We start from the raw sequence: 57,671 nt of genomic DNA on the forward strand, positions 1-57,671 counted from the left end.
TTAAAACTTGGAGAGGTTTTATCTCATCTCGGAGAGGTTTTAAGAGATAAGATACTTTCCCAAAGTAGGATATTTACCGATGACAGTCCCATCAACTTCCAGGTCAAAGGGAAAAAGAAAATTCAGGAAGGACGAATTTGGGTTGATAATGAATTTTAATTTCCATGATTAACTAGGTATTTATGTCTTCTATTGTGTTTCACCTTATGACTTTTCAGGGTCCAAGTTATGCACATATCCGCTCATGTTTGAAGATTTGAAAATCAAAAGCTTGCGCCAGTGGGAGACTCCATTATCACTTTAGATCTTCATAACTTGCGTCATCTACAGCTAGGCAGCGAATTTCAGTGCCTTCGATTTGTTCAGCACCCTCAGCGACGAGACTTGCCATTTTACTTGTGTTGCCATCATTGCTATGGAAGAGTACGAGTATTTTTTAACATGGGGCCTCTAGTCTTGTTTGCGTTTAAATCCCGTATTGAGCTCGGTAAGCTTTGATGCGTGCTAAGGTTTCGTCATCTATAATGACTGTGCCATTAACTTCCCTGTTGTAGAGATAGTCGACAACTTCGTCAATACTTACAATGGGGTGTACTGGAATTTGGTAATCTTTTTCAATTTCTTGAATAGCTGATAGCTCACCAGTGCCTTTTTCCATTCTATCAACAGAAACAATGATGGCCTCGATACTTAAATCCGCCGCATCTTTTAAGATGGGAAGGTTTTCACGCATTGCGGTTCCCGCAGTAATTACATCTTCAACAATGATAACTTTTTGTTGATCGGCTAGTTTATAGCCAACAAATGAGCCGCCTTCACCATGATCTTTCGCCTCTTTACGATTGAAAGTAAAGCCAATATTTTTGTCAAACATCGTGTAAATTGCCGAAGAAATTGTAACTGCTAGGGGGATGCCTTTGTAGGCGGGGCCATAGACTAGATCAAAATCTAAGCCATAACGATCTTTGATTGTTTCTGCGTAAAACTCGCCGAGTTTAGCAATTTTTTTCCCAGTATCATAATTACCGGTGTTAACAAAGAAAGGTGTTTTGCGGCCTGATTTTGTGGTGAAATCACCAAAAGTGAGTACTTGAGATTCTACCATAAAATCGATAAAATCTTTTTTGTATTGTTCCATTAGAGTTCTCTTCTTGAATTAATTGCCATGGCAATAGACGCTGCATCAGCATAATTAAGGTCAGCTCCAATGGGAATGCCTTGGGCAATGCGCGTTGTATTAATGCCTTGTTCGTTTAAAAGTTTTGCGATAAAGGAAGCGGTTGCTTGACCTTCAATATCAGTGGCGGTCGCCAGAATGACCTCATGAACGTGATTATCTTTGCAGCGTTGAACCAAGCTATCGATATTTATATCCTCGGGACCAATACCTCTCATGGGGCTAAGTTTGCCGTGGAGGACGTGATAGAGACCTTTGAAGGAGCCACTTTTTTCAATTACGGGGAGTTGTGATACTTGTTCGACGACACATATTAGCTCATTATTTCGTTTGGAGTCAGAGCAAATAGGGCACAAGAGATCTTTTTGTGAAAAGAACCCACACTGTTCGCAATTGTGTAAGTCATGTTGCATTGAGTCTATGAGTGAAGCAAAATGTTTGAGCTTTGATTCGGGCCAAGAATAGATCGCTAAAGCGAGTTTTTCAGCGCCTTTTTTACCGATGCCGGGAAGGCTTGCAATGGTTTCTATCGCTTGTTGGAATTGATCGGGGTAAAGTTTCATTTTGAATCTTTAATACTCATGATTGATGCAGAGAAAAATTCTTGATATCGTTCAACGACCGGATTGGAGTAGCCTTCACTCGATTGAGTCTCGCTTACTTTTGGAGTATTGTTGATGAGGTGAACTTTAAGCTTACTTTCACTTGTGAAAGCAGCTAGCTTCTTTTCAATAAATTCACTAAAACCTGGCTTCTCTTTGATTTGAGAAATACAATCGTTTGAACCTTGAATAATAAAACTAGTCCCAGATTCATAAATTGGCTTACATTGCTCAAGAATGCTTCTGTTCTCTTCTTTTAATCCAGCTAATAGTTCAAACCAAGCGTCGGGAGGTGGAATTTCTTTTACTTCGATAATAGGGGAGCTCTTCTTCTGAGGGATACTTTGCTCTACTCGTTTTTCTTCTTCTCTTAGCTCGGGTAAGTGTTGGTCGATTTTTTCTAAGCGCATCCCGAGGCTATTTTTAGCCAAGGTGTGATTCTTTTTGTCATTGGGAGCAGATAAATCTTGTAGTCGAAAGCGTTCGAGTCCAAGACCAAGTAAATCAGCTTGGTTGCTTTCACAAACTAAGCCAGTGGCATAGGGTCGTTCTGTATAGTCCGCTTTTAAGTAGAGTTCAATTTCACTTTCACTAAAAGTATGAGCGTGTAAGGCTTCGTCTTTTGGGGCGGGTTTTTCTTCTAAATTCGGTTTTTCGTTTGCATTAAGTGCTGCCGATTCTACAGGTTCGGCTACAGGTTCGGCTACAGGTTCGGCTACAGGTTCGGCTACAGGTTCGGCTACAGGTTCGGCTACAGGTTCGGCTACAGGTTCGGCTACAGGTTCGGCTACAGGTTCCGCTACAGGTTCCGCTACAGGTTCCGCTACAGGTTCGGCTACAGGTTCCGCTACAGGTTCCGCTACAGGTTCCGCTACAGGTTCGGCTACAGGTTCCGCTACAGGTTCGGCTACAGGTTCGGCTACAGGTTCCGCTACAGGTTCCGCTACAGGTTCGGCTACAGGTTCAGAGGCTGTGTCAAATAGAGTGTCATTAGCTTCTTGTACAGGTTCCTTAGGTGTGGCTATGTCAGTGGTAATATTGCGTTGATCTGTTGGGTCATTTTTAAGCAAAAGATCAGTGATTTCAGCTTCGCCTTTTTCAAGTAAGACGGTTTCAGCTTTTGTGATGCTGGAGTCGTCATCGGAAGCGGGTGTAGCAAGCATTTGCTCAAGAATTAAACTGTTTGAATGAGGCTCATCCTTTAATTCTTGTTGGTCAGTAGGTGGTGTTGCTTGAAATTGGTCGAGTTCTACCTTGGACTCTTGTTCATTTGGCTCGTCTTTTGGAGTAAGCATTTCCGTGGAGCTTTCCTCAGCAATGGCTGGCATAGTTTCGTTACTATCGTCCGCGTCTTGAGTCTCAGGTTCCTTTGCGTCATCTTCGTAATAATCATTTTGAGTGTCAGTAGCACTACTTTCGACAATACTTTTCGTATCGGATACGGTGTCTGCAGCAGCTTCTACTTTGGTGTCAATAATTGGTTTTTTGACGATTGATAAGGCTTCCGCATTTGTAGTAGGTCGCAAGGGTCGCGCTTCTAAGGAATCATTTTTTTTTTCTACGATGGGAAGTGGGGGTAAGTCAGCCTCTAAATCTTGAAGCTTATCTTGTTTCCGTAAAGATTGTATATGCCTTAGGAGATCTTCAACTCTTAGTGAGTGAGCATCCTTCATAATACGTAATAGGGTGACTTCTAGATAAGTGCGTTTATTAAGGGTGTGGCGGATTTTTCCATCGTAATCGAGGAAGCCATTCAGCAGTCGTTGTAAAAGTTTATTATTAGAAATTTGCGCCAAGGAATGAAGCTGTTGGATTTCAATTTCTTCTAGATCAAGGATAATGGATGCTTTTTGGGGTGATTCTAGAAGAATCATGACATCGCGGAATAATTGAAAGAGCTCGGAGTAGAGTTGTTCCATATTGCGTGCGGCTTTCGCAAGAGTGTCAATAGCTTCGATGAGCTGCGGCGCTTGATTTTGAAGGATGGCAGAGGCGATTAAATTGAGTTCATTTGCAGAGCTCATGCCAAAGACATCGATGACGTCTTGTTCAGAAATTTTGTCATTGCCAGAACAGAATGAAATCATTTGATCTAAGATACTTAAGCCATCGCGCATACCTCCATTTGCGGTACGAGAGATAGCGTTGATAGCCGCCTCTTCAATAGAAACCTGTTCCGTTTCACATATGTGTTTGAGGCGACCCGCAATAATATTGCGAGGAATCGGTTTTAACTCGAGTCTTTGACAACGAGAGAGAATAGTGGGAAGAACGCGATGCACCTCAGTCGTTGCAAATAAAAATTTGATGTGAGGAGGGGGTTCTTCTAAAGTTTTGAGGAGGGCATTCCAAGCGGCGTTGGAAAGCATATGGACTTCATCAATAATGAAAATTTTGTAGGGGCATCGTGCAGGAGTGTATTGGGCACCTTCTCGTATTTGCCTAATGTCGTCAACGCTATTATTGGAAGCACCATCGATTTCAATAACATCAATGCTTGAGCCTTGAGTAATTTCGGTACAGTTTGTGCACTCTCCGCAGGGGTTGAGGTCAGCTCGAGGGGATTCGCAGTTTAAGGCTTTAGCGAAGATTCGTGCAGAGGTTGTTTTACCAATTCCACGCGTTCCAACAAAGATATAAGCATGGCCTACACGTTTGTTTCTTATTGCGTTTGTGAGTGTGGAAGTAATATGGTCTTGACCAGCCAAATCATCAAAAGTTTGTGGACGCCATTTACGTGCTAAAACTTGGTAGGTCATAGGGTATTCTCTTTTGGGAAGGGAAAATAGAAAACACAGCCCGGGTTAACCGCCTGCACCCGACATTGTTCCTTATGGCTGCTCGGTTCCCCGCCTGACCAGGTTCGGAACGCAGACGCCGCAGGGGGCCCGGACTGTGAGATTGGACTATACATCAAGACTGCTGTTTTACAGTCGAAATATAGTAAAAAGTTATAAAAAAATTACTTACTCGCATTTGCCTGATACGTAGTCAAGAATCAGTGCTAGTTCATCTTTTAGTTGCTCGCGATGGACGATGCGATCCACAAGGCCGTGATCAACAAGGAATTCCGCAGTTTGGAAGTTCTCTGGGAGCTCAGCTTTAATGGTGGTTTCAATAACTCGAGCACCTGCAAAACCGATAAGGGCATTTGGCTCAGAAAGGATGATATCCCCAAGAGATGCGAAACTTGCCGTAACACCGCCATAGGTAGGATTCGTCAAAAGGCAGATCATGGGTAAGTCATTATTAGCTAACCTAGCAAGTGCGCCACTTGTTTTTGCCATTTGCATGAGGCTTACGCAACCTTCTTGCATACGTGCACCACCAGAGGCAGTAACGAGAATAACAGGGAGACGTTTTTCAGTGGCAGCTTCTACGAGGCGAGTTATTTTCTCGCCAACAACTGAGCCCAAGCTTCCGCCCATGAATTTGAAATCCATAACGACAATGCCGGCTTTTTGGTTCTTGATTTTACCAAAGCCACAAACAACGGCGTCTTTTGTATCGAGAGCCATTTGTTTTGAGGTGAGTGTTTTGTCGTAGCCAGTGAAACCAAGGAAATTAACAGACTGCATGTCGGCGTCAATTTCTTCAAAATCAGTCATGAGTGAATTGACACGGTCCATGGCGCGAAGAGGGAAGTGAAAGTCACATTTTGGACATATGGAGCTATTAGCTTCGAGTTCTTCAATAAGAATTGGGCTCTGGCAACTGCGGCATTTTGTAAAACCTTCTTGGGGGTTTTCGCTATCTTCAAGTGAAGGCATAGCTGCAGTGGGAGTTGTTTTGTCGTAGTTGACAGTAGAAAATTTAGTTTTTCCGAAAATAGGCATGTTCTATCCTCTCGCAATCGTTAAAACGGAGATCTCTTTTGGCTTTTCTTGTCGCAAAATTTTGCAGCAGGCGTTCAGAGTTGCTCCTGTGGTTAAAATATCATCTATGAGCAATATACTTCGATCTTTTATATTGTCTCTTTTTTTAATGGAGAAAAGATCTTTTACTGACTTAAGTCTTTCTCTCTTGGCTTTCGATGCTTGTGCTTTGCCTAGGTGAGGCCGTTTTAAGAGTGGGAGGCATGTTGAGTCAGGGTGAGATTTGGCAAATTCTTTGGCGAGTAATTCACTTTGATTCCACCCACGCGAAATTTTCTTTAAGGGATGCATGGGGACGTAAGTTATGATATCGGGCTCTGGTAGTCCCGCTTCCTGGAATGAATTTTCCATTTCTTCGCAAAGGTATTTTAGTAAGTAGAGATGACGAGAGTATTTGAATCTAAGGATTAAGTCTCGGCTAATTCCTTTGAACTCAAATGGTGAGGCTGAAGAATTCCATTTCGGGGGTGTTTTTAAGCAGGTACTACAAATTTGAGTTGCTGTGTCGATGGTGTTGTGGCAGGACTTGCAGCTATTATTGAGGTCGATCCTGTGTAGTTTTTTGAGGCATGAAGTACAGATGGGGGATGAGGAGGAGCTCTCGCATGCTAAGCAAGTTTCTGGATAAATGAACTTAAGCATCTCTTTTTTTTGTTTTCTCTAGGTAGATCCAAGTGCCGATGCATATTAGCGCGAGCCAAATGAAGGCCGCGTAGCCCGTGAATTTATCGTAGTTACCGACGAGCCAGAAGTGGGGAGAGTCAAGATCAGTACGTGTTACATTAGAGTTTCCTTTTATGATACTGACCCAGCCGGCATGGATGCCAGCGGCTAAGGCAATGTTGCCCCGCTTTAACGTGAGTGCAGCTAAGAAGATTCCGACAGTTAGGAGAGTTAGGAAAGAGCCGATAAAGCGAGGGTCGGAGTAGAGGCTGAATGCGCTCTTTAAGTAGATAAAACCACTATACCAATGAATGACTTCGTAGTCTGTGCTGGAATCGCCTTTTATGAAGTGAACAGCTGCATAGATGGTGGAGCTTATTAATATGGCCATGAATAGTGTGCCGATACGTGAGAGTATGCGTGTGAGGATGCCTCTGAAAAAAATCTCTTCAATTAAGCCAACAGCAATTCCTGTGACGATACCTTTGCGAATGCCTTTAATGATTCGCTCGTCGATGGGGCCACTTTTTAGGATTCGTAATTCGATGAAGTAGAAAAATAGTGCTAGGCAAAGCAGTGTGATGGCACCAAAAATAAAGCCCATGCCGAATTCTTTGAAAAAGGATTTTCTAGGGATGGCTAAGCCAAAGTCATCTTTACTGGTGCAGTTGAGTTGTTTAGCCAAGGGCCATAAGCCGACGAAGGCGACGAGCATAAAGGCTCGATTGCAAACCTTGCCAAATGAAGCGTCTCCAATTGAATCAATCTTCTGTAGTGCTGTGGAATGGATGAGTTCCCAAAGAAGAGGGCAGATTAAGCTCCCAAGAATAAAGACACTAAAAAGATAAATGGTGAGTGCACCAATTTTTTTACGGTCTTCATTCATTGCTATTAGCCAAGTTTTTCTTCGAGTGCTTTGAGGCGCTTTTCGAGTTTAGAAATTTTGCGAAGTTGAGCACGATCAGCAATGAATTCTCGTCTGGAAGTTGCAGGCATGCCCATGACCACTTCTCCTGGTTTGAGGTCGCGTGTCACGCCAGCTTTGCCCATGATTGTGCAGCCGTCGCCAATTTGAAGGTGTCCACTAATGCCTGCTTGACCGGCAATTGTAACGAAATTGCCAATTTGTACGCTTCCAGCAATGGCGACTAAGGATACGATAAAGCAGTGTTTGCCAATGATAACGTTGTGACCAATTTGTATCAGGTTATCTAGTTTGGTTCCTTCGCCCACAATAGTTTTTCCGAATCTAGCGCGGTCAATTGTGGTACATGAACCTACTTCCACATCATCTTGTAATTCTACTATACCAATTTGAGGGATCTTCTTGTGACCTTCTTTACTAGGTATAAAACCAAAACCATCAGTGCCGATTACGGCAGAGCTGTGGATAATGACTCTTTGTCCGACTAGGCATCGCTCGCGCACAGTGGAGTTAGGGTAAAGGATAGAGTATGCGCCAATTTTTGCTTGGTGACCAACATATGCATTTGCGCAGATGACTGCATTGTCACCTACGGAAGCACCTTCCATGATGACTGCCCCAGGACCAATGTATACGTTCTCGCCTATTTGTGCGTTTTCTGCAATGCTGGAACTGGGGTCAATTCCTGGGCTGTACTCAATTGTAGGTGGTGCAAAGTGGTTAGCAATTTTGGAGAAGGCTGCAGAGGGGTCTTCACATGAAATGAAAAGTCTGTCAAAGCCTTGTGTGTCAAAGCTTTGGTCAACTAATATTATGCCAGCTTTACTGCCTTGAATTTGAGAGATGTAGCGTTTGTTTCCAAGGAAAGATATAGAGCTCTCCTTGCCGTCTATAAGTGAGCTGACTTCAGTAATTGTAATGTCTGATTTTCTGTTGGCGTTACCTTCAGTGAGGGCAAGGATTTGGCTGAGCTTCAATGCTTTCATATCTATTTTGTAGTAGTGGCTTTTTTCTCGTCTTGAATTTTCTTTACAAAGTCTTCGTGACCTTTGTTGATTTTTGCAAGAATTTTGTCTGTGATTGAAAGGCTGTCTTTGCTATAAATTAGTAAATTGACGCCATTGACAGATTTTCCTGAGGCATCAAGTACTAGGTCAACTGAATTGTCAGTTGCGTATTTTGTGATGACCTTTTGGATATCTTTAGTTAATTCTTCAGTAATAGTACGACGTTTGCTTACGGCTTCTTTTTGAAGGTTTTGTTGAAAGAATTTTAAGTTTTTGACGGCAGCTTGTCCTTCTGTGGCTTTCGCTTCGGCGTCTTGTTTTTTCTGCATGCGAGCACCTTCGCTTAATACGGGATTCATAGATTCACGCATTAATGTTTGGTATTCGTTTTGGAGTTTGTAGGCTTGAGTTTGCATTTCTTTGAGACGTGATTCGGTGATATCTTTTTCTTTTGCAAGCTTTTTGTTTTCAATTAAAGTACGGTAGTAATTTTCAAAAACTTTGTTCATGTCAATGGTGACGACTTCAAGTGCTTGTACGAGTGGAGCTGAAAGAAAGAGGGCGATGAAAAGAATTTTTTTCATGAATTTATCCTAGGTGGTTTAAGAGTTGTTTTCTTTTAAATAGGTAATGATGTCTTGGAAAACAGGGCGATTGGCTTCGTTAGCATCAATGAGTTCCTGGTGAGCATCGAGAATGTTTTTGTGTTTTGCATCTTCACTCATTTTTTCGTTTTTCAGAGAATGCATGGGGATTTGCTGAGTAGAAGTGTTGGTGAAGTTGAGGATTTGACTAATGCCCAGTGAGTTGAAGTTCTTTTTATTAGCTTCGTTGACGTTGCTAAGCTCAACGGGGCAGGACTTCATTGTCCCCATTCTAGAAATCATTGTAAGGATTCCCATGAATGTGCTGTCCATGCCAGTGCATTCAAGCATGTTAATATTGATTTTTTTGCTGTCGCCTTCGATAGCCATCATGCAAAAGCTTCTTATAGCTTCGCTGTTGTCAAAAGTTCCTCGTCCTTTTACGGCGAGATGAGCGACGTCTTGTTCAATACAAACGGTGATTGAGGCGCTTTGCATGATAATTCCTAATTAATCTTATGAGATATATTGGAACATAGAGTATACCCAATTTTAAATCAGTAAAAGTGTATAGGCATTTTCTTCTCAAAAAAAAACCTGCATAAAATAATGCAGGTTTTTAAAGTGCGTTTTTAGTCTTGCTCGGAAGATCCGCCTTCATTAATGATGGATTCAATCGCTTGAGATATCTTTGAATGAAGTTCACTCTCAAAATATACCCTGTCTAAGCCAGGGGGTAAATGAAAGCGTAAGTGAAGATCTAGCATGTTGCCATCAGTGGGTGCTGGAAGTTCTGGGGCGCTTTTACCTTTACTATCAGCTTCTGTAACTGGACTAATTTTAGATTCTTTGATTTCTAGAATATGAAGATTATCAGGTAGAGAAATTTGATCATCTAAATGAGCTATGTAGAAAGAGCTTTTTGGGTCTTTTTCTAATTTGATAGACGCCTCTTGTAAACTTGCAGCTTCAGCAACAGAAGAAACCTCGCCGAGAGGGAGTATGTATTTTTTGAGTGACATATATGTCTCCATAAATTGTTTGGCTCTGAAATAGCACGTGAGATGCCTTTCGTTTTTTTAAGTATATAAAATATTGCCCTATAGGTAATTATGTGTTAAAAAACAGTTATTATCAAGTCTCGAAGTCAAACTATTGGCGTCATAATGACTCATTATTGGGCAATATGACTACTTATTTAGGTAAGAAAGGTGTGATATCTGCTTTTCGGCTATTTAGACTGCTTTGTTTGATTTTTAGGCAGATGATAGAGCGCTTTTCGCCATTGTCTTTAACTGTGAATGGCAGTTTTAGGTCATTTCGGATGATTTGTGTTAAAGCTTTATTATCATTTGTGTTAGCCCCTTCGATAATCACCTCTTCAATCGAATCTGGATATTTTCTCGATTGTGTGAAAGCACTAAAGAAAATTCTTAAGCGTGATTCTGCTTGTTCACTATGAGAGTTAATTCGAATCCAAACTTCATCGCAACCAGCATCATCTTTTTGGTCGTTTGTTTCAATTGTTGAGTTCATTTGCAAGAAAAAGTCAACGACAGATGATTTTCTAGCTACGGCCTCATTGCTATTCAGCCAGCTTTCTAGTAAGGAGTCGCGGTGTTGAGTAAAGCATTTGCGATTATTTGGGAAAATTTTAAGCTGACTAATGGCACAAAATTCATTTTGAATTTTGCGATCCTCATAGCAATAGAAGTGATCTTTTGGGTCTGCGAGCCATTGGCTAATAAGAACTTCTCTATGATCAAAAATATTTTTATAGAACGACATTACGTCTTCGTTATTAAGAAACTCGTTGATAGCTGCTTTAAGATCTGCTTTTGATGAACGGTTGTATTTGTCAATGCTTAGGACTTGGATTTCCTTACGGCAAACAATACTTTTCATTCTATTCACAAGGTTGGCGATAGATGTAAGGTCACGCCAAGCACATTTGTTGAATAGATCAGTATCATCAATTATCGCATTTAGCATTAATGAGTATTCAATGAGTTCTCGTTCGGGATTGATGAAGTACTTGACTCCAGACTTGTAAATAGCTTGCTTCTTTTGAACGAGTCTATTTAGGACGCCAAAATCTTCTTGGTTAAGGTTTTCCTGATTGCGGAGTTCTTCCATTTGTTCTTCAATTGAATGAAGACTTTGATTTTGGCAGCCGTAGCGGTCGTTGATCGTAAATGCTTGTTCTGCAAGGAGTACATTGACTGATTGGACGTCGGCAATGGTGATGGTCATGCATTCTCTAGAATTCATTTCAGATCTGTGGTGGTCAATGGCTGAAATTGTACGAACGGAGGGGGCAATTTTAATTTCGTCACTATTGCAGAAGTCTCTTAAGGTAACGGAGCCAAGTGAATCGTTGAGCATATCGGATCGGTGAATAACACCTACGGGAATGATTCGTTGTTTTTTATCTAGAAAACATACAGTGACGTGTTGGTAGCCTCTGAGTTTCTGCTTAATTTCGGTGGGTTCAGCCTTGGTACTTACGTAATTGGGAGTATTGCCAAGTACCTCTTTTTTGACCGCTAGAGCCAAATCCATACGGTCATAATAATTACGTCCAGATTGTATGGAGTCACTAAGTTTATCAAAAGCTTTATTGAAGGTAGAAAATATTTTAGATCTGGCCAAGGTGAAAACTTCATTTTTGAAATCAAAGTTTTCAGGGGCAAGGAAGGAGTTCATATGGTCTACAAATTCGCAGTAGGTGGACTGAGAGACTTCATCCATAAATCTGAAGAATTCTAAGAAAGTAGTTTTGCTACCATGCTCGAGTTTTAAGACCTTCTTTAGATATAAATCGAGTAATTCACAATCTTGGTGGTGGTAGCGTTGGAAGCTCATTTGACTATCGCCAAGATTCGCATTAAAGCTCGTGTCCAAATAGGATTTAATATCCTGATGAGTTACCGTGTCTCGACTCATGAGTGATGTAAAAGATGAAATCAATACCTTTTCATAGGAATGGATAGTCATGTTTAGAAGTCTCTGGATACGACCTACGGTATCAACGTCCGAAACGCGCCAGTCACCGAGATAGAAACCATCTTCATCAACCACAATAATGTGGTTAGTGTTTCTTTCGTGTTGAAAATCACGTATATTTGAGTTGCCAGTGACGCGGATAAGTTTGTGCTGATTTACAATATCCATCGCAACAGGTGAAATCAGTGACTTGTGTTTAGCGACTCGACTGAACACATTGGGAGTAAAAATTTTATTGAAAAAGTGAGCGATGAGTGGACTGGGCTCTCCTTGTGGGACGTTCCATACCGTTAAGGTTTGGCCTACTTTACATGAAAAGGCATCCAGCCAACCAATAAAAGAACCCGTCGTACTATCTAAATCTGGTGGATTGTGTGCAGTTATGTAGTGAGAGTTTGGGTAGTATTTATCGTGACCAATAGGGAAAAAGAGTTGATATTCATCTCTAGGGATATGTTTGCCGCTAATCTTTCCTCGTATCACAAATTGTTCAGCTTCATTTAATCCTGAGTGTTGATTTAACCAACGTTCGAAAGCAGTGATGTTAAATTTACCATCTAGGATATGGCTCTCAGTAATTTTTGCTGCGTAATCAATGACTTCTCGGAGGAGAAATGAGTTGCGTGGAGCCGCCTCAATTAATTCTAGGAGCGTCTTATTAACTAACTCATTTCTAATGATGCTGCTTTTGTTGAGAAACTCTTGGGTACAGAAGTTACTGATAATGTCGTCGGTATTTTCGAAAGACATTTTTTCGAAAATGGCATCTCCTATGAGCATTTTTTTATTCCTTGAAATGATGTAGCTTAGGTTAAATGATACGAAAAAGAAAATTTTAAATTAAATCATGTCATATTTTGGACTAGCCATGCCTAAGTTCAAGCATATTTTTTAATAAAATGTTCTATTTAAATGATAAAAGTCAATATAAATACAGTTCGGTATCTTTAGAGAGCTTAACTTCAAGGGGATTTAATAATGTCAGTCAATCTATTTATAGCATCAGCGGGGTATGGTAGTCGCTTGAGACCAATTACAGAATTGTACCCTAAACCTTTGTTGCCTATAGCGGGTCAAAATTTAATAGAGCGTATGATTGATCGTGTATGTATAAATTTAGATATCAATGAGATAGGCTTAAATGTGCATTATAAGAAAGAACTTTTTGAGAAGTGGAATGAAGATAAAAACTATCAGCTTTTTGAAGAGAAAGAATTGTTAGGTACAGGTGGAGCTTTATGGAATGCGGCGAGCTTTTTTGAAAAACAGACAAGTCTGTTAATTAATGGCGATGTATTAACAGATTTTGATTGGCAAGCTATGCTTAAGGAGCATCGAGAATCGGGGAACTTAGTGACTTTAGCAGTGCAGGATAGGGAACACGAGCGTCGCGTAGGAGTAAGTGAAGATGGGCAACTGATTTGCATTGACAAAGAGATGAAAGATCCCCGAGCCGATCATTGGTTTGGTTATGCCTGTGTTGTTCTATATGAACCAGGTTTTTTGCAGTACCTACCAGCAGGCGAGTCCCATGTGGTGCCTTACTGGGAAGAGGCTTTGAAAGCTGGTGAGAGGGTTGGAGTTTATGATATAGGGCGTAATTCAGAATGGTTGGATTTGGGTAATGTTCATACATACGCCGCTGGAGTGTTCTCCAGTTTAAAAGGCGAAAAACGCTTTCTTGCAGAGCCATTATCAACTCCTTGGGACTGTCAGTTGGATTCATACTGTGTGATCGAAAAAGCTGTGAGTATTGGTAAAAATGTGAGTTTATCCAATGTGATTTTATTACCTGGCACAAAAGTTGAAGATGGTAGTGAGCTGAAAAACTGTATCCTCGGGCCAGGTCTAAAAGTAGATTTCATCTTACCTACACTGAAAAAAAGTAGCGAAGTAAAAAAAATCGGCAATGGAGGTTCAGATCGTATCTATAGTCGTCATCCCGAGGGCGTTCGTTTAGATTACTCAATAATTGATCATACAATCGAGCGTCAAGAGGATTTAACGCAGAGATTACTAAAGGCGCAAGTTTCAGTACCGGAAATCTATCAACATAGGCTACAATCAAGACAAATAATGCTGGAAGATTTGGGCGATGAAACATTTCGTTTGTGGACGCAAAATAAATCTGAAGCTGAAGTTCTAAAAATGGCTAAGTTATGTTTAGATGAATTGCTGAAGTTTCAATTTATCGATGAACCCTTGCAAGATAAGCCTTTTGATTTAGATGTTTTGTTGTGGGAGAGCTCTTACTTTTTAGAACGCTTTATATTCCGAGTGACGGGGTTGCGGGAGCAGTATGAAAACAATAAAGATCAGATTGATCAAGAACGTTTATCAATAGCAACAAGAGTGTATGCTTTAGATAAAGTTTTAATGCACCGCGATTTTCAATCAGAAAATGTGATGATTAAAAAAGGCCGAGTTTTCTTGATTGACTTTCAAGGAGCACATTATGGACCTTCTTTATATGATGCAGCTTCGTTTATCGGAGATCCATATATGAATTATAGTGATGGTATTCAAAAGCAACTGCAGACTTATTTTTTTGAACAATCAAAAAAATATCAAGCCCTTGATGGTGATTGGTCTAAGAATTATGATTTATGTGCAATACAGCGACATATGCAAGCGCTAGGTGCCTATGGCTTTTTAAGTAAGATTAAAGGCAAAAAAAGTTTTGAGGAATTTATACCAAAGGCTTTATTGATGTTGAATAAAGAATTAGCTTCTCATCGCAAAGATTTTGAAGGTCTCTACTCCTTGACTCAGGCTGCGATTTCGAAATTAAACTTACAATAAAAAAGGCTTAAGATGAAGGTGGATTTGGGACAAACTTTAGTTGTTGCGGTATCTGCAACTGCCTTGTTTGATATGTGTGAGGCAGATGAAGTTTTTCAGAAAGCTTTTGGGGAGAATCCAGAAACTGCGGTAGAAAATTATCGTGCCTACATGCTCAAGCGAGAAGAAGATGATTTAGCAGATGGTACAGCAATGCCCTTGGTTCGGGCTTTATTGGGGTTAAACCAATATCAAAAAGCAGGTGATCCACCCATTGTAGAGGTGGTGGTTATGTCTAGGAATAGTCCAGAGACAGGGGTGGTAGTTTTTAATAATATCAGAAGACGAAAGCTTAATATTAGTCGTCATGCTTTTACTGGTGGTGAATCGGTAGTGCCGTATTTAGAGGCTTACGATGTCGACCTCTTTCTGACCACAAATGTGCGAGATGCGCAAAAAGTCATTGATGCCAAAACCTGTGCGTCTGCTATTGTCCAAAAGCCACCACAGGAATCTAATTTAGAGGAAAATCAGGTGCGCTTGGCTTTTGATGGAGATGCAGTGCTCTTTGATGATAGTTCAGAGATTGTTTTTAAGGCAGAGGGTTTAGAGGGCTTTTTCGAGCACGAAAATGAAAAACAGGATGAACCCATGCCTGAAGGTCCCTACGCGCAACTTCTTCGCAGTATCTCTCAACTTCAAAAACGTCTGCCCTTTAACGTCAAATCTTCTCCAGTGCGTATTGCAATTGTCACAGCTCGGAGTGCGCCTGCCGAAATGAGGGTTATCAAAACCTTGCGAACTTGGGGAGTTTATGTGGATGAAGTTTTCTTTTTAGGCGGTCTTGATAAATCAAAAATTCTCAAGGCCTTTCGTCCACACATTTTTTTTGAGGACCAGGATCTTCATTTGGAGGAAGCTGCCAAATATGTCCCTTCTGGAAAAGTTCCTTACAAGAGTGAGTCAGAGATCCACAAGTACTTACCATGATGATTTGTAAGTACTTAATTTCAATAATCTAAAAAGTTTCCGTTACTTTATCAACTACTAAATAATAATAATTAATGATACCATTCTTACCGGCTTGTATGGTAGTCGTAGCGTACCACTGCACGTGACCATCAGCCCAAAGAATGTTAATGCCACCATTATGTCGGTTGCCAACGCCGTTGGATGTAGGCAGAAGGTTGTTATAAGAGGCTACATCATCTGTTGAGTCAGCAACAGCACCGGTTTCTACAGGTTCAAATATTTCTCCAATTTGCTTGGCAGAATTTTTTAGCTTTTGAAAGTCTGTTCCCATATTCTCCGAAGAACTCCCAAAATTACGATTATAGGTTATTACTGCTTCTTGATTAGCAAGCCCAGTTACGAGTCCGGAATTTGGGCATCGAAAAGGTGCTTCGCCACCTTCATTACCATTGCCTACAGTCTTTAATAAGGCTTATTTTTCGACTAAATAATAGTAGTCTTGAGCACCATTTTTCCCTGCTGAAATTGCTGTAGTAGAGAAGCTTTGAACATGACCATCTGACCAAAGGAGGTTGAGTGAACCATCGTGACGATCTCCAATGGCATTTTCTGAAGGCAAGTTATAAGAGACATCGACCCATGAGGTGTCATCAATGGAATCAGCGATAACTGCAGTTTCGACAGAATTCTCAATATCAGTGATTTTTACAGCTGGCTTAGCATTAAACCTAAAATCGCCAAATTTGATGTTATAGGTGGTTCCTGCTTCTTGATTAATAAAACCAGTTTCCACTTTGGTTTCTGGGCATCGAAAAGGTGCAGCGCCGGTGTAGTCGCGATGAACTTCTCCAGCAAGGTATTCAACAAGATGATCTTTCCAGCCAAGACGGCTAGTAGTATTTAAACTAGAGGCTGAAGGCATGTAATTATCGTTATCTTCAGTGTACATGTACGTGGCCATTCCCATTTGATTGTGCTGAGATTTACAAACTGCTTGACGGGATTTTGCTCTTGCTTTACCTAATGCAGGAAGGATAAGTGACGCGAGGATACCAATGATCGCAATGACGACTAAGAGCTCAATGAGTGAGAATTGTTTTGTTTTCAAGTTGCAGTTCCTTTGTAAAGTTTTCTTATACAAGGAATAGCAGTGCTGATATTCTATTTGACAGTGATTGATTTTTTTCTTTTAAAAAATAAAATTTCATGTTCAAATTAAGTGGTCATAGTCCACATGAATGGGTGGTTTACGGCTTATCTATAAGGTAGTAATAATGGTTGGATCCATTTTTTCCTGCAGACATAAATTCTGTAGATTTCCATGAAACGTGGCCATCTACCCATGCTACATTAACACCGCCATTGTGGCGATAGCCAACATCACTATCTTTAGTGTTTGAAGCTGTGTTGAAATCAGTGTCATCCAAAGAGTCTAGGGTGCTCACGGTTTCAGTCGCGTCTTCGATGGAACTGATCTGTTTTAAAGTGTTAAAGACAGCGTTATTTGAATAAAAGCGATCTGATCCAAAATAACGATTGTAAGCAGTACCTGTGGCTTGGAAAATTGTGCCACTAATATTTTCTTGACTTGGGCAGTAGAAAACTGTATTGGCAAAATTATTCCTATCTGAAGAATCTATTTTTAGGTATTCTGCAATATAAAGTTGCCAACCTTTCCATGTGCTTGAAGTCGGATGATCAACTGTAGGAAAATAGTCATCATTATCCTCAGTATACATAAAGATGGCAGTACTAATTTGTTTGTGTTGTGAGTTACAGACGGCTTGTTGAGATTTTTTTCTTGCTTTACCGAGCGCAGGTAAAATTAGTGATGCGAGGATGCCGATAATTGCAATAACTACCAAAAGTTCAATAAGAGAGAATTGTTTTGTTTTCATGTTTCTTTACCTTAATGTAATACTTGATTACAAGAGGAATCGTAGTGGGAGCATGATGTTTGACAGGGCTTTTTAAAAATATTTAACCTTAAGGTTTAATGACTTCGTAATACCAATCTGGATCACCGTTACGACCAGCTTGGATGGCAAGAGAGGTGAACCATTGTACGTGGCCGTCAGCCCAGAGTATATTTAAGCCATTATTATGGCGGTAGCCAACGCCATTTTCAGAGGGAAGGAGGCGAGAGGCCGCCGCCCAATCATTGCCATCAATGGAATCGGCGACAACTCCGGTTTCCACAGGTGAGGGGATCTCATTAATATTAATAGCGGGGTAATTATTAAAGCGGTCATCACCTAAATTTATGTTGTAAGCTGTGCCAGCTTCTTGATTGATGAATCCTGTGTTTAGTTCGGAGTTGGGGCAACGGAAAGGAGCAGAACCACCAAGCGTTCCATTGCCTTCGGTATTTAAGTAGGGTGCAATATGCATTTTCCAGCCGAGTCGGCTTGTTTGATCGACATGAGAGGAGGAAGGCATTTCGCCTTCGTTATCGTCATTATACATGAATATTGCCGCGCTTATTTGCTTTTGCTATGATTTACAAACCGCTTGCTGAGAAGTTTTTCTAGCTTTACTGAGTGCAGGCAAAAGAAAGGATGCTAGGATGCCAATAATGGCGATCACAACAAGGAGTTCTATCAGTGTAAAATTCTTTTTATGCATGGTGTGCCTCTTAGTTAAGGTATATTCTAGTTGTATTAATCCATAGCGACTATTTATTTTTTTTGACAGAAAATATCTTTTTTGTGAAAAATAACCTTATAAACTGGATGTTTTAAATGTTAGTTGCCGTCGTGCTTAAGAGCAAGAAACAAGAAGCAAGGATTAAATGAAAAATATTCGTGCAGTGATTTTTGATATGGATGGTCTTCTCCTGGATACAGAAAGGATTTGTTGTGATGTTTTATTGAAGACTTTTGATGACCATGGTGAAACAATGACCCGCGAGGAATTTATCGATTTAATTGGCTTGAATAGTAAAGAAGTGCGTTTGCGAATTAAGCAAAAGTTAGGGGATGAAATTGGCCTTGACCTATTCGTGAAAACGTGGAAAGAACGCTATTTCATGAGAACTGTTGAACAGGCAGCTCCCCTTAAAGAGGGAGTTGTAGATTTGTTGACTTACTTTAAGAGTGTTAATCTGCCTATGGCGGTGGCAACATCAACGGATCATGAAACGGCGCTGAAAAAATTAGAAAAAGCCAATTTACTTCACTACTTTTCAAATGTCGTTGGAGGAGATCAGATAGAGCGAAGTAAGCCCGCTCCGGATATCTATTTAAAAGCTGCAGAGGTTTTACAAGTGAAAGCTACTCACTGTTTAGCGTTTGAAGATTCGCGCTTTGGAGTTGAGGCTGCTTTGAAGGCAGGGATGCGAACCATTCACATTCCCGACATGGTCGAATTACCAGAAAAATTAATTTTAAGGTGCTTAGGGACCTATGGAAATTTAAGTGGCTTTCTACAAGAATATTCAAAAGGAGTAAGTTAATGCGCTCTTTAATCAGTTTGTTTATTTTTTTGCCTTTTGTACTCAGTGCCAATCCTGAACTGATTGAATCAAAGTGTTGTCGATGCCATAAACCTGGCAAAGAGAAAGGGGGCTTAGATTTACAGTCTTTAATGCCAAGAAATGATCATCTGTTGCGGTCTCCGCAAAAATGGAAAAGAGCCTTGGCTTATTTAAGAAGTCACGAGATGCCACCTAAGGATAGTAAAGCAATTAGTTTAGAAGACCGAGAGAAAATGCTTTTATGGTTAGAGGAGAGTTTAAATAAGACGTATATCTCAAGCCCGTATTATCTTGAAACACCGCAAACTCGCCGTTTAAATAAATACGAATATCTCAATACTTTACAGAACCTCTTATATTTAGACAAGCGACCAAGTTTTAATTTATTAAGTGATAATTCTGGCTATGGCTTCGATAATATAGCTGACTTATTAAGCGTAAGTTCATTAGCCATGGAGAAGTATTTAAAATGTGCTCAGCAAGTTTTAGACGACGCAATTTTAGATTACGTTCCCAAACAATATAAATGGAATTTTGATGCCGAGAGTATGGATCGCGCCCCCAAAGATAGAGGACGGGTTATACAGGGTATTCACCACCTTTGGGCCAATGCTAGCTTAAGTGTCAAAATCAACTGTGTACATCCTGGTAAATATATACTTCAAATGGAAGCCGCGGGGGATCAAGCAGGCGAAGAAAAGGTAAAGGTGAGTTTAGACATCAATGGGAAAAATCAGAAAATTCTAGAAATAGAAGCGGAATCACCACATTCACAGATTTACACCATAGAAATGGATTTGATCACAGGAGAGAATGAAATAAAAATCAGTTTTATTAATGATTATTATCAGGTAATTAAAGGTGATCGAAATTTTCATTTCCATGGTCTGAGTATCAGTGGACCCGAAAAGCTCCCGCCTTTACCAAAAAGTCATTTACGCTTAGTCCCAAATGGTGAGTCCTATGAAAAAACTATCAAAAGTTTTTTGGAGCGCGCTTACAGGCGACCAGCAACGGAAGGTGAGTTACTTAAGCTTACTAAAACATATCAAGAACTTCGTCATGCGGGTAATGATCACCTTAGTGCTGTTAAAACCTGCTTTTTAGCAATTTTGATATCACCAAAGTTTTTATTTCGTATTGAAAAAAAGCCTCACGTGGAGGAGCAGGTTCTAAATGATTATGAATTGGCATCGCGTTTATCATATTTCTTATGGTCAAGTATGCCGGATAAAGGTTTGTTTTATTTAGCCAGCAAAGGTGAGCTCAATAAAACTGAGATTCTAAAAAGTGAAGTTCGTCGGATGTTAAAGTCCTATCGTTCAAAACAATTTGTGAAAAACTTTTCTGGCCAATGGTTACACGTGCGTAATTTAGATTATGTCGACGTGAGTAATCGCAAGTTTAAAAATTGGAACGGAGCCTTACAAGATTCAATGAGGCGAGAAGTCTATGAATACTTTACTTATGTCTTATCAAATAATTTACCGATCAATTTTTTCATACGTGGAGATAAGTTGTTTGTTAATGAGAAGTTAGCCGGACACTATGGCATTAAAGGTGAATTTGAGTGGGCTATGCATAGCATTCCAGCAATAGCAGGTCGCAATAGTGTTTTGACGACTGCATCTGTGTTAACTGTAACGTCAGAGGCATCGCGAACAAGTCCCGTTAAACGAGGTAAATGGATCCTTGAGGAAATTTTAGGTTTTACCCCTCCGCCCCCGCCACCAGGTGTGCCGGCATTGGAAGAGACTCAGGAGCATCATGCGGATTTGACCGTCTCAGAGCAATTAGCTCGACATCGAGAGGATCCCGATTGTGCCGTGTGTCATTTGAGGATGGACCCGATTGGTTTGAGCTTTGAGCATTATAATGCCATAGGTGAATGGCGAGATAAATATGATAAGGGAGAAGCGATCAGTTTGGGAGGGGATCTTCCTGATGGTTCAAGCTTAAGGGGCTTTCAGGATGTCCAGGACTATCTCTTAGAAAACGAAAGTACCTTTCAGCAGACTTTTATCGAAAAACTCATGATTTATGCACTTGGGCGTGGTTTGGAACAAGGCGATTTTAGGACTCTCTACGAAATCCATGAAAAAACTAAGGGCTTGAGTTGTCGCTTAGAAGATATTATTTTAGAAATAGTTGTTTCCAAAACTTTTAGGTATAAATCATGATCGTTAAATGTAATTGTTTCAGTACGGAGGGCTAAAGAGTGAGTGCTTTTGATCGTTTTAGTCGCCGTCGGGTGCTTAAGTCTACAGGAGTATTATTAGGCTTGCCAATATTGGAAAGCTTTGCTCAAAAAGCAAGTTTCGAAGTGAAGCCGCGAGCTATATTTATTTTTTTGCCTAATGGAGTGTGGTGTCCTGATTGGAAAGTCAATGAGACTGCAAAGGACTATGTTTTTCCTAGAAGTTTAGAGAGTTTAAAAAATCATAAGAAAGACATTTTAATGCTCGGTAATTTAGGTCATGAAAAAGCTCGAGCTAATGGTGATGGCGCAGGTGACCATGCACGTAGTAGTGGAACTTTTTTGACAGCACGACAGATTTATAAAACCTCAGGTAAAAATATTCAAGCAGGTGTGTCTTTTGATCAGGTTTTGGCATCAAAAGTTCGAGGTCAGTGTGATTTTGATTCTTTAGAGTACTCGATGGAAGCAGGTGGGGTGGCAGGGCAATGTGATTCCGGATACAGTTGTGCTTACGTAAATAATATTTCTTGGGCTAATGCTCATTTACCTCTAGCGCGCGAAAGCCGCGTTAGGGATGCTTTTGAAAGATTGTTTGGAGATCCAGAAGCGCATGTTTCTCAAAGAAATAAAGCCATACTTCAGGCACGACAAAGCTCTGTCTTGGATTTGGTTCGAAGTGAAAGTAAAGATCTGATGCGAGTTATATCAAAAAATGACCGTGTAAAAATTGAAGAATACCAAGATTCTCTAAGAGATTTAGAGAAAAGCTTGAATGTGGCCTCACATACCGAACTTGATCAAGATATTGAACTCCCCGATTTTTCAAGAAATCAACGTTTGGATTACCCACGTAAAGTAAAACTATTCTATGATGTAATGACCCTTGCGCTGCAGACTAACAAGACAAGAGTGATGAGTTTGATGCTTGGTCGAGGTGGTTCCAACCTAAGGCATAAATCGCTTGGCATGGAAGAGGGACATCATGCTTTGTCACATCACCAAAATAAATCACATAAAATTGAACAGTTGAAAAAAATTGATCGTTATCATGCGGAGCATTTTGCGTATTTTTTAGATCGTTTGAAAAGTGTGCAAGAGGGAGAAAGAAATTTACTCGATAACTCCATGGTGCTCTTTGGATCTTGTATACGAGATGGTAATCGCCATGACCATCATGATTTGCCATTAATTTTAGCAGGTTCTAGTGCAGGTGGATTGAAGAGTGGAGGAAGTAAAGTTTTCGCCCAAGAAACACCCCTTTCAAATCTATTCCTCACTATTTCAGATCAATTTGGTGCTCCTGTACAAAAATTTGGGGACTCCACAGGAAGGGTGGATTTGGTGATTTGATCTGAGTATCGTAAGCATTGTTTTGTTATTCAAATAAACTCATGTGGCTGAGGGAAAGATAAAAAAATGCTACTTGTGAGTAACAAGCAGCATATAAAATAGGTATTAGTAGATTTTATTCACAATCATCCCATAAATCTTTAAAATAGCCTTATCCGCTTAACCTTTGAGCTTAGAAACTTCTCTTTTCTAAAGAGGGGGTTTAACGGTTTTTACTAAAACTGAGCTTAATTAAACACATGCTGTCCCATAGAATGCTTTATCAAAGTTAGGTAAATACGCTTGATCTGGAACTGCTTTGATCTTTGGAGGATCACTGGCTGTCCCACAAGTTTTCAAAAGAGATGATAAATCGAAATAGCTCCACAAAACACCTCGGATTAGAGTCGTAATTCTTGAAAAGGAATGTGGCCACTGAGATCTAAAAGCTAAAAACCTTAGTAAAACATACGTAAGTAGAGCCGTCCAAACTTGCCATTGAATTGCATTTTTATTATGACCTAAGAAGTCAGCTAGCTTCAAGTTTTGTTTTAGTTGTTTAAAGAAAACTTCAATACCCCATCGCGATTGATAAATAGAAGCGATAGAGCTTGGTGCCCACTGTAAATTATTACTTAGAAATTTCAGGGTCTTCATTTTTCCATCAACCTCAACATTAGTGGTAACTAATCGGAGGACTTTGGGGTAATGTTTTTCGGTATTCACCCCATTCAGTTTAATGAGTTGATCTGAAATGATATCCCCTTTAGAGGGCCGTTCCTCAATTATATCATAAGTCATATTGTCTTTAGAACGAGTCACCCAATTGACTCCTCGGGCATCAAGGTGAAAAAGGTGCTTGAAATCAACATAAGCTTTATCGAAGACAACGATTTCACCATCTTTAATGGTAGCACACATCTCCTTGGCTTCTGTTGAATCATGAGTATTAGCTTCTTTAACAATTGCATAGGAAGGTAAAAAAGTTTGAAGGTTTAATTGCATATGACATTTAGCCGCAGCTTTGCGGCGACGATGTTTGGCCCAATTCAAACAATGAGCTACTAATTGAATTGTCGTAGAATCAACCGCATATACGGCTCTTTTGAAACGTTGTGGAAAGTTTGAATTCTGTTTATCTAAACCAAAGCTAGGAAGTTGAGACTGCAGTGACTTTAAAACTTCCCAAAACAAATCTTCCGCCATTGCTGCATTTCGTGTTCGATTGGCATTTGAGAAAGTGTTTCTTTTTGGTGCTGTCGCACCTCTAATCTGAAATAATGAACTGGAGTGATAATGCAAACCATCACATACATCATTTAAACTTAGAGCATGAGAGAGCTGAGTATACAATAAACTTACGACGTGACTCCACGAACTGAATTTACGAGTCTTTATTCCATGCTTCTTAGCAAGTTTATTAACTATGTGAGGTGGGATTAATTGGCAGATCTGTTTTAAGGTTGATAGATTACTTTTGTTTGGCTTCATTGTAGTTCCTTTATTTGTGGTAATTTAAAGTACTCAATGAAGCCAGACTTACTTTCAGTTAGTCCAATTTATCATTTCTTATGGGATGACTGTGGATTTTATTAATTTCGTCCGTTTCCTCGACCAGGCTTGTCGCTTGAATCTGATCCAGAGCCAATTTCATCATCGACACTTGGATCGGAATCCTCAGCTCCGTTAGGGCCACCTTTACCTTGTCCAGGGTTGGATGAATCGACACCATCTTCATTGTTTCCGTGACCATTATTTCCTGCAGAAGCATTGCCGTTTCCATCTATCTGCCATAGATTCTCTGCAGTGCTGAGTTCAGCGTATGTGCCATCAAGTGCTATAAAATTAATTTTACGATGGTTATTAATGTCTCTGTCGTAAACGCCTTCACCTAAACTCGCAATAAGTAAAGCGTCTTCTTCAATGATATTATAGGGATTATTTTCTACAGCTTTAAAAACGAAGTCATTTAGTTTATCAATGAATTGCTTGTTGTAGTACCCTAGGAAAGCAATGGCAAATTTATCAGTCCAAAGCGGATCTTCTTCTTTGAGTTCCCAATTAATTCCAGCTTGTTCATCGCTTACATTGTAAACCCCATTACGAAGGTAATCAGTAGCGCCATTAAGGTGAGATTGATTATTCACAATATAATCATCAGATCCTTTGCAATCAAAAACTTCAAGAGAGTTTATGTAACCATATATAGGAGAAAAATTATCTAGCATGAAGCCGTCGTCTGGGTATACACCCCAGTCATCTTCGTACATGACATAAGCCAAACTAATTTGTTGGAGGTTATTAACGCAATCAGCCTTAATTGCTGATTCTCTAGCTCCTTTAAGAGTTGGGAAGATTAGGCTTGCTAATATCCCGATAATCGCAAGTGCGACTAATAGTTCTAATAATGTCATGTTGCTTTTTGTTTTCATAATACCTACTCCACTGTTTCTACCTATTCTCTATGTTAAAATTTCAACCAATTAATCTTGCGTTAAAATTACGAAAATACATAAAAAACTGAGAAGTAAATAGTTTTTTAATATTTTTTCGTGTTAAAATTTTAACAGCATTCTCTTTTTTTTGACTTCGTTTCTACAGGATTATATACAGAGATGTAGTTTTATTTTTTTTAAAGATTTTGTTGATAAATCTGCTCTTAAGTCTCTTTGACAAAAATGTGAGTTAGGTCATTATGGGGATTAAAAATGGAGTTTTATGTCTTTTATTGAGAGTCTAAGCAGTTCAGACTGGGTGTTGCTTTATGTAAGTGCTTTGATTGTAGGTTTTGCCAAGACGGGGATTACGGGGATCGGCATATTGGCGGTGCCAATATTTGCCATGGTTTTTCCTGCGGAAAAATCAGCTGGCCTATTATTGCCTGTTTTATGTGTAGCTGATTTAGTAGCAGTTTTTTATTATCGAAATCATGCCGATTGGAAGCAGATTTGGCGATTGATGCCTTGGGTGGCGGTTGGATTGTTGTCTGCGACAATGATTTATTATTTTGGTCGTCAAGAAGGTAGTATGATGGGTGATTTTATTAAAACGAGTATGAAGCCAACTATGGGGATTATTGTCCTTTTGGTACAGGCCTTTGGCCTATGGCGAAGGAATCATAAGGAAATTCCTAAAGGGAAGACTTCGGCGGGGATTGCAGGGATCGCAGCGGGGTTTACGAGTATGTTGGCCAATGCTGCGGGGCCAATAATGGCAATTTATTTATTGATGATGAAGCTACCCAAGAAAACATTTATTGGGACTAAAGCTTGGTTTTTCCTGATCATTAATTATGTAAAAATCCCTTTGATGGTAGTGGGAGCGAATTCAATTAATCAAGAAACTCTAATCCTCAACGCTAAGTTAGTGCCTGCAATACTATTGGGGAGTTTTTTAGGCGTGCGTTTAGTTAATTTAATTCCCGAAGATAAATTTCGTGTCATGGTTCAAATACTTGTATTTGCTTCTTGTTTAAAATTAATTTTTGCGTAGTGTCAATTATTAATTATTTAAGGAGAGTCTTTCATGGCTAAAGGAAAAGATGAGTTTGAAGCTCGTAAGGCAGCTATCAGTAAGTTTGGTAAAGACTTGGCGCGTCGCTGTAAATCCCAATGTGAGTTGTGTGCCGAAAGCACTAGTTTAGAAATCTTTGAAGTTCCTCCAGTAGATGAACCAGACTTTACGAAATGTGTGATGATTTGTGAAACTTGCAAAACACAGATTGAAAAGCCAGAGAGTATAAATGTAAATTATTGGCATTGCTTAAACGAAACTGCTTGGACAGAAGAACCCGCCGTTCAAGTTTTGGTTTGGCGTTTGCTTGGACATTTAAAAGCTGAAGCCTGGGCTCAGGATTTAAAAGATCAACTCTATTTAGATGAAGGAATACTTGACTGGGCTGAGAACGATGGAACGCAAAAGAAAGCAAGTCACTTCGACAGTAACAATGACCCTTTATTTGAAGGTGATTCCGTACATATTATTAAAGATCTTGAAGTGCGCGGAGCTGGCTTTACGGCTAAGCGTGGCACTGCAGTCAAGAACATCCATCTATGTTCGAATCCCGAGCATATTGAGGGGCGAGTCAATGGTACGAAGATTGTTTTAAAGACCTGTTTTTTAAAGAAAAGTAACTAGATGATTTATGAAGCTTAAGAGTTTTTCGCCATGGGAAGATGGCTTTTTTGATAATCCTTATCCGCATTTTGCAAGATTAAGAGAGAGTGAACCTGTTCACTGGAGTGATGCTTTTGATGGGTGGGTAATTACTTCCTATGATTTAGTGAAAGAAGTGGCTATATCGAACCTATTCTCTTCGGATAAACTCAATTTACTATTCAATCGTTTGAGTTCAGCGCAACAAGAGGCTATGTCGCCAATGCTTGAGAATATGCGCTATTGGGCAATTATGCTCGATGGTGACGCTCATAAGCGCATACGGACGGTGTTGAATAAAACTTTCACCGCCTCTTTTAGTGAGGGTATGCGTCAGCGTATTGAAGAGATTTGTGATGGGCTTATTGCTGAGATGCAGAAAAAAGACAGTTTCGATCTTGTCGAGGATTTCGCTTATCCCTTGCCGGCAATTTTGATTGCTTCTATTTTGGGTGTGCCAGAAGATAAGGTCGAGTGGTTCAAAGGAGTTTCAGGTGACATTAGTAAAGTCTTTAATTTAGCGAGTAACCCGGATCCCGAATGTGCAAAAAAATGCTTAGTTGCTGTTATGGAGATTACGAATTTTCTGAAAGGGATTCTATCAAAACCAGAAGACTTAATTGAAGGAACTCTTGCCAAAAGCCTAGTGGATAGTGGCTTGAGTGAGAATGAAATAATTTCAACTTTGACTCTTATGCTTGTTGCTGGACATGAAACGACTACACAATTGATTGTGAATGGGATTTATACTTTATTAAATCACCCCAAAGAGAAGGAGAGTTTGATCAATGACTTCTCTTTAATTGAAAGTGCAGTGGAAGAGGTTCTGCGCTATGAGTCCCCAGTGCAAAACATAGCGAGAGTAGCAACAAGTGATTACGTTTTAGGGGGGGTAGAAATTAAACAAGGACAGAAATTGGTGCCCTTTGTCAATGCTGCGAATAGAGATCCAAAAGTATTTAAAAATCCCGATGAATTTAAAATTGATCGAAGCCCCAATAAACATCTTGCCTTTGGTTTTGGTAAGCATTTATGTACGGGTGCTTATTTAGCTCGGATGGAAGGGGCAATTTCAATTAAAAAATTATTGCAGGCCTTTCCAAATTTGCGCTTTGCGCAAGAAGGGCAGGAAGTGAAGTGGCAGCGCAATGTGGCTTTCCGTCAAATGGAAAGCCTCATGCTAAAAGGCTAATTATTTTCTGAATCCATATTCGAGTTCAAAATATTTAATATCTAAATCTTTTAAAGGTTCTTTCAGCTGGTCGACTTCAGCTTTAGGGCCGTGGATTTCGAATTGAACTAATTCAGAGATAGTGAGAGCTTTTTCAATTATATCGCCAACGTTTTCGATATGAGCTAGGACGCCTTGGGCGTTAGTGTACGCTTCTCTGCAATGGGCAATATCCCCATTGAAGACAAAGCCATAGTAGAGGCAATCATTTTCAGAACTTGTTCGTGCTACAAATTCTTCGCAGATAGTTTTAAACTCATCCATTTTACCATCTTGAACTTTAAAGTAAGGGACGATTGAACAGCAGATGTCATTAGTGGCCATGGGGAACTCCGTTTAGTTATGATAAGTCTGCATAATGTATGGAGTTTGACTTCATTTACAACGTAAATAAAGGACTATATATCTGTAAGGGAATAAAAAAGTGGAGCATAAGTGAGTGTTCAAGGGAGATGATTGAGCATGAATTTAGATTATTCATAGTTTTTTTATGCTCAGAGCTACCGTATTTATCCTTCCTTCAGTATAAAAAACGTAGTGCCAAAAACGGTAAGAAAGTGGTAGTTTAGGTAAAAAATGGCAATGATTTGGCAAGTATTTTTTAGGCTCTTGGCTCCCTCGACCTTCTTCATGTTTAATTAAATTGGCAAAATATCCAAAAGTCATTGATCAAATTTTGAAATCCTGCTAATTATATGGTAATGATCTTAGTTCCGGTCTAACGCCATCAAATCCTCAAATAAGCCTGTTATTGAGCCTCTGCTACCAATGAAATACCAAGCTTTAACTTATCCCCGATTAACTGATTGGCAAGATCAGAATCAATCTCTAAGCTTGGATCAAAGTTGGGTTTCGTTCAGCTGGCAATAGCCGCGAGGGTTACAGATGATCCGTGTCATCGCCGATGAGGTAATCAGAATTATTGTGAATATGCCCGTGAATCCACAGTTGAGGTTTGTGTCGACGAATAAACTCTTTCATATTTGATGCGAATGCCGGAGCAACATCACTATTCACATATTCAAGAGGAGTCGATTTGTGACTGGGAGACTGATGTGTAATAACAACCGTTAGAGTTGAGGCTTTTGAGAGTTCCTTTTCGAGTTAGGCATAGGACTCCCGAAACGTATTCAGTGTGCCCTGTGGTACAAGGTGCCGTAGATGTTCATCATTTACCTGAATTTTATAATATTCATTCATAGCTTGTGACGCTCGGAACATGGGTAGTACTGAGTACCGAAAAGGTTAAAAACAGCCCATAGGCTACAGCCTAAAAACCGGACGCCGCCGATGTTCACACTGTCATTTTTAAAAAAATAGATATTGGTTTGTATACAGGATTTCTTCAAATCATCATAAGATCAGGGAAAATGTTACCATAGAACTCGTGATTGCCTGCCACATAGATCACGGGCCTTTCCGTTTGTTTACGAATCCAGTCGATAGCCCGAGTCGACTTATGGATATCACCTGCGAGCACGATGGCATCGGCATCTGTGTCGGGGATTTCAAAGGAGCAAGGCTTAAGGTGAAGGTCTGATGATATTTGAATTTTCATTAGGGATTACTTACCCAGAATCAGGGTTTCTTCTTCGTCCGGAGTTGCTCTTTGAGCATTAATAGAGCTTCATTCGTTTCCTCATTATCCTTAATTAATTTCATTCCTTCCAATTGCTTCAGTAAGCGCTCTGCGCCAGCCTCTGGATATTCTTTTTCTTGTTCAGCAATTATGTGATCAAGCCGTGCAGAAGCGTAATAGCGCACAGCGTCAACGCAGAATTTATTGAAGCTCACATCTAGTGTATCAATGAGTTTTTTATAGCGATCGTATGATGCTTTTGAAAGCTTAAATGAGCAGCTTTTTAGATCTCTCGTATTTGCACTCGTAAGTTTTACACTCTTGAATTTTTGTGCCTCTTCTTCCTCGCTTAGCAAAGGGAATTTACCTTCTTCAAATCCAACTTCATCAACTTCAGACTCCTGAATATCTTTACTCGTATTCATATTAACACCTTATTTATATTTTATTTAAAATCAATTATTTATATATTTAACTTAATTTAAATAATATTTAAAATCAATTATATATTGTTTTTTTATTACTAAAAAAATAATTTAAATGAATAATACATAGATATATAAAAAGTTATAAATTAATTTTTATAACTAATTTTATTTATAACTATTGCCGCCTTTATGCTGCCGTACTATTGTTAGGGAACCTCTTAACAGTCTGGAGTTCCTGTGAACGATATTGATTACTACTTGTGCGATTATCTTTTTTATACTAACTATAATTTTTCATTGATTAATATTGATAGAGACTATAAAAAAGAAAAAGAGCTTTTTAAGCTAAGCAAGATGAATCTCCCTCCGGTACCCAAAGACACACAGCTTCTGATAAACAGAACCGGGGCATCTGATGTCGGTATTTCTAGAAACAGTGTTGAATGGAGATTGTTGGTGGCTAACTTTTTTAGCCAAGTCTACCATTATTGCCAAACTAGGAATACTACTTTTAGACAGCTTTTAAAAAACGATCAATTCAGTGATTCACAAGTAAGAATCTCAGGTGCCCGTTTCACTAAAAACGCCATCGCCCTGGAGCCGTGGGTTGATGATTTTGTAAACTTCGATTCGAGTCAGATTAAAGTTTTTGTCATGCTTCACAACAATAAAAAGCTTATTCTCCCTGTGTTCATGGAAGGCATCAATTATTCTCCACGCCTACTCAACCACATTGGGCTATATGGACAGCAAGAGTTGCCATTAAATTCTAGAGCCGTTATTTTAACCGACTCCATTGAAATGGCTTACCGACGCAACTTTGAACTTACCCGCAATGCGAACCTACATTTTTCCTGGTGCTCTTGGTACGACAATGGAAATAATGACACTATGCAATTGGATTCAGTTGACCTATCTCCTCTGAAAAATCGTCAGATTTACTATCTAGTCATGGCACATTCTGGTATGAGTGAAAAAACCGCAATCCAGCGAGCTATCAGCTACAGTCAGACTTTAGAAAGCAAAGGTGTCGAAAATGTAAAGTACGTACTCTGGCTTAAGGGAGAGGAGAATTTCTACAACCGCCACCCGCAGGCCCCGGTGGAGCCGCGAGTTTTCGAAAAGGGTGACTTTGTAAAATTTTTCGGTGAAGCGGAAGAAAAAACAGCTGTCGCCTCCCCAGGTCCTATACGGCACTTCTATGAGGATCGTGGCAATCAAAGGCAACTACTCACACCGGTGCTGAACGAGAGGACCTGCACATTGATTTCCGGTCCTAAAGATTGCGGAAAGACCTGGTTCTCTATGAGCCTGGCAATGGCCTTGTTCAAAGGATGTCAATTTATTGACGGGTGGGATTCTCGGCTACGTGCCGATGTATTTTATGTCAGCGGCATGCTTAGTGTAGATGCTATGCAAAAGCGTTTTGATTTTCTTGGCGAGTCTCTTGGAACTAAAATCACTGCTCCCGTCCCAAATCGACTGAGCTGGGCTTCTTCGAATGAAATTTTAAACACGAGCGAAACTGAACTGGTTTGGCTTTACCGCAAAACCAAGGAAACGTTCAGCCTGGGCAACGATAACCTGGCCGCTCCACGTGTACTTATTTTAGACTCAACGTTGGTTCTGCTAGCCCTAGGAGATCCAAAGGAACCATGTCTTCAATTCAACTATTTCGTTAATTTTCTGAAAACTAACAATATCGCTTTGATTATAACCATATCTACAAAGCCTGATGACACAATATATGAGCTCCATCAATCACCCAATCAAAAAATAACTCAAGCTTACTCAACTGAGAAAGATAAGCCTGAATTCTCCCTGAAAACTCTAAAAAGTAGAGTTCGTTTCGATAGCGAAATCCTGCTGGGGGTTAGTAAAATGAAAGAAGCGAGTAAATCCATAATTCCGGTCCGGATCGTAAAATGCTTCAGGATGCCCAAAGGTACGCGGGAAAATTTTTCGCTAGAACTGTCGGTAAATCAGGACTCCGTGCAGTGGTACTTGCAGGGGCAGAAAAGCCCAATTTTGGAGAAGCTGAATTCGATTTATCAGTACAAGAATCAAGTAGTTCCCCTGACTGGACGGGAAATCGCTCTCAAACTGAAAATCAAAGAGTCGTTACTCAAAAAACATGTAGCTCAACTCAAGAATAGACTCGCTATACGGGATCCTGAGAAAAATCAATATTTTGTAGCAGTACTGGGGGGCAATGACATAGTACAGCCATTTTACTTACCGAATTATAAGCCAGTAACTAGCAAAAGCGCTGTTGAGCTGTGCCCCAATACAGGGCAATATTTTATTATTGGTCGCGGAGCTGATGGTTTGCAATTTCGTTATGATCTCCCGCATTACCAGCCACTCCATATCAAAGGCGGTTAACTGTCTTGCTAATGATCTTCTTGTGAGACTATCCACTCATAAATCTTCCAGGATTGGTACCTGATGGAAGTTCCGCCCACCATAACGCGGTGTAACCAGGGGAATTTGCCGTCGCGCTCCATGTTTTTAAATGAAGGGTGGCTGATACCGAGCATGGCAGCGGCTTCCTTTTGATCTATCAGCCGCGCGTCAATGACGGGAAGTAGCTTCCCGGTTTTTGCCAGGTGTTTGAGGTTGGCGGTGATTTCTTTAGCTTCGTCTTCTCGGATGACGCCCTCATTTATCCAGAGCTTCATGATATTGTTGAGAAGAGTAACGGTGCGGGGGCGAATGTTATTCATTTGGGACCTCCGTATGCTTATTTATTCGCATAAGATGTCCATTATGATTTATTTTTTAGTATGTACTAAGTCGGACAGATTTATGACTCTCGTTTTGACTTCAAATTACTTTTTAAATGCTGGTGAGCTTATCATTGTGTCGGGGGTATTCTTTATTATAATACAGTAAGTAGACAGAAATATGTAAATAGTAAGTAGACAGAAATAAGTAAACAGAAATAAGTAAATAGTCAGTAAGTATAAAAATATAGAGAACTATAAAACTAAAGAAGAGCCTGAGAGACAGATCTAAAACTTAATATGGTGCTGCAATAATTTAAATAGATACAAGTTCGACATCTCTCTTACTGCTGACCTTCATACATCAAATCAGAAAACTGTGAAGACAGATGTGGCCTTTGATATTGGCCGTCATTAAAAAAATAAACTTCTTGGAAATTAGATACGCAACAACTGCGACTTTACTCCTAATTCCTAAATTTAAGGAAGTTTACAATGAAGCCCCCCCACAACGATGATCAGTTTAGATCCTACCCCATCAACCCTGCAAATAACAATGAATCAAACCCAAAGATTCTTAATGTGCTTTATAATTTGATTCACAATTCAATTAGAAAACACAGCAAAGTAATTGTAACACACTTAGTTATCAATTATCCATCCATAAAACCTGAAGGTCATGAATACCCTGATCAAGCTTTTGAAGTTTTCATTAACACCTTGATTCATTTCCTCAAACGTAATGGCTTTGATCCTGTCTATGTAGCGGTCACTGAAAAAGACTCTTCACCTCACCCTCATTACCACCTGTGCCTAGCATGTGATGGCCGGTTCTTATGGTCTTTCGACAAACAGCTTCTTAAAGCTAAAGAATATTGGTGTAATGCATTGAAGATTGAATATAACCCAGGGTTGATTTATCACTGCTCTGCTACAGGCATTAACTATAAAAGAAAACGTGACATTTTTCTTGAACGTAATAACCCCAATATAGAGTGCCGCATGCAAGACACTTTCACTTATATTAGTTATTTAGCTAAACTCAGAACTAAGTTCAAAATAGGAGACCACGGTAACAGCTGGAGTTCCAGTCTATCCTTAAAGAGATAGTACTATACGGGCTGGTTTACACTGGCCCTTTCTTCACTTAAGAAAAAATGATCCTTATCATTCTTTACCCCCATCTACTAAACAACATTTAAACTGGAACAACATCATGAACCAAACCATTAAAGACACCATCATACTCCAAGACCTTTTAGAGGAAGCGATTAAACGAGCTTACGTGCTTACTCGTCGTCATGATTGTATAGGAGCATTTACACTTCGCTTAACTTGCTCTGATGATCGAACTATAGAAGATCTTGAAGACCTTATCGAACAATGTTTATTTAACCCTCAAATTGAACCTGATTTTCTTAAGTTGTTTGCTGAAACATTAGAAGATTATACAAAATTTAATCCATTGATAAAAATGGATTATTGCTATTTCATTTACGAGTCTGAACCTGATGAAATTAATATCCTGTGTTTGTATAACAAAGTAGGGAAGCAGAATGAGCCTGAGGGTATCGAGAGAGCTTGGCCTGTTGAGTCATTTCGAAGAGTGGTCAACATAGAACTAAAAAATGATTTTAATCGTGATGAATTAATGAGAGTGCTTTATCAATCATTTGTAGATGGTAACGATGTAGAGGATTATGTTGATGCTCATATTCGATTACCCTATAATGATTTAACTAATGAAGAAATCGATTACTTTGATTTTCATGAACCCGATTTTCTTACGGCTTTTTAGTAAATCAAAGCATACAAATTAATCCTATATTTTTAGCTAAAATAGGCCTGGTCATAGAGCAGGCTTATGTAGTTTAAACAACCAATCCTACGTAATAATTTATAATCATTTTACATGAGCATAAAAAGAGTCTGCACATCTCGTGCAGGCTCTTATTTTTATCTTTATATTATTACTTATTAACCTTCTTATTTTAGGAGGCGAAGAGTGGACGTCTATTATGCCCGTTATGGTGCTAATATTTTCTGAAAAGTGTTCTGTAGGTGCCTTGTTTAGCATGGATTTATAATTAGAGCGGAACATTTCCATATTCTTATTTTTTAGTTTTACTGGTTCTAAAATTATTTTTTTAAATAACTCCAAGATTTTATGAAGACAAAAATCATCAAGGAGTTTTATCATGAATTTATCAAAAGAACAAGCATATGCATTGCAGTGTATAATAAGAGGAGAAAACACATGTGTGGCAGGCCCTGGAGGTACAGGGAAATCATACATTTTATCTGAACTTCGATCAGTATTTGGAGATGGCTTAGTTGTTTTGGCCCCAACTGGATTAGCCGCTTTAAATGTGAGAGGCGCAACCATTCATAGTTTTTTTAAACTCAAACCTGGGCTTTATAATTTTGAACCTAAATCACATGTCGTTCCACCACATCTTGCAAAGCTCTTGAATAAGGCAAAAGCAATTTACATAGATGAAGTCAGTCTTGTGCGAGCCGACCTCTTCATTACCCTAGAATTTATTTTGCGGAAAGCGCGAATGAGCGATCAACCTTTTGGAGGAGTGCAAATGATCGTCGCAGGAGATTTTTTGCAGCTTCCTCCAATTTTATCAAAAAAATCTGAACGCGATTACTTTAAGTATCATGGTCAATTACCGTATTGTTTCGACACAGGCGCGTGGTTAAAAGCGAGATTTAAAGTAGTGGAATTGACTAAAAATTTTCGACAGCAACAGGACCCAGAGTTCATCAAAATTTTAAACTCTATCAGGTGTGGTGATTTTACTAGTCGTTATTTGTTAGATGATAAAGAGCTGGATTGTATTGAAATCCTTAATGAAAGTGTTGAAATACGTGATCAACCGCCAGAGGATACGATTTCTTTGTGTACAACCTCTCGCAGAGCCAGCGAAATTAACTTAAATCAGATGGATAGGTATGAATCTACTGCGGCGCGCTTTGAAGCTAAATGCCACGGGAAACTGGATTATAATAATTTACCTACAGAACGTCATTTGTTTTTGAAAGAAGGCGTCAGAGTAATGGTGTTAAAAAATATCCCTAGCGTTTGTGTGAATGGTTCTATGGGGACTGTTGTCGAAATAAACTTAGAAAAATCATCAGTAACGGTTGCGCTTGATAGTGGTGTTCAGGCTGTATTCATACAGCATTTGTGGGAGGAGTTGGATTATATACTTGAAGAAGATGAAGGAACTGGTGAGATGAAAATATTCACTGAAGTTGTGGGTAGTTTTTATCAGTTGCCTCTTCGTGTGTGCTTCGCTCAAACTATTCACAAAAGCCAAGGGCAAACTTTTGATGAATGTCATGTGGACCTGGGTGCAGGTACTTTTACTACAGGTCAATTATATACTGCTTTAAGCCGGGTGCGGAGCCGTAACGGATTGACGCTCTCACGTAGGATAAGGTATAATGACCTTAAAAAGGATCTACATGTACTACAGTTTTATGATGAGAATGGCGCTGTACAAGAGGAAGTCTGAGTTCTTAGTGTTTTTAATCTATTCTGAGTAGAATAATTAATTCTGTATCACCTTAGGTTTTTCACTTCCTATAACAACTCTAAAAGAATGCATTCTTACAATGATTTTCTTGCACCTGACCAATTTGAAGCTATGTAATTAAACTGTGTCCGATATTTTTGGGTAAGTCCATACAGTTGTTCGATCGATATTTATATTAAAGAAAACTTTCAAAGTTTCTTCCATTCTTTATAGTGTGCAATCGCAGCTGTAATTAAGTAAAGCACGGTAATAACATACATTACTGTTTCGGTTAAAGGGAGATGTATTGACCCTTTCTTGAAGAATACAGAGATTACATATGCTAATGCACCAGATAAAAGTAATAGTGCTATAAGCGCTGTTACCAGTGAAATTATAAAAGCCTCCTTTTTTTTTGCTTTACGTGATTTCTTTTTCATAAGTTAACCCCCTGAACTTATTTGTGTTTCAATATTTGTTTTTATTATGCGAGCGTTAGATTCATTTCTTTCTGTCAAGCTTCACTGTTTTTATTATATGTTCATTAATGATATTGGGGGTTGGATGAATATTCTCAGTCCACCACCGCTCTGCACATTCACTACTCCATTGATCAAAAGATGAACAGGATTTAAGTAGGGATGCCAATTCCTTAGCTGATTGAGGGCGAGTTAATTTATCTTTTTCTAAGCAGCTTAATATAACATTTTCTAAGTCTTTAGGAATCGAAACTGAAGAAATATTTGAAATTGTAATGGGAGGCTCGTTTAGGTGTTGTCTTAAAATGTCCGATACAGAATTTTCGTTAGATTCAAAGGGGTATTTACCTGTTAGAAGATAATAGCCTGTAATTCCAAGAGAATATAGATCAGCGAGGTGATCAACATTCTGATCTGTAATAACTTCTGGGGCAATATAGTTAGGGGTTCCATGAATTGTATCCCCCGTATTATTTAATTCCTTGATTCGAGTGGCAAGGCTGAAATCAAGAACTTTAATAACATCAAACTCACCACCCTGCTTACAGAGTAATATGTTTTGTGGTTTGATGTCGCGGTGAATTAAATTTAGAGCATGAGCCTCTTGTAAAGATGAACAGATTTGATTAAGGATAAAAATAACTCGCTCAGGAGGTAATGGTCCAAACTGCTTTATGATTTTATCTAAATCTATGCCGTTTAAAAACTCCATTACGTAATAGAATAAACCATCTACGGTCTGACCATAATCATAGATTTTAATAGTGTTGGGATGTTCTAACTTACTGCAGAGTTTTACTTCTTCAGTAAAGCTTTGGACGTTTTTATCAGAACAGAGCTCAGGTTTTAAAAATTTTATTACGGTATTTCGTTGCATTAATTGATGCTTTGCTTCGTACACAACGCCATGCGCGCCTTCACCAATTTTTTTAATGAGCTTATATTGTCCAAGTTCATCTAGCTCGTTAATAGTTTTGCGAGCTAAATGATATTTAGCATTGAATTTATTTGCTAGATATGAAATAAGACCGAGTAGTAAGACTACCAAGACAATAGTCACAGCCCCCCAAGTAAATAAACGTTGTACAGGTAATAACAGTGCATAGACTTCAGCACTAGAAACTTCTATAACTAGAGTAATATCCCAGTCCTTAAGGTAGGTCCAGGCACCGACTGTTTTTATGTTGTTGTAATTATTATACGGTACGAGTTTAAGCTCAGAGTCTGGGAAGGTAGGTGTGTTATCGATAGAATCGGTATCTATGTGAGAGTGTTCGCTATGTTCATTGAAGTTCGCTTCTTCAGAAAGATGACTCCCACAAATAATACTTCCATCACCTCTTAGTAAATAACTTTTTCCAGTATCACCTAAACTCGAGTTTAATAAAATTTCACTTAGTGTGGTCGTCGGGATATGAATATACACAGCATATGCGATGATCTCTGTATATTTAATTACTGGTGTGAGAATAACCATTTCGTTAGACGCGCCATTAGGTTGTTTTGGCTTATCCCACAAAATCAAAGGAGAGGTTCGTCCTTGAACTATTTGAGGTTGTATAGTTTTTAATAGGCTTGGACTTAATTTGTAGTTTGAATTTTTTAAGAGAACTTTGCCTTGTAAGTCAATAATAACAAAATGTGCTGCAGTCCCAAAAGTTTCTATGGTTTTAAGACTGATTCTACTTTTTAGATCCTTTGTTAAAGTGAAATTATGAAGAGTAGGCTTAGTCAATAGTTCTATATTCGTTACAATATCGGTTGTTACGATGATATCTTTTGCCTTATTTGATGTCTCAACATGCCAATGTTTCAGATCACGTACGCTATGCTTTAACATAGATTCTAGATTGCTGGAGACAATAGTTTGTACTCCACTATCTAGAGAGCTCTTTACCTTTATTCCTCCTATAATGATAGCAATAAATGATAAGGTGCTTAGAACCATTGTTTGACGTCGCATATTTAGTAATTGCCATATAAGCGACTTAATAAGTTGAATTGGCTTTTTATACACGGCTATTCCTATAATGCTTTTCAAACTCGACGATAAGGATAAGTCCAATAGATAGGCAAGAAATCAGACCCCATGTAGATAAGCCGATTGTTGAGGTATGAAAAAGTTGATTCATGAACCCTGTATAAGTAAATATAAGTTGTAAGAGGAGCATGAGAAGTACTCCGAAAGGGAGGAAAGGGTTTGAAAAAAGTTTATTGCATAGTAAAGGCTTTTTTAGTGTGCGGCAGTTAAATAGATAGGCTATCTTTCCAGTAACGAGCATATTCGCAGCCGCAGTGCGAGCCGCTTGTAGTGAGGCGCCTGTAGATAGCACTTGGTAAAAGACGAGTTCCACAGCCAGTAGTAGAAGAAATCCTACTAGAAAAATACGCATTATTAGCCCTTTATCTAGAATGCGATGACCGGGAGAATGCGGCGGTCGTTGCATGATGTTGTTTTCTTTGGGTTCAAAGGCTAGCATCAAGCCCAAGCACAGGGCTGTACTCATATTGGTCCACAGGATCTGCACCGGCAGGATTGGTAGAGCGGCGCCAACCAGAATGGCGCCCATGATTACCATGCCTTCTGCGAGATTGGTCGGCAGTGTCCAGGTAATAAACTTAATGAGGTTATCGTAAACACCTCTACCTTCGCGGACTGCGGCAGTAATTGAAGCAAAGTTATCATCCGCCAATACCATATCTGAACTATCGCGAGCGACTTCAGTCCCGACTTTGCCCATCGCTATACCAATATCAGCACGTTTTAAGGCTAGGGCATCGTTTACACCATCGCCAGTCATAGCGACAATTTCGCCGTTTTTTTGAAAAGTTTCAACAATCTCCAGTTTTTGTATAGGTTCAACTCGTGCAAAAACAGCTGTATTTACAATTGCTTCAATTTTTTCCTGACCCTCTAATAAGGATAGTTGGTTGCCTGTCATAACTCGCTGAAAATTGTCTGTAACAATCCCGACTTTGGCCGCAATAGCGGCAGCTGTGCCAGCATGATCACCAGTTATCATTACGACTCGTACACCAGCTTCTTGGCACTCTTTGACTGCAGGAGCTGTTTCGAGTCGAGGTGGATCTATCATAGCTTGGAAGCCTACAAAAGTAAGCTCATGAAATGAGTTTTCAATGGAGTCACTACTAGAGATTTCCTTCTTTACGAAGGCTAAAACGCGCATGCCTTCGGAAGCTAATGAATCCAAAATGCCATGTAGGTTTTTCTCATCAAATGGAGAGTGTGATGCATCATTATTTAAAGTATATTTACAATATGGTACTAGATGCTCAAATGAGCCCTTTGCATATAAAAAATATTTATTTCCTTCACGGTGGATAGTCGCCATGTACTTTTTGTGGGAATCAAACGGTAAGCTTTCTGTACGAGGGTATTTAGCGATGTTGACGATTGGCATATTGCTTTTTATAGCACCATAGATGAGTGCTTTTTCGGTAGGGTTACCATCAATTTGAAAAGATTCATCAAGTTGCTGAACATGACAGTCGTTGCAAATAATACCGATCTTTAAACATTCGAATTGACTGGCAAGGAGAGTTTCCTCACCAGTTACACTTAAGACTTGGCCTCCAGCGTATATTTTTTTAACGGTCATGCAGTTTTGTGTTAAAGTCCCTGTTTTGTCCGAGCAAATCACAGTCGTACTTCCTAGAGATTCAACTGCGGGTAAACGTCTTATTATGGCTTTGGCTGCAGCCATTCTATTTGTGCCTATCGCAAGAGTAATTGTAACAACTGCAGGCAAGCCTTCGGGGATAGCGCCAACCGCCAAAGCAATGGATGCCATAAACATTTCGGTCCAATTTTTACCATGTAAAGAGCCTACAATGAAAGTGATAGCAGCCATTAACAGTATGAAATACATAAGAGTAGTGCTGAACTTCTTGATTTTACGAGTGAGAGGCGTGGCTAAGGGGATAATGTTATTTATGGTATCGGAGATTTTCCCAATCTCTGTTTGATGAGCGATATCTGTGACTAAAGCGATTCCTTGTCCACCAGTGATATGAGCTCCAGAGTAGAGCATGTTTCTTCGATCAGCAAGAAGGGTATTAGCGTCTAAAGATTTTTCATGTTTAGCTGTGGGTAGTGATTCACCTGTTAACATGGATTCATCACTGTAGAGTTGGGTTGCTTTCAGTACACGTACATCGGCGGGTACTTTATCACCACTACTTAAATAAATAATATCACCTGGGATCAGTTCATCTGCTGAAATACGATGCCGTATACCTGATCGCAAAACCTTCGCTTCGCAACTAAGAGAGTTCACGAGAGAATTAATCGCCTTCAAAGCTTTTGATTCTTGAATAAATCCAATAATAGAATTAACCAAAACTACGGCAAAAATCACACTGCAGTCGAGCCATTCTCTTAAATATCCGGTCACTAAACAGGCGACTAAAAGAATATAAATAAGAGCTTGATTAAATTGTTCTAAGAACAAAATAAGTGGGTGTTTTTGTTTTTTACTAGTCAGTCGATTAGGGCCATGAAGCCCCTGCCGGGCTTGAACTTCCTCGCTGCTTAGACCGTTATGCAAGGAACTATCTAATGAATTCATAGACTCTTGAGCTGTCATAGAATGAAATGATTTTGGAACTGAATTCTGACTCATTTAGTTTTCCTCACAAATGGTGTTTATGACTCCAGCTTAAAGCTGGAGTCATTACTTAATTAATGATCGTGACCTTCGTGATCCCCATGATCGTGACCTTCATGACCTCCACCATCTGTCAGTTTTACTTTATAGGATTTACCGTCAATCTTAATAGAAATTTCGCCATTAAATTCACTTTTAAAGAGTTCATTTTTTGCAGTAAATGTGGATGCTTTATTGTCGCTGTCAGGGTTGATAGCTTTTGTTTTTACTTGCTTACGTGAAGACTTAAAGGTGATATTTAAACGAGGGGCTTTCTCTATCTTAAGAGGTGTTTTTTCTCCTTCTTTAAACACATTAATAGTGACGGTTGCAGCTCTTTCATCGTGTATTAGCTCCAGTTCTGCTACGCCTTCACCAACCTCAAACATTTTGCCGCCTTCCGACTTTCCGTGATCATGGCCTTTGTGATCCCCGTGATCATGACTTTCATGGCTTTCGTGCTTGTGCCCACTATGATCATCATGTTTGTGTTCTTCTGCAAAAGCGGGTGTGGAGATCATGACTGCTAGTGCGAGGGATGTTATTATCTTTTTCATGGTATTTCCTGTTGTTTTGTTGTTTTGTTGTTTTATGGCTCTTCCATTGTGGAAGAGCCACTTGATTTAATCGTCTATGAATTCGAATTTCAGTTTTTCTACGCTGTTATTTTTCTCAGCAGCCTCTTTGCCAAAGAGCCAAAAAGCCGCAGGACTTACCAAGAACTCTAGTAATGTACTGGAAATCAAGCCGCCTATAATCACAGTGGCTACTGGGTAGAGTATTTCTTTGCCCGGTTGGCCAGGGGCCATTGCCAAGGGGACCAGGGCAATACCACTTGTCAGCGCCGTCATTAAGACTGGGACCATTCTTTCTTTGCCAGCCTGAATGATAAGCTCAGGGCTAAACTCCACGCCTTCTTTACGACGCAGATGTATATAGTGGTCCAGCAGTAGTATTGCATTTCTGGCAGCGATACCGCCCAGTGAAATTAAACCAACTAAAGTTGCTACAGAAAGAACTTGTTTGGTAATCGCAAGGTAGGCAACGGCTCCAATAAAAGCCATAGGTATACTGATCATAACTTGTAGACTTAGGTTAATAGACTTGAAGTGCATGTACAGAATGAGTATCATACATAAAATTGATACAAGACTAAGAATCAATATCTTTTTTGTAGCAGCTTGTTGCGCTTCAAATTGACCACTGATTTCTAGGGAATAGCCAGGTTGCTCCTTCATTTTTTCTCGGACAGTATCCAAAGCCTTATCCACATCTGCAACAACTTCACCAAGTGATCGACCACTTACATTGTGCTGAATGACAATCCGACGGCCAACATTCTCATGCTTGATATTATTGGAAGTCAGCGTTTGGCTTACATTGGCAACATCGCCCAAACGTATCAATTCATTATTGTCTTTGCGAATATAAAGGTTGCGAATATCATTTAATGATTTACGATTTTCTTCACGTAAGCTCAATACGATGGGGTAAATAAAACGACCTTTGACAAAGCGAGAAACTTCTTCGCCTCCAAGGGATAGTTCGATTGTTTTACCTACGTCTTTAACTGAAAGTCCGTGTTGAGATAATTGGTTACGTTTTGGAGTTATCGCAATATTTGGGACTAAAACTTGTGGCTCAACAATAAGGTCTTTTACGCCATTGATGGGTTTTAACTCCTTCTCTACGTCTTTTGCTAGTGAACGCAAAGTGGCTAGGTCGGGTCCATGAACCTTAACCGCAACCTGTGCTTTCACACCCGAAAGCATAGCTGATAGTAAATGTGCCAGAGGTTGATCAATTGCATAAGCTACCCCAGGAAACTCTGCATCAATTTCTTCTCGAATTTGCTTTATGACTTCTTCTGAACTTTTACCACTTGATTGGTCGAAGCTAATAATGACCTCTGAGGTGTTAACGCCCTCAGCATGCTCATCACCTTCAGCCCGTCCAGTTCGGCGGGTTACATGTTTGACCCCCTCAACTTTTATTAAGAGTTTTTCTAAACGTTGCCCATAAGCATTTGAGGTCTTTAAACCAGTGTCAGGAGGAAGTACCAAGTTTACTTGAGCGACACCTTCGTTAAAGGGTGGTAAAAATTGTGTGCCTGCCGTACTTAAGAAGTAGAGGCTAATACCAACTCCAATAAACAAAAAGACAATTACAGCTTTGGCACGCTTTATACTCCAAGCTATTACAACTGCTACTATAGCTTGAAGCTTTCGGACTACGAAAGTTTCTTTAGTATCTCCCTTCGAAAGTGATTTGGGGAGCATGTAATAACTCAGTACGGGAGTGACTGTCAGAGAAACTAGCAGAGAAGCCAAGACTGATATGATATAAGAAACACCGATTGGTGTGAAAAGTTTGCCTTCCATTCCAGTTAAAAAGAACAGAGGCATATACACAACCATTACCAGCATTGTACCTATGACAATTGGTTTACGTACTTCAGAAGAAGCTTTGAAAATGACTAAAAGGGCATGTTCGCGATCATCTTCAGGTTTCTTGAAGTTTTGCCGTAAACGTCTAAAAACATTTTCCACATCAACAATGGCATCATCCACAAGTGCTCCAATAGCTACAGCTATACCACCAAGTGTCATGGTGTTAATTGATACATCCATTAAAGCAAAAACTAATGCAGTAAGTGCCATAGAGAGAGGGATTGCTGTTAGGGTAATAAATGTAATACGCCAGTTCATCAAAAAGATGAATAAAATCACGATCACCATAATTCCACCATCACGTACGGCTTCGATTACATTATCGATAGCACGTTCAATGAAATCAGCTTGTTTAAAGAGCTCACTATTAATCATAAGGTCTGAATCTAAGCTATCTGAAAGCGACGCTAAACGTGTTTCTACTTGCTCAGTAAGCTTTACGGTATCATAACCAGGTTGCTTCATGATTACCATCACAATACCTGGGTTGCCATTGACACCTGCTTCCCCGATTTTAATCACAGAGGGGCCAAATTTCACTTCGGCAACATCTTTTATTAAAACGGGTCTTAAATCATCGGCTTTGACAACAGCTTTTTCTAGATCAGCTTTATCAAGCATTAAGCCACGCACCGTCATTACTGGTGCTTTTGTACCTATATTCATAAAGGCACCGCTACGGTTTTCGTTGTTATCTATGACCGCAGCTTCTATATCTTCTACAGTTACTCCAAAACTACGAAGCTTATCGGCATCGATTATCAACTTTAATTGCTTAGCGGAACCGCCAGCAATAATAACTTTTGAAACACCAGGGATCGCGAGAAGCTCGTATTTGATCTGATATTCGGCGAGTGCCCGTATATCAGAAGGTGAGTACTTACCGCTTTTACTGCTAATACCGATAAGTTGAACTTGGCCCATGATCGAAGAGATCGGAGCCATGACAGGTTCCACACCTTTTGGTAGGCGAGACTTTGCCAAAGGTAGCTTCTCCATGATAATTTGCCGGTTTCTATAGATATCCGTACCCCAAGCAAACTGAACTTTGATCACTGAAAGTCCTAGTCCAGATGTAGACATAACACGCTCTACACCCGTGGCACCATTGAGGATTTGTTCCAAGGGAAGAGTTACTAACTGCTCTACATCTTCAGGAACCATCGCGTGTGCCTCAGTCATTATCACCACAGTGGGGCGATTAAGATTTGGAAGGACATCAATAGGCATTTCATTGGCTACGTAAGTACCTACTAAAGAAATAAGTAAAGCAGCCGCTATCACGAAGATTCTGTTTTTAAGTGAGAACTCGATTATTTTATTAAGCATGATGAGTCTCCTTAGTGGTTATGCCCAGCGTGGGGATCAACCGCTTCTGGAGTCCCTGCAATGAGCGCTAATTGGAGTGCGAAAGCGCCTCGAACCACCATGGGTTCTTCTGGAAGCAGTTCGGAACCTTCACCAATAACAGCGACTTCATCACTTTGGTAAACAACAACAACCTTACGTCGGATAAAAGCATCGCCATCTTGAACAAATACGACTTTATCTGCACCATGATCCAGCACTGCTTCCGCAGGTAGGACGATTACATCCTCCAATTTTCGTACGGGGACTTTTAGCGTATAACGTAAGCCAGCACGTAAATCCCAGTTTCTATATTTAATATTATTAATTGTAGTTTTATGCATGACCTGATTAGATGCAGGAATTAACACGGTTGGAGATAGATCTTCCGTATCAAGTACTTTTGAAATAGCAAGGTTTTTTAGCGTGGGTGAGCCATTCGCGATCAAAGGTGAAGCGTTGAGTGTGAAATCATTTTTAATTGCAGTATTAATATCAGCAAACTCTGAACCACTAGGTTTAGCCTTAAGTAACATATTAGAAGGATCTGATAGACTGAAAAGTTGTTCACCTCTCGCGATCATTTGACCTGGTTTCACATGGATCTTATTTAAGTCCCAACCCAATTTATTTTGTGGAGCTTTTACTTTTATGGTTTTATCTAGAGCACCGAGCTCTTGTAGGTTCTTAATGTCAGTTAAACTGTGGCCTTCTTGAAGCATACTTGCGATCTCCAAAAAATACACTCTGGCTTTTGGCGTCTCATTGAAGTATTGAATCAGTTCACTTGTAACAACGCCTTCCACGGTTAACTCACCAATCGTAGCAATAACCCAACTATCATTTTGAATCTGCTCAGGAAGGGACGAGAATAACTTCTCTGATTGCGTAGACCATATATTGTTTTTCTTGAGGGCATTTTTCCATAAATTAGGTGATTGAACAAAAGTTTCACCATCTTCTAGTTTACTGATTTCCTGACTTGAGAGGCCATGGAATTTTAGTTTTGAACGGTAATTTTCTAGTTCCTGTTTTTCTTTAGCAATATCATATCGAAGATCAATGAGGTCCTTTTGAGGTACTACGGAAAGTCCATCGCTTTCTGATTTGAACTTATTGAGTCTTTGCAGTTCAGTCTGAAGTAACTTCAAGGACTTAAGTGATGAACGTATGTTAGCGATGGTACTATGATACTCCTCTGAGGCAGGTGTTAACAGACTCGCGACCAGTTTTACCTGAGGTCGTTTAATAGGATCACGTATGATACTCACTAATAGCTGATCTGGTCCAATATATTGACCAGGTTGTAGTTCGATTTTTTGAATACGTCCTGAGAACGGAGCATAAACTGGTTGTTCACTAAGGGGATGATTGCTTAAGTAAGCTGCTACTGGTACTGATACCATGAAGTCGGAGGAATCTATTTCCTTAATCTCGACCCCCATGTTTTTAAGCGCTTGATCAGATACCCCTGCGGTTTCTTCATCTGAATGCTCTTCATTCGGCCCATGATCGTGACCAGAATGATCGTCATGTTTTTCATTTGGCCCATGATTGTGCCCAGCATGAGGATCTGCTGCTTCTTGAGGTTTACAGGAAAAAAAGACTCCCGCACTAATTATAAAAAAAAGTAGATTATTCATGGTTTTGATCCGTTGATTTAAATGGTGTTTTGATAAATGATTGTTCATTTTCTTCGTTTAAAGGTTGTCCTACAAGTGATTGTAATTCTAGGAAATAACGCCATGCTTGTCGTTTAAGCTCTGAGTGTTGTAGTTCGACTTGAAGTGATTCATTCAGAATATCGAGATAGCGAAGCACATCAATGGCGCCAATTTTGAGTGATGTTCTAGCATCTTTTATTTGACTGCGGCTTAATGGCAAGACTTTAGATTCTAAAAACTTGACCTTTTGCTGTGCTAGGGAATGCTGTTTAAACAGTTTTGCTAAGCGTGTTAATTGGTTATTGAGTTGCTTATTATATTCCGTTAGTGCAGTGTCTCTAGCGCCTGTACTAGCTTTAATCGCCTGTTGGTTACGGTCGAATAGTGGTAATTCTAAAGAAAAAGGAAAAGAAAAGGTATTTGTTGTTTCCCCCACTTCTTCTTCAGCATCAAACCCAAACTCTAGATCAGGGTACTGCTTCGCTAACTCTAGGCGTAACTCGGCATCTTTTAATTGAAAATCCATCTCTGTACGCGCCAAGTCAGGATTGTTTGTCAAAAGAATTCCTTTAAGTTCAACTAGACTAAAACGATGAGTGGCTTCTGCCAAATCTGCTACATTGAGTTTAAGAACCTGCTCCTCATCTACAACGAGTAGGCGGGACAATGATTCCACCGATTCACTGGATGAGATCCCCTGTTCTAACTTTTGGAGTTGCAAATCAGCTTGACGTAGTTTTATACCATTTACTCCAAGGCGGGTAGAGCTTCCCAGTTCTTGGAGTTGTTCAGCAGTGCGAGTTGTAAGTTCTAGGGATTTAGTCATTTTTTCTTGAATCAGCTGAAATTTACTGTCTAGAGAAAAGTTTACCCAAGCTTGTTTTAAATCAAAAAACAGTTGCCGGTGTGTTAAGACTTGCTCATTATAAGCTTTTAATGCCTTAAGACGATTAAGGTCATCGTTACGGCGCAATCTTGGTCCTAGTGGTATTGAGAAGCCAATACCTACGAAAGGATATGCTGAGCCTGTATCCGAGAGCCCCGATTCGGAACCGAAAGCAGGTCCTGCAGTAATAACTGGGTTGGGCCACGGTGTCCCTATGTCAGCTACTTGTTGTAAAGTTTCGTATTCTTTACGGATTTGCTGAAGTTCTAGGTTGTTTTTATCCATGAGTTTAACTGCATCATGGAAAGAAAATGAATCTGGAAGATCCTGTGTTCGTTGCTGTTCAAGCTGACTTAGTGCAGAATCTGGAGTCAGTTCGAGTTTTTTATAGCTTTGACACGATGCCAGAAGCAACGTACTCAAACCTAAATAAGTAGATTTATTCATGAAAATGATACCTTTAATATATAGAAAATATATAGAGCCTTCTTCCGTTGCGGACGCGCACGGAAGAAGGCAAAGCTGAGTTACAGCTTAGGTATCAAATAAGGACTTGAGTGATGGCCAGGGTTTTTAGGTGGGGTGGAGGTAGACTAGGTTTGTGTGAGCGAAAAAATGGTTTCGCGATATTAGTAGTGAGTTTTCGAGATACAAAAAGTTGACTGTCCGTTAGTATCGGAAATACCATGGGGATAATGTAAATATCCCTAATAGTCGTACTAATGGGGGATGTTATTTCTATATCAACACAGTCTTGTGGTGCACATGTGAGCTCATCGCAATGATCGCTTTCATCAGTTTCGTGTAGATGGGTTTTACGTTCTTGTTCACAAGCACAAGCACTTAAACTACTGCCCTCTAGTTCAATTTCACCATTTTCTCCTAGGCAAAGCAAGCTGTTTTCCGGTAAGATCCCGGAAAACGACACTAATAGTGTGAGGGCTAATAGTAATATGTGTGAGGGCTTAAGCATGGTAACCTAATTTATTATTCTCGTTTGGTTATTAAAATAATAGACAAAACAGTTGAAAATACAAATCATTATCTTAATAATTCCACTCCAATCTAGTATTTCACTCTATTTTTCTGCATCTACTGAGGATTACAGTAGCTGAAGCTTCTGTGCCTTGGTGGATAAGCTATAGATAATAAATTTGCCTTCTTTTCGGGAATCCAGAAGCTCGGCTTTTTTTAAAATTCGTAGATATTGGGAAACGGTTGGCACGGGGCAGTCCATAATCTGTGATAAGTCACAGACACAGCAAGGTTCCAGTTTTAATATATGCAACACCTTTAATCTGCGCGCATTTGACAGTGCATGAAATAGTGTGGCCTCGTCAGCATACGAGACCTTGGAAATCTCTTGCTTGAGCCTAAGAATTTTCTTTTCGTTGAAGCATTCGATTGAATTTATCATGCGGCACCTGTGATTTTATTATGCGAAAACATAAAATGAACTTGCAGGATTACAAGAACTCTTATATGTTTTACATTATCACATAATGTATTGAAGACCTAACTAAACTCAATTGAACCGCCGGATAAACTCTATGAAAAACCTGATTTTTAAAACGCTTTATACACTCTTTTTTTTAGCGGGTTTTTCATCATGTGGTGAGCATGATAACCACAGGCACACAGCAGCAACAAACTGTGGAACACACGACATAGCTAAGGTGGACCGCGGTTTTTGCGACAATTCTCTACTCGAAAGCAAAGGTTTTTGCAAAGAGCACAATATAGCTGAGGTAATGTGTCCGACGTGTTCACCTGCAATTATCCCCGCCTATAAAAAAGAAGGCGATTGGTGTAAAGAACACTACACGGCAAAATCTCTTTGTGTAAAGTGTGGCGATGGTAAATGAATCTATATTAGCTTAGAAATAACTCATGAAACTTCTCCTCAATCTCATAGCATTTAATTTAGCCCTGTTAATCTGTAGTGTTAACAGTGCCCCTTTTAGTTTTTGCCTTGAGACCGATGAGTTGTTCATTATCGAATGCCCGCAAGTTACACCTGAAAACCACTGTTCATGCTCATCAAAGAATTCAAATCTACAAGTCAACCAGACACAAAAGTCACTGCTACCTACAGGCTGTTGTCTAGAGTTTGAAGCAGTCAACAGTGAGCTTTCCCAACAACTAAACTCTGATTGGGTTTTTGCCGCCGTAAAGGTTTCCAGTATACCTCAATATTTTGCTCCTCTAGAAGATTTGCCAAAACAATTATCTCATCGCACTCCACAGCAAGCAAACGCTCCACCTTTTTATATTCTCTATCAGTCCTTCCTCTGTTAAAAGTAAATAACCGCACCACGACTCACCTTAATTTATTGATGTTTAAGACATTCAGTAAAATTTTTTATTTATTTACTACATAATTCCATTTGGAAGAGACCATGAAAAAGAAACTTTTAATAATAACTATTATCTTATTTTCCCTCCTAGGCGCAGGGGCATTTTATAAATTCAAATCGACTACAACAACACAACCTGCATCAGAGGGACGTATTGAAGTCTGTGCTGAGCATGGCTTTCGCAAAGGTGAATGCTATCAGTGCGACCCGCAATTACTATCACAATTTAAAGCTTCACATGACTGGTGTGTCGAACATAATTTGCCAGAAAGTCAGTGTGAACTATGTGATCCATTCGCGAAATTCAAAGCTAAGGGTGATTGGTGTAAAGAACACAGCGCACCGGAAAGTCAGTGTGTAAAATGTGACCCCTCATTAGCGACTAATCAAAAGCCATTTATAGACTGGTGTGCGGAACACGGTGTTCCCGAGAGTCAGTGCACAATTTGTGACCCAGATAGAAAATATTCATTGCAGTCAGATTGGTGTCAGGAACATAATACGCGCGATTCAGAATGCACCTTATGTCATCCTGAACTTAAAGTTAAAACAGCGTCAAGTCCTACAGAAAATACAGAATGGTGTGAACACGGCTTCGCTGAAGGAAACTGCTTTAGCTGTGATCCCAGCCTAGAATCCAAGTTCAAAGAAACCGGCGATTGGTGTGGTGGCCACGACGTTCCCGAATCGCAATGCTTCCCGTGTCAACATGGTCTTCAGGAGGTTGTTGATAAAAGACTTGCCTCCAAACAAGATACACCTACAAGTGAGAATCAGTGGTGCGAGCATGGCTTTGCTAAAGACGATTGTTTTAGCTGTCATCCAAGCCTAGAGGCTAAGTTCAAAGAGACTGGCGATTGGTGTGGAGGTCATGGTGTTCCCGAGTCACAGTGTTTCCCATGCCAAAGTGGTTTACAAGAAACCGTTAATGAAAGACTAAAAGTTTCAACTGTCCGGAATGATCTTCAACAACAGAAAAGAGCCATTGATATAAGTCTAGAAAAAGAATTACCTCCTGGAGCTTTTTGTGGAACACACCTCTTACGCATAAAACTAAGTTCAAAGGAAATGGCAAAGACAATAGGTCTTAAATATGAATTAATACGCAACCGCCCTCTTACTCAAAGTATTAAATGCAATGCCGAAGCGGTGTATAATGAGGATGAAATGGCAAAAATATCTTCTCGTTTTGAAGGTACGATCAAAGCAGTGCAATTCCAATTAGGCCAGAAAGTTAAAAAAGGTGATTTACTCCTACGTATAAATTCCCCCGAACTAGCAGAATTAAGAAGCCAGTTAAATACTGAGAAAGCTTTACTTTCTTTTACAAAGTCATTACACAAGGATACTGAGGAACTACTTAAGATCCTCAAGAATAAAAAATTGAGTGTCTCAGATGCAACTAAAAATGTATCTAACTTAAAAGTGGGTGCAGCTAAGGCAGAACTCTTGACCTTTATTAGTGAAATGAAGGCCGCAGAAAAAAACTTTGATTATGAAAAACAACTCAATGAAGGTGGTCTTGGGCTGAAAGCTAATTATCTAAAAGCACAAAAAGAATACACTGCTGCAGTTGCTGGCTTTGGAGCTTTATTAGAAAAAATAGCTTTGGAAATTCAGCAGTCACTTATTGTTCAACAAGGTAAAGTTGACCTAATTAAGAGAAAGATGGGTGTCGTAGAATCCGACAAAATTGATGCAACTGGAGGGAACTTTGTCATACGTGCTCCACAGAGTGGTACAATAGTAAACAAGTCAGTTGTGGAAGGCGAAATTATTGAATCTGGTACTGTGATAGCCAGTGTAGTCAACCTCAATAAAATGTGGGTTAAGATTGATTTGAGATTAGATGAAGCCAATCTAGTGAAACCAGGTCAACATGTTGAATTTACGACTCGCGGTTCTTATGCCCAAAAGTTTATGGGTAAAATCATATGGCTTGGTTCTGAGGTAAATGATAAAACTCGAATGGTTTCTGCTCTAGCACTTGTGAATTCCTCAGATTCACTTCTTAGAAACAATTCCTATGGGAAAGTACGTGTTCATATTCACCGCGATGAAGAAGTTATTGTTGTGCCCAAGACGGCTCTCCAATGGGAAGGTTGCTGTCATGTAGTGTTTGTGAAAATGGCTGCTGATGTTTATGCTCCTCGCAAAGTAAAACTCGGCTATGAAGGTAAAGACTTTTTTGTTGTTGAAGCTGGATTAATTAAAGGTGAGCAGGTTGTTACTCAAGGATCATTCTTACTCAAAACAGAAATCCTGAAGAGTAGCATCGGCGCTGGCTGTACAGATTAAAGGAGACCTCCAAAATGTTAAATAAAATTATTGAGTTCTCTCTCAAAAACCGTTTTCTAGTTATATTTTTGACGGTTCTGATATGTATCGGTGGTATGATTTCTTTGAAGAAGCTGCCAATCGATGCATTTCCTGACACAACACCTGTCCAAGTTGCTATTAACACGGTTGCCCCCTCATTGAGCCCTACTGAAATTGAGCAACAGATAACCTTTCCAATTGAACAGGCAGTTAGTGGTTTACCTGGTCTTAAGCAATCTCGATCCATTTCAAAATTTGGTTTATCTCAGGTATTAATAGTATTTGAAGATGGCACGGATATTTATTTCGCGCGCCAGTTAGTCATGGAGCGCTTACAGGCCGTCGATCTACCTGAAGGTATGCCTAAGCCCCAGCTCGGGCCGGTCGCTACCGGTTTGGGTGAAGTCTTTCATTACCTTGTAGAAGGAGATGAAAGGCATAGCTTGACCGATGTAACTACGGCCAATAACTGGATTATTAAACCTCAACTCAGAACGGTCCCTGGTGTTGCAGAAGTTAATACTTGGGGTGGGTTTGAAAAGCAGTACCAGGTGCTTGTTGATCCCGAACTATTGGCCAAGTATAATTTGAGTTTTGCAGATGTTTCCGAAGCTCTGAATAATAATAACCGAAATGCAGGGGGCGGAACTATGCCTGCCCGTGAAGGTGAGGCTTATTTACTTCACGGCATTGGTAGAGTTACAGGTATAGAGAGTATTAAAAACATATTCTTGAGGAGTGAGGATGGCGTATCTGTTCGAATTCGTGATGTGGCAGAAGTTGTTATTGGCCATGAAATAAGACGAGCAGCGGTAAGCGCAAACGGTGAAGGTGAAAACGTACTGGGTCTAGGCTTTATGTTGATGGGCGAGAATTCAGCTGAGGTCACTCTTCGTCTTCGTGAGAAACTGAATCATGCGGCAAAGTCATTACCAGAGGGTATGACAGTTAGTGTTGTTTATGATCGTACAGATCTTGTGAACCAAGTTATTGATACTGTGAAAAATAATCTAATGGAAGGGGCTTTATTTGTCGTCGCCATCCTGTTCATATTCCTGGGTAACTTACGTGCCGGGCTCATCGTTGCCTTGGCTATCCCACTTTCAATGCTTTGTGCTTTTAGTGGTATGCTTCAGGCTGGTATAGCAGGAAGTCTAATGAGCTTAGGGGCAATCGATTTTGGTTTAGTTGTCGATAGCTCAGTAATTATGGTAGAAAATGCCGCACTGCGACTATCGGAAAATAAAGAGGGACGATCTCGCTTGGATGTCGTTCGCGACGCAGCTATTGAAGTACGTAAACCCACTATGTTTGGTGAACTTATTATCATGATCGTATACTTGCCAATTTTAACGCTTCAGGGTGTTGAAGGAAAGCTTTTTCAGCCAATGGCATTAACAGTTATTTTCGCTTTAGCAGCCTCAATGGTTCTTTCTTTGACACTCATGCCAGTGTTGGCAAGCTTACTTCTGCCAAAGAAAATCGTAGAAAAAGAATTACTTATTGTGAGGGCCATGAAAAAGGTTTATGCGCCTTTGCTCAGAACAGCGCTTAAACTAAAAGTGGCTATTTGCTTAACCGCCATTCTCATTTTATCTGGATCTATATGGATGGGTGCATCTTTGGGCGCTGAATTTGTTCCACGTCTTAATGAAGGAGCTTTAGTAGTCAATACAGTAAGACTTGCTGGTGTTTCAATCCCAGAGTCCGTTCGTTACGGTAATCAGATTGAGAAAATGATGCTCAAAGAATTTCCTGATGAAATAGATAAAGTTTGGACGCGAACTGGAACTCCGGAAGTAGCGACGGATCCAATGGGAATCGAAGTCTCGGATATGTTTATTACACTGAAACCTCGTGAGCAATGGACCAAGGCCAAGAATCAGGAAGAGTTGGTGATTCAGATGAGTCGTGCGATGCAGGGATTACCGGGTATGAAATCGGCCTTTTCACAGCCCATTGAAATGCGAGTAAATGAAATGACTGCAGGCATACGAACTGATCTTGGAATTAAAATATTCGGCGATGATTTCGATAAGTTAGTAGAAATTGCTGAGCAGGTTGAAACCTTGGTGAATCAAACTGGCGGAGCTAAAGGTGCTTCCACAGAGCAAATCACTGGCCAACCAGTTTTACGAATTAAAGTTCGCCCGGAAGATATAGCTCGATTTGGAATCTCGACAGAAGATATCCTAACCTTAGTTGAATCCATTGGCGGCAAAGAAAATGGCGAAGTCTATGAAAAGCAAATGCGCTTTGATCTGGTTGTTCGTTTAGCTGAGACCTATCGGCAAGACGCTGATGCGGTCAAGAAAATTCTTATCACCGCAAATGACGGAAAACGCATACCTCTTGAAGAAGTCGCTGATGTAGTACTCGAGGATGGCCCCACGGTTATTAATCGTGAGTGGAGCCAACGACGCATAGTAGTCTCCTGTAATGTCCGCGAACGTGATGTGGCTTCATTTGTTGATGAAATTCGCAGTAAGATCAAAGAAAGTGTTTCTCTACCTACGGGTTATCATATTGAGTATGGCGGCCAGTTTGAAAATTTTGAAAGGGCTAGGACTCGACTCATGATTGTCGTTCCCATTGTACTGGTACTGATTTTCTTCTTACTGTACACAACCTTTAAAAGCACTCGTGACGCACTGATTATTTTTACCGGTATTCCCTTTGCAGCTGTAGGTGGTATCATGGCCTTAAAATACGGCGGAATGCCCTTTTCTATAAGTGCGGGAGTAGGCTTTATTGCTTTATCAGGAATCTCAGTACTGGATGGCCTTGTACTGGTATCCTGTATACGCAACCTAATGAAAAAGGGAGCCCACTTACAGGAGGCTGTGCCAGCGGCAGCTTTAAGTCGATTACGGCCAGTCATGATGACCTCTTTGGTTGCAGGTATCGGTTTTATCCCTATGGCCTTATCTACTGGTGTTGGTGCTGAGGTACAGCGTCCCTTGGCCTTCGTAGTGATTGGCGGTGTTATCTCCGCCAACATATTAACTCTCATGGTTCTTCCGGTTCTTTATTCGCTTTTCGGAAAACCCGTCATTTCTCAGGAGGACTGATATGAAACAGTTTATTCTAAACTATAGAATTTATATTCTTACTTTTTGTATACTGCTACTGAGTTCTTGTCAGTCATATAAACCTATGGCTCTGAACCCTGAAGAAGTCTTAAGTGATTTAGAAAAGCAACGAACAAAGCCTATTGAAGGGGAAAGCTTTAGCTTTACTGACGCCGCAACACTCATGAGTGAGAATAATTTACAATTGCAGCGAATTCAACAGACCTATAAATCATTTAAGTCAGTGTCAGATATAAAGACCCCTTGGCCTAATCCTGAATTAGAGTTCGGACCTGCTCATGGAGAGAACCTAAGTGAAAAGACAGCCAGTGCAACACAACCTTTTGTTGGTATTGGTTTCACCATTCCGTTAGGCCCACGTCTACGACGCAATGATGAGCTAAATCAATTAAAGACGCTTCAAGCGTACAATGAACAGGTTATTACTCATCGTGAACTTTATTTTGAATTGAAAAAAGCCTATGTCCGCTTTTCTTTGGCGAATAAGCTGCAGACGGTTCAGTCCGACATAAAGCAGGTCTTAGACATTAACAGGAAGTCTACTGAAAAAATGAAGGAGCTGGGCACGGTTACTAGTTTGAGTGTCAATAGTATAAAACTGAGCCAAGCAGAATTTCAACTTCAGGAGTTCAATCAAAAAATTTATTTACATACTGAAGTAAATAAGCTCTCCCGTTTACTGTCACTATCTCCTTCTTTACTTCAATCTAAGCAGACAAATAATTTGCCTAAGCCTGAAGTTACTATGGATTTAAATACCTTAAAAAAGCAGTTAATCTCTAATAGCTTGAAGCTCTCACGATCTGAAATGGATTTTCACCTCAGTGATGCAAAACTACGTTTAGAGTTGGCAGAACAGTACCCTGATTTAAAGGTAGGTTTCACTTCTGAAGATGAAGTCGGCGAAGATAAACGAACTTTTTCAATTCCTTTTAGTATTGAGTTACCAGTATTTGACCGTAATCAGCAAGCAATTGCTCAAGCAGATTCTGAAAGGCTTGAAATGATTGCTCTTTACAAAGAGAAACTTAATGATTCGCTGAGTAACTTGGAAACTTTGCACGCACAATATTTGCTATGCTTCCAAAAGTTGAGTTTTATTAAGGAGAGTCTTTTGCCTCTCGCCAAACAAAATACTCAAGATGCAGAAAGATCCTTTAAACTTGGTGCGATTAGTCCTCTCAGGTACCTTGATCTACTTGCAGATTTACAGAAACTGAATTTTGAGAAAGTTCAGCAGGAAAACGAATGCTGGATGAAACTATTAGAAATTGAAAGTTTAGTGGGGTTGCCTCTAGTAAAACTTTCTGATAAATCCTTAGCGCCTCTTAAACAGGCTCTGAAAAAGCAGGAATAACCTTATGAGTGACTGTGGCTGCGAAGTGGAAGTGAAGGACAAGGCTCAACGTAAAGTTTTGTGTTGGCTTCTTGCAATAAATGGCTTCATGTTTTTATTGGAGATAGTTATTGGCTTTTACGCCCAGTCAACTGCCTTGGTAGCAGACTCCCTAGACATGCTAGTAGATGGACTGGTCTATGGAATAGGTATTTACGCTGTTGGTAAGTCAGTAAAGAAAAAAGCAAATGCCGCTCTATTAAGTGGGTATTTTCAAGCCGTGTTGGGTATTTTGATTCTTGTGGATATCCTCCGCCGTATTTGGGTAGGCAGCGAACCGGTGTCAACTTTAATAATGGTCATGGGATTTCTTGCACTTATAGCCAATGTCACCTGTCTCGGTATGATCCGCAAGCACAAAGATGGAGATGTGAACATGAGAGCCAGTTGGATATTCTCTGCCAACGACGTAATTGCCAATATGGGAGTTATTCTTGGTGGCCTGCTAGTCTGGCTTCTTGACAGCCGCTGGCCTGATATTGTAGTTGGCCTTACCATCTCAGCCGTGATCTTACGTGGCTCCACCCTCATTTTACGCGATGCCCGTAAAGAACTGAATAAGTCAGAGACATGTACACGCTCTAATTAACATACATCCCTTATTCTTGTGTGATTTAAAATTGGGTTTATACTTAAAGTTTACGAAAAGTGTGAAAGGTATTTTTATAGGGTAGAATAGATATGCTTAATTTTATTCAATACAGACAAGTAGCTTCACTGGGGGTGTATAAATGTGCTGATTGTGATGAAATGTACCTTCATCAAAAAGAAG

Annotated in this window: 51 protein-coding genes and 1 other RNA gene (2 of these 52 running past the window's edge); 20 read left to right on the forward strand and 32 right to left on the reverse strand. The window is 39.9% G+C overall.

Annotated elements, in window-relative coordinates:
- Window positions 1-4, forward strand: partial view of a hypothetical protein gene (locus PQO01_RS21605; protein ID WP_420792918.1) — the 3' end only. It extends 398 nt beyond the left edge of the window; only the last 4 of its 402 coding nucleotides appear in the window; its start codon lies beyond the left edge, outside the window; its stop codon occupies window positions 2-4.
- On the forward strand, window positions 1-159 hold the 3' portion of the coding sequence (locus PQO01_RS05035; RefSeq protein WP_420792899.1) for an IS66 family transposase. 72 nt of this gene lie to the left of the window's left edge; 159 of the gene's 231 nt are visible here — the last part of the coding sequence; its start codon lies beyond the left edge, outside the window; the stop codon is at window positions 157-159. The genes PQO01_RS21605 and PQO01_RS05035 overlap by 76 nt, the downstream gene beginning before the upstream one ends.
- Before the next feature lie 307 nt (window positions 160-466).
- Here the strand turns inward: PQO01_RS05035 and pyrE are convergent, their stop codons facing one another.
- The 12 genes from pyrE to PQO01_RS05095 all read right to left on the reverse strand — a co-directional run bounded on the left by pyrE (window position 467) and on the right by PQO01_RS05095 (window position 12,619).
- Entirely contained in the window at window positions 467-1,138 is a 672-nt protein-coding gene (pyrE, locus tag PQO01_RS05040) for an orotate phosphoribosyltransferase (protein ID WP_274312942.1), read from the reverse strand.
- Window positions 1,138-1,740, reverse strand: coding sequence for a recombination mediator RecR (recR, locus tag PQO01_RS05045; protein ID WP_274312943.1), 603 nt, complete (start codon window positions 1,738-1,740; stop codon window positions 1,138-1,140). Before recR ends, pyrE begins: the two co-directional genes overlap by 1 nt.
- Window positions 1,737-4,538 carry a DNA polymerase III subunit gamma/tau gene (gene dnaX, locus PQO01_RS05050; RefSeq protein ID WP_274312944.1) on the reverse strand — a complete coding sequence of 934 codons (2,802 nt, stop codon included), beginning with the start codon at window positions 4,536-4,538 and terminating at the stop codon, window positions 1,737-1,739. Before dnaX ends, recR begins: the two co-directional genes overlap by 4 nt.
- A 35-nt stretch (window positions 4,539-4,573) precedes the next feature.
- An RNA gene (ffs, locus tag PQO01_RS05055) (signal recognition particle sRNA small type) lies at window positions 4,574-4,673 on the reverse strand.
- Window positions 4,674-4,745: 72 nt separating this feature from the next.
- A complete protein-coding gene (accD, locus tag PQO01_RS05060; RefSeq protein ID WP_274312945.1) occupies window positions 4,746-5,615 on the reverse strand; it encodes an acetyl-CoA carboxylase, carboxyltransferase subunit beta in 870 nt (289 codons plus the stop codon).
- Window positions 5,616-5,618: 3 nt separating this feature from the next.
- Window positions 5,619-6,296 (reverse strand): ComF family protein, encoded by a 678-nt coding sequence (locus tag PQO01_RS05065; RefSeq protein ID WP_274312946.1) that lies wholly within the window; start codon window positions 6,294-6,296, stop codon window positions 5,619-5,621.
- On the reverse strand, window positions 6,289-7,203 hold the full coding sequence (locus tag PQO01_RS05070; protein WP_274312947.1) for a CPBP family intramembrane glutamic endopeptidase: 915 nt from the start codon (window positions 7,201-7,203) through the stop codon (window positions 6,289-6,291). Before PQO01_RS05070 ends, PQO01_RS05065 begins: the two co-directional genes overlap by 8 nt.
- A 5-nt stretch (window positions 7,204-7,208) precedes the next feature.
- Entirely contained in the window at window positions 7,209-8,228 is a 1,020-nt protein-coding gene (lpxD, locus tag PQO01_RS05075; protein WP_274312948.1) for a UDP-3-O-(3-hydroxymyristoyl)glucosamine N-acyltransferase, read from the reverse strand.
- Between the two features lie 2 nt (window positions 8,229-8,230).
- A complete protein-coding gene (locus tag PQO01_RS05080) occupies window positions 8,231-8,833 on the reverse strand; it encodes an OmpH/Skp family outer membrane protein (RefSeq protein ID WP_274312949.1) in 603 nt (200 codons plus the stop codon).
- An 18-nt stretch (window positions 8,834-8,851) separates the two neighbouring features.
- Window positions 8,852-9,331 (reverse strand): STAS domain-containing protein, encoded by a 480-nt coding sequence (locus PQO01_RS05085; protein ID WP_274312950.1) that lies wholly within the window; start codon window positions 9,329-9,331, stop codon window positions 8,852-8,854.
- Between the two features lie 134 nt (window positions 9,332-9,465).
- Window positions 9,466-9,855 (reverse strand): hypothetical protein, encoded by a 390-nt coding sequence (locus PQO01_RS05090; RefSeq protein WP_274312951.1) that lies wholly within the window; start codon window positions 9,853-9,855, stop codon window positions 9,466-9,468.
- Between the two features lie 172 nt (window positions 9,856-10,027).
- Window positions 10,028-12,619, reverse strand: coding sequence for a hypothetical protein (locus tag PQO01_RS05095; RefSeq protein ID WP_274312952.1), 2,592 nt, complete (start codon window positions 12,617-12,619; stop codon window positions 10,028-10,030).
- A gap of 198 nt (window positions 12,620-12,817) precedes the next feature.
- Between PQO01_RS05095 and PQO01_RS05100 the strand changes: the two genes are divergently transcribed.
- A complete protein-coding gene (locus PQO01_RS05100; protein ID WP_274312953.1) occupies window positions 12,818-14,641 on the forward strand; it encodes a sugar phosphate nucleotidyltransferase in 1,824 nt (607 codons plus the stop codon).
- 12 nt (window positions 14,642-14,653) lie between these two features.
- Window positions 14,654-15,610: a 5'-nucleotidase gene (locus tag PQO01_RS05105; protein ID WP_274312954.1), complete on the forward strand. Its 957-nt coding sequence runs from the start codon at window positions 14,654-14,656 to the stop codon at window positions 15,608-15,610.
- A gap of 28 nt (window positions 15,611-15,638) precedes the next feature.
- On the opposite strand, the gene PQO01_RS05110 is transcribed toward PQO01_RS05105, so the two are convergent.
- The 5 genes from PQO01_RS05110 to PQO01_RS05130 all read right to left on the reverse strand — a co-directional run bounded on the left by PQO01_RS05110 (window position 15,639) and on the right by PQO01_RS05130 (window position 18,217).
- The gene (locus tag PQO01_RS05110; protein WP_274312955.1) at window positions 15,639-15,923 is read right to left on the reverse strand and encodes an H-X9-DG-CTERM domain-containing protein; all 285 of its coding nucleotides are present in this window, start codon (window positions 15,921-15,923) and stop codon (window positions 15,639-15,641) included.
- A 141-nt stretch (window positions 15,924-16,064) separates the two neighbouring features.
- Window positions 16,065-16,700 (reverse strand): type II secretion system protein, encoded by a 636-nt coding sequence (locus tag PQO01_RS05115; RefSeq protein WP_274312956.1) that lies wholly within the window; start codon window positions 16,698-16,700, stop codon window positions 16,065-16,067.
- A gap of 139 nt (window positions 16,701-16,839) precedes the next feature.
- Window positions 16,840-17,490 (reverse strand): prepilin-type N-terminal cleavage/methylation domain-containing protein, encoded by a 651-nt coding sequence (locus PQO01_RS05120; protein ID WP_274312957.1) that lies wholly within the window; start codon window positions 17,488-17,490, stop codon window positions 16,840-16,842.
- Between the two features lie 88 nt (window positions 17,491-17,578).
- Window positions 17,579-18,058: an H-X9-DG-CTERM domain-containing protein gene (locus PQO01_RS05125; protein ID WP_274312958.1), complete on the reverse strand. Its 480-nt coding sequence runs from the start codon at window positions 18,056-18,058 to the stop codon at window positions 17,579-17,581.
- A 27-nt stretch (window positions 18,059-18,085) separates the two neighbouring features.
- Window positions 18,086-18,217: a type II secretion system protein gene (locus PQO01_RS05130; RefSeq protein ID WP_274312959.1), complete on the reverse strand. Its 132-nt coding sequence runs from the start codon at window positions 18,215-18,217 to the stop codon at window positions 18,086-18,088.
- Between the two features lie 166 nt (window positions 18,218-18,383).
- Here PQO01_RS05130 and PQO01_RS05135 point away from each other — a divergent pair, with 166 nt between their 5' ends.
- The 3 genes from PQO01_RS05135 to PQO01_RS05145 are packed head-to-tail and all read left to right on the forward strand — an operon-like array spanning window position 18,384 to window position 22,617.
- On the forward strand, window positions 18,384-19,046 hold the full coding sequence (locus tag PQO01_RS05135) for an HAD family hydrolase (protein WP_274312960.1): 663 nt from the start codon (window positions 18,384-18,386) through the stop codon (window positions 19,044-19,046).
- Window positions 19,046-21,247: a DUF1592 domain-containing protein gene (locus tag PQO01_RS05140; RefSeq protein ID WP_274312961.1), complete on the forward strand. Its 2,202-nt coding sequence runs from the start codon at window positions 19,046-19,048 to the stop codon at window positions 21,245-21,247. The genes PQO01_RS05135 and PQO01_RS05140 overlap by 1 nt, the downstream gene beginning before the upstream one ends.
- Before the next feature lie 38 nt (window positions 21,248-21,285).
- Window positions 21,286-22,617, forward strand: a complete 1,332-nt coding sequence (locus PQO01_RS05145) for a DUF1552 domain-containing protein (protein WP_274312962.1) — start codon at window positions 21,286-21,288, stop codon at window positions 22,615-22,617.
- Window positions 22,618-22,848: 231 nt separating this feature from the next.
- On the opposite strand, the gene PQO01_RS05150 is transcribed toward PQO01_RS05145, so the two are convergent.
- Window positions 22,849-24,087, reverse strand: a complete 1,239-nt coding sequence (locus tag PQO01_RS05150) for an IS4 family transposase (protein WP_274312963.1) — start codon at window positions 24,085-24,087, stop codon at window positions 22,849-22,851.
- A gap of 101 nt (window positions 24,088-24,188) precedes the next feature.
- Window positions 24,189-25,028, reverse strand: coding sequence for a type II secretion system protein (locus PQO01_RS05155; RefSeq protein ID WP_274312964.1), 840 nt, complete (start codon window positions 25,026-25,028; stop codon window positions 24,189-24,191).
- A 286-nt stretch (window positions 25,029-25,314) separates the two neighbouring features.
- Here PQO01_RS05155 and PQO01_RS05160 point away from each other — a divergent pair, with 286 nt between their 5' ends.
- The 3 genes from PQO01_RS05160 to PQO01_RS05170 are packed head-to-tail and all read left to right on the forward strand — an operon-like array spanning window position 25,315 to window position 27,943.
- Window positions 25,315-26,088, forward strand: a complete 774-nt coding sequence (locus PQO01_RS05160) for a sulfite exporter TauE/SafE family protein (RefSeq protein WP_274312965.1) — start codon at window positions 25,315-25,317, stop codon at window positions 26,086-26,088.
- 33 nt (window positions 26,089-26,121) lie between these two features.
- Window positions 26,122-26,733 carry a PhnA domain-containing protein gene (locus PQO01_RS05165; protein WP_274312966.1) on the forward strand — a complete coding sequence of 204 codons (612 nt, stop codon included), beginning with the start codon at window positions 26,122-26,124 and terminating at the stop codon, window positions 26,731-26,733.
- Window positions 26,734-26,740: 7 nt separating this feature from the next.
- On the forward strand, window positions 26,741-27,943 hold the full coding sequence (locus tag PQO01_RS05170) for a cytochrome P450 (RefSeq protein ID WP_274312967.1): 1,203 nt from the start codon (window positions 26,741-26,743) through the stop codon (window positions 27,941-27,943).
- On the opposite strand, the gene PQO01_RS05175 is transcribed toward PQO01_RS05170, so the two are convergent.
- The 3 genes from PQO01_RS05175 to PQO01_RS05185 form a co-directional block, all read right to left on the reverse strand.
- A complete protein-coding gene (locus tag PQO01_RS05175; RefSeq protein ID WP_274312968.1) occupies window positions 27,944-28,306 on the reverse strand; it encodes a putative quinol monooxygenase in 363 nt (120 codons plus the stop codon).
- Between the two features lie 1,021 nt (window positions 28,307-29,327).
- Window positions 29,328-29,540 (reverse strand): metallophosphoesterase, encoded by a 213-nt coding sequence (locus PQO01_RS05180; protein ID WP_274312969.1) that lies wholly within the window; start codon window positions 29,538-29,540, stop codon window positions 29,328-29,330.
- Between the two features lie 20 nt (window positions 29,541-29,560).
- Entirely contained in the window at window positions 29,561-29,986 is a 426-nt protein-coding gene (locus PQO01_RS05185) for a hypothetical protein (RefSeq protein ID WP_274312970.1), read from the reverse strand.
- A 240-nt stretch (window positions 29,987-30,226) separates the two neighbouring features.
- Between PQO01_RS05185 and PQO01_RS05190 the strand changes: the two genes are divergently transcribed.
- Complete coding sequence (locus PQO01_RS05190) at window positions 30,227-32,374, forward strand: AAA family ATPase (RefSeq protein ID WP_274312971.1); 2,148 nt, start codon at window positions 30,227-30,229, stop codon at window positions 32,372-32,374.
- An 8-nt stretch (window positions 32,375-32,382) separates the two neighbouring features.
- On the opposite strand, the gene PQO01_RS05195 is transcribed toward PQO01_RS05190, so the two are convergent.
- Window positions 32,383-32,715 (reverse strand): helix-turn-helix transcriptional regulator, encoded by a 333-nt coding sequence (locus tag PQO01_RS05195; RefSeq protein WP_274312972.1) that lies wholly within the window; start codon window positions 32,713-32,715, stop codon window positions 32,383-32,385.
- Window positions 32,716-33,210: 495 nt separating this feature from the next.
- Between PQO01_RS05195 and PQO01_RS05200 the strand changes: the two genes are divergently transcribed.
- The 3 genes from PQO01_RS05200 to PQO01_RS05210 all read left to right on the forward strand — a co-directional run bounded on the left by PQO01_RS05200 (window position 33,211) and on the right by PQO01_RS05210 (window position 36,242).
- Window positions 33,211-33,825 (forward strand): YagK/YfjJ domain-containing protein, encoded by a 615-nt coding sequence (locus PQO01_RS05200; protein WP_274312973.1) that lies wholly within the window; start codon window positions 33,211-33,213, stop codon window positions 33,823-33,825.
- Between the two features lie 106 nt (window positions 33,826-33,931).
- Window positions 33,932-34,513 carry a hypothetical protein gene (locus PQO01_RS05205; RefSeq protein ID WP_274312974.1) on the forward strand — a complete coding sequence of 194 codons (582 nt, stop codon included), beginning with the start codon at window positions 33,932-33,934 and terminating at the stop codon, window positions 34,511-34,513.
- Between the two features lie 400 nt (window positions 34,514-34,913).
- Window positions 34,914-36,242, forward strand: a complete 1,329-nt coding sequence (locus PQO01_RS05210; RefSeq protein ID WP_274312975.1) for an ATP-dependent DNA helicase — start codon at window positions 34,914-34,916, stop codon at window positions 36,240-36,242.
- A 209-nt stretch (window positions 36,243-36,451) separates the two neighbouring features.
- Here PQO01_RS05210 and PQO01_RS05215 read toward each other — a convergent pair whose 3' ends face one another.
- From PQO01_RS05215 to PQO01_RS21610, 9 genes are all read right to left on the reverse strand, one after another.
- On the reverse strand, window positions 36,452-36,682 hold the full coding sequence (locus PQO01_RS05215) for a hypothetical protein (protein ID WP_274312976.1): 231 nt from the start codon (window positions 36,680-36,682) through the stop codon (window positions 36,452-36,454).
- A 61-nt stretch (window positions 36,683-36,743) separates the two neighbouring features.
- Entirely contained in the window at window positions 36,744-38,738 is a 1,995-nt protein-coding gene (locus tag PQO01_RS05220; protein ID WP_274312977.1) for a serine/threonine protein kinase, read from the reverse strand.
- Window positions 38,731-41,364 (reverse strand): cation-translocating P-type ATPase, encoded by a 2,634-nt coding sequence (locus tag PQO01_RS05225; RefSeq protein ID WP_274312978.1) that lies wholly within the window; start codon window positions 41,362-41,364, stop codon window positions 38,731-38,733. Before PQO01_RS05225 ends, PQO01_RS05220 begins: the two co-directional genes overlap by 8 nt.
- A gap of 59 nt (window positions 41,365-41,423) precedes the next feature.
- Window positions 41,424-41,945, reverse strand: coding sequence for a hypothetical protein (locus tag PQO01_RS05230; protein WP_274312979.1), 522 nt, complete (start codon window positions 41,943-41,945; stop codon window positions 41,424-41,426).
- A gap of 66 nt (window positions 41,946-42,011) precedes the next feature.
- Complete coding sequence (locus PQO01_RS05235) at window positions 42,012-45,167, reverse strand: efflux RND transporter permease subunit (RefSeq protein ID WP_274312980.1); 3,156 nt, start codon at window positions 45,165-45,167, stop codon at window positions 42,012-42,014.
- A gap of 11 nt (window positions 45,168-45,178) precedes the next feature.
- Window positions 45,179-46,828 (reverse strand): efflux RND transporter periplasmic adaptor subunit, encoded by a 1,650-nt coding sequence (locus tag PQO01_RS05240; RefSeq protein ID WP_274312981.1) that lies wholly within the window; start codon window positions 46,826-46,828, stop codon window positions 45,179-45,181.
- Window positions 46,821-48,182: a TolC family protein gene (locus tag PQO01_RS05245; RefSeq protein ID WP_274312982.1), complete on the reverse strand. Its 1,362-nt coding sequence runs from the start codon at window positions 48,180-48,182 to the stop codon at window positions 46,821-46,823. Before PQO01_RS05245 ends, PQO01_RS05240 begins: the two co-directional genes overlap by 8 nt.
- A 94-nt stretch (window positions 48,183-48,276) precedes the next feature.
- Window positions 48,277-48,708 carry a hypothetical protein gene (locus tag PQO01_RS05250; RefSeq protein ID WP_274312983.1) on the reverse strand — a complete coding sequence of 144 codons (432 nt, stop codon included), beginning with the start codon at window positions 48,706-48,708 and terminating at the stop codon, window positions 48,277-48,279.
- A 129-nt stretch (window positions 48,709-48,837) separates the two neighbouring features.
- On the reverse strand, window positions 48,838-49,152 hold the full coding sequence (locus PQO01_RS21610) for an ArsR/SmtB family transcription factor (protein WP_420792900.1): 315 nt from the start codon (window positions 49,150-49,152) through the stop codon (window positions 48,838-48,840).
- A 133-nt stretch (window positions 49,153-49,285) separates the two neighbouring features.
- On the opposite strand from PQO01_RS21610, the gene PQO01_RS05255 reads away from it, so the two are divergent.
- From PQO01_RS05255 to PQO01_RS05280, 6 genes are all read left to right on the forward strand, one after another.
- Window positions 49,286-49,600 carry a hypothetical protein gene (locus PQO01_RS05255; RefSeq protein WP_274312984.1) on the forward strand — a complete coding sequence of 105 codons (315 nt, stop codon included), beginning with the start codon at window positions 49,286-49,288 and terminating at the stop codon, window positions 49,598-49,600.
- A gap of 25 nt (window positions 49,601-49,625) precedes the next feature.
- Window positions 49,626-50,033 (forward strand): hypothetical protein, encoded by a 408-nt coding sequence (locus tag PQO01_RS05260; protein WP_274312985.1) that lies wholly within the window; start codon window positions 49,626-49,628, stop codon window positions 50,031-50,033.
- A gap of 101 nt (window positions 50,034-50,134) precedes the next feature.
- A complete protein-coding gene (locus tag PQO01_RS05265; protein ID WP_274312986.1) occupies window positions 50,135-52,390 on the forward strand; it encodes an efflux RND transporter periplasmic adaptor subunit in 2,256 nt (751 codons plus the stop codon).
- 14 nt (window positions 52,391-52,404) lie between these two features.
- Window positions 52,405-55,482, forward strand: coding sequence for an efflux RND transporter permease subunit (locus PQO01_RS05270; RefSeq protein WP_274312987.1), 3,078 nt, complete (start codon window positions 52,405-52,407; stop codon window positions 55,480-55,482).
- A gap of 1 nt (window position 55,483) precedes the next feature.
- Window positions 55,484-56,860: a TolC family protein gene (locus tag PQO01_RS05275; protein ID WP_274312988.1), complete on the forward strand. Its 1,377-nt coding sequence runs from the start codon at window positions 55,484-55,486 to the stop codon at window positions 56,858-56,860.
- A gap of 4 nt (window positions 56,861-56,864) precedes the next feature.
- Window positions 56,865-57,488: a cation efflux transmembrane domain-containing protein gene (locus PQO01_RS05280; protein ID WP_274312989.1), complete on the forward strand. Its 624-nt coding sequence runs from the start codon at window positions 56,865-56,867 to the stop codon at window positions 57,486-57,488.
- Window positions 57,489-57,671: the final 183 nt, after the last annotated feature.

The organism is Lentisphaera marina (genome assembly GCF_028745505.1).
GTDB lineage: Bacteria > Verrucomicrobiota > Lentisphaeria > Lentisphaerales > Lentisphaeraceae > Lentisphaera > Lentisphaera marina.

Excerpts from the sequence above, each read along its gene's own strand:
- PQO01_RS05185 (WP_274312970.1), bottom strand. The coding sequence starts at position 29,986 with ATGAATACGAGTAAAGATATTCAGGAGTCTGAAGTTGATGAAGTTGGA.
- PQO01_RS05175 (WP_274312968.1), bottom strand. The coding sequence starts at position 28,306 with ATGGCCACTAATGACATCTGCTGTTCAATCGTCCCTTACTTTAAAGTT.
- PQO01_RS05230 (WP_274312979.1), bottom strand. The coding sequence starts at position 41,945 with ATGAAAAAGATAATAACATCCCTCGCACTAGCAGTCATGATCTCCACA.
- PQO01_RS05085 (WP_274312950.1), bottom strand. The coding sequence starts at position 9,331 with ATGCAAAGCGCCTCAATCACCGTTTGTATTGAACAAGACGTCGCTCAT.
- PQO01_RS05255 (WP_274312984.1), top strand. The coding sequence starts at position 49,286 with ATGAAAAACCTGATTTTTAAAACGCTTTATACACTCTTTTTTTTAGCG.
- PQO01_RS05235 (WP_274312980.1), bottom strand. The coding sequence starts at position 45,167 with ATGCTTAATAAAATAATCGAGTTCTCACTTAAAAACAGAATCTTCGTG.
- PQO01_RS05280 (WP_274312989.1), top strand. The coding sequence starts at position 56,865 with ATGAGTGACTGTGGCTGCGAAGTGGAAGTGAAGGACAAGGCTCAACGT.
- PQO01_RS05140 (WP_274312961.1), top strand. The coding sequence starts at position 19,046 with ATGCGCTCTTTAATCAGTTTGTTTATTTTTTTGCCTTTTGTACTCAGT.
- PQO01_RS05155 (WP_274312964.1), bottom strand. The coding sequence starts at position 25,028 with ATGAAAACAAAAAGCAACATGACATTATTAGAACTATTAGTCGCACTT.
- PQO01_RS05120 (WP_274312957.1), bottom strand. The coding sequence starts at position 17,490 with ATGAAAACAAAACAATTCTCTCTTATTGAACTTTTGGTAGTTATTGCA.
- PQO01_RS05130 (WP_274312959.1), bottom strand. The coding sequence starts at position 18,217 with ATGCATAAAAAGAATTTTACACTGATAGAACTCCTTGTTGTGATCGCC.
- PQO01_RS05180 (WP_274312969.1), bottom strand. The coding sequence starts at position 29,540 with ATGAAAATTCAAATATCATCAGACCTTCACCTTAAGCCTTGCTCCTTT.
- PQO01_RS05150 (WP_274312963.1), bottom strand. The coding sequence starts at position 24,087 with ATGAAGCCAAACAAAAGTAATCTATCAACCTTAAAACAGATCTGCCAA.
- PQO01_RS05070 (WP_274312947.1), bottom strand. The coding sequence starts at position 7,203 with ATGAATGAAGACCGTAAAAAAATTGGTGCACTCACCATTTATCTTTTT.
- PQO01_RS21610 (WP_420792900.1), bottom strand. The coding sequence starts at position 49,152 with ATGATAAATTCAATCGAATGCTTCAACGAAAAGAAAATTCTTAGGCTC.
- PQO01_RS05065 (WP_274312946.1), bottom strand. The coding sequence starts at position 6,296 with ATGCTTAAGTTCATTTATCCAGAAACTTGCTTAGCATGCGAGAGCTCC.
- PQO01_RS05240 (WP_274312981.1), bottom strand. The coding sequence starts at position 46,828 with ATGAATAATCTACTTTTTTTTATAATTAGTGCGGGAGTCTTTTTTTCC.
- PQO01_RS05135 (WP_274312960.1), top strand. The coding sequence starts at position 18,384 with ATGAAAAATATTCGTGCAGTGATTTTTGATATGGATGGTCTTCTCCTG.
- PQO01_RS05205 (WP_274312974.1), top strand. The coding sequence starts at position 33,932 with ATGAACCAAACCATTAAAGACACCATCATACTCCAAGACCTTTTAGAG.
- accD (WP_274312945.1), bottom strand. The coding sequence starts at position 5,615 with ATGCCTATTTTCGGAAAAACTAAATTTTCTACTGTCAACTACGACAAA.
- PQO01_RS05250 (WP_274312983.1), bottom strand. The coding sequence starts at position 48,708 with ATGCTTAAGCCCTCACACATATTACTATTAGCCCTCACACTATTAGTG.
- PQO01_RS05265 (WP_274312986.1), top strand. The coding sequence starts at position 50,135 with ATGAAAAAGAAACTTTTAATAATAACTATTATCTTATTTTCCCTCCTA.
- PQO01_RS05195 (WP_274312972.1), bottom strand. The coding sequence starts at position 32,715 with ATGAATAACATTCGCCCCCGCACCGTTACTCTTCTCAACAATATCATG.
- PQO01_RS05275 (WP_274312988.1), top strand. The coding sequence starts at position 55,484 with ATGAAACAGTTTATTCTAAACTATAGAATTTATATTCTTACTTTTTGT.
- PQO01_RS05080 (WP_274312949.1), bottom strand. The coding sequence starts at position 8,833 with ATGAAAAAAATTCTTTTCATCGCCCTCTTTCTTTCAGCTCCACTCGTA.
- PQO01_RS05260 (WP_274312985.1), top strand. The coding sequence starts at position 49,626 with ATGAAACTTCTCCTCAATCTCATAGCATTTAATTTAGCCCTGTTAATC.
- recR (WP_274312943.1), bottom strand. The coding sequence starts at position 1,740 with ATGAAACTTTACCCCGATCAATTCCAACAAGCGATAGAAACCATTGCA.
- pyrE (WP_274312942.1), bottom strand. The coding sequence starts at position 1,138 with ATGGAACAATACAAAAAAGATTTTATCGATTTTATGGTAGAATCTCAA.
- PQO01_RS05225 (WP_274312978.1), bottom strand. The coding sequence starts at position 41,364 with ATGAGTCAGAATTCAGTTCCAAAATCATTTCATTCTATGACAGCTCAA.
- PQO01_RS05210 (WP_274312975.1), top strand. The coding sequence starts at position 34,914 with ATGAATTTATCAAAAGAACAAGCATATGCATTGCAGTGTATAATAAGA.
- PQO01_RS05200 (WP_274312973.1), top strand. The coding sequence starts at position 33,211 with ATGAAGCCCCCCCACAACGATGATCAGTTTAGATCCTACCCCATCAAC.
- PQO01_RS05160 (WP_274312965.1), top strand. The coding sequence starts at position 25,315 with ATGTCTTTTATTGAGAGTCTAAGCAGTTCAGACTGGGTGTTGCTTTAT.
- PQO01_RS05125 (WP_274312958.1), bottom strand. The coding sequence starts at position 18,058 with ATGTATAATGACGATAACGAAGGCGAAATGCCTTCCTCCTCTCATGTC.
- PQO01_RS05095 (WP_274312952.1), bottom strand. The coding sequence starts at position 12,619 with ATGCTCATAGGAGATGCCATTTTCGAAAAAATGTCTTTCGAAAATACC.
- lpxD (WP_274312948.1), bottom strand. The coding sequence starts at position 8,228 with ATGAAAGCATTGAAGCTCAGCCAAATCCTTGCCCTCACTGAAGGTAAC.
- PQO01_RS05090 (WP_274312951.1), bottom strand. The coding sequence starts at position 9,855 with ATGTCACTCAAAAAATACATACTCCCTCTCGGCGAGGTTTCTTCTGTT.
- PQO01_RS05165 (WP_274312966.1), top strand. The coding sequence starts at position 26,122 with ATGGCTAAAGGAAAAGATGAGTTTGAAGCTCGTAAGGCAGCTATCAGT.
- PQO01_RS05170 (WP_274312967.1), top strand. The coding sequence starts at position 26,741 with ATGAAGCTTAAGAGTTTTTCGCCATGGGAAGATGGCTTTTTTGATAAT.
- dnaX (WP_274312944.1), bottom strand. The coding sequence starts at position 4,538 with ATGACCTACCAAGTTTTAGCACGTAAATGGCGTCCACAAACTTTTGAT.
- PQO01_RS05105 (WP_274312954.1), top strand. The coding sequence starts at position 14,654 with ATGAAGGTGGATTTGGGACAAACTTTAGTTGTTGCGGTATCTGCAACT.
- PQO01_RS05110 (WP_274312955.1), bottom strand. The coding sequence starts at position 15,923 with ATGGGAACAGACTTTCAAAAGCTAAAAAATTCTGCCAAGCAAATTGGA.
- PQO01_RS05215 (WP_274312976.1), bottom strand. The coding sequence starts at position 36,682 with ATGAAAAAGAAATCACGTAAAGCAAAAAAAAAGGAGGCTTTTATAATT.
- PQO01_RS05100 (WP_274312953.1), top strand. The coding sequence starts at position 12,818 with ATGTCAGTCAATCTATTTATAGCATCAGCGGGGTATGGTAGTCGCTTG.
- PQO01_RS05270 (WP_274312987.1), top strand. The coding sequence starts at position 52,405 with ATGTTAAATAAAATTATTGAGTTCTCTCTCAAAAACCGTTTTCTAGTT.
- PQO01_RS05245 (WP_274312982.1), bottom strand. The coding sequence starts at position 48,182 with ATGAATAAATCTACTTATTTAGGTTTGAGTACGTTGCTTCTGGCATCG.